The organism is Pseudomonas sp. WS 5411 (assembly GCF_012985595.1).
Lineage (GTDB): Bacteria > Pseudomonadota > Gammaproteobacteria > Pseudomonadales > Pseudomonadaceae > Aquipseudomonas > Aquipseudomonas shahriarae.
Genome location: NZ_JAARMC010000013.1, coordinates 55,920 through 113,590, shown reverse-complemented (window position 1 = coordinate 113,590; position 57,671 = coordinate 55,920). Strand labels below are relative to the sequence as shown.

Annotated in this window: 46 protein-coding genes (2 of these 46 cut by a window edge); 18 read left to right on the top strand and 28 right to left on the bottom strand. The window is 62.2% G+C overall.

Annotated features, from left to right (window positions below; translation table 11 throughout):
• Nucleotides 1-536, bottom strand: the 5' portion of a protein-coding gene (gene recJ, locus HBR93_RS18355) for a single-stranded-DNA-specific exonuclease RecJ (RefSeq protein WP_115127502.1). It extends 1,174 nt beyond the left edge of the window; the window shows 536 of its 1,710 coding nt (coding positions 1-536); the start codon lies at nucleotides 534-536; the stop codon falls past the left edge of the window.
• 249 nt (nucleotides 537-785) lie between these two features.
• Nucleotides 786-1,328 (bottom strand): YaeQ family protein, encoded by a 543-nt coding sequence (locus tag HBR93_RS18350; RefSeq protein WP_057438005.1) that lies wholly within the window; start codon nucleotides 1,326-1,328, stop codon nucleotides 786-788.
• Between the two features lie 147 nt (nucleotides 1,329-1,475).
• On the opposite strand from HBR93_RS18350, the gene HBR93_RS18345 reads away from it, so the two are divergent.
• Nucleotides 1,476-2,675, top strand: a complete 1,200-nt coding sequence (locus tag HBR93_RS18345; protein WP_057444507.1) for a CaiB/BaiF CoA-transferase family protein — start codon at nucleotides 1,476-1,478, stop codon at nucleotides 2,673-2,675.
• A 25-nt stretch (nucleotides 2,676-2,700) separates the two neighbouring features.
• Nucleotides 2,701-3,585 carry a TIGR02285 family protein gene (locus tag HBR93_RS18340; RefSeq protein WP_169960793.1) on the top strand — a complete coding sequence of 295 codons (885 nt, stop codon included), beginning with the start codon at nucleotides 2,701-2,703 and terminating at the stop codon, nucleotides 3,583-3,585.
• 170 nt (nucleotides 3,586-3,755) lie between these two features.
• Here HBR93_RS18340 and HBR93_RS18335 read toward each other — a convergent pair whose 3' ends face one another.
• Nucleotides 3,756-4,040, bottom strand: coding sequence for a DUF3509 domain-containing protein (locus HBR93_RS18335; protein ID WP_057438042.1), 285 nt, complete (start codon nucleotides 4,038-4,040; stop codon nucleotides 3,756-3,758).
• Between the two features lie 270 nt (nucleotides 4,041-4,310).
• On the opposite strand from HBR93_RS18335, the gene HBR93_RS18330 reads away from it, so the two are divergent.
• The gene (locus HBR93_RS18330) at nucleotides 4,311-4,973 is read left to right on the top strand and encodes a response regulator transcription factor (RefSeq protein WP_057959551.1); all 663 of its coding nucleotides are present in this window, start codon (nucleotides 4,311-4,313) and stop codon (nucleotides 4,971-4,973) included.
• Between the two features lie 28 nt (nucleotides 4,974-5,001).
• Here HBR93_RS18330 and HBR93_RS18325 read toward each other — a convergent pair whose 3' ends face one another.
• The 12 genes from HBR93_RS18325 to ffh form a co-directional block, all read right to left on the bottom strand.
• Nucleotides 5,002-6,231, bottom strand: coding sequence for an EAL domain-containing response regulator (locus HBR93_RS18325; RefSeq protein ID WP_115129361.1), 1,230 nt, complete (start codon nucleotides 6,229-6,231; stop codon nucleotides 5,002-5,004).
• A 72-nt stretch (nucleotides 6,232-6,303) separates the two neighbouring features.
• The gene (locus HBR93_RS18320) at nucleotides 6,304-9,885 is read right to left on the bottom strand and encodes a transporter substrate-binding domain-containing protein (RefSeq protein ID WP_346266851.1); all 3,582 of its coding nucleotides are present in this window, start codon (nucleotides 9,883-9,885) and stop codon (nucleotides 6,304-6,306) included.
• A gap of 165 nt (nucleotides 9,886-10,050) precedes the next feature.
• A complete protein-coding gene (gene thrC / locus HBR93_RS18315; RefSeq protein ID WP_029296283.1) occupies nucleotides 10,051-11,460 on the bottom strand; it encodes a threonine synthase in 1,410 nt (469 codons plus the stop codon).
• 66 nt (nucleotides 11,461-11,526) lie between these two features.
• Complete coding sequence (locus tag HBR93_RS18310) at nucleotides 11,527-12,831, bottom strand: homoserine dehydrogenase (RefSeq protein WP_029296281.1); 1,305 nt, start codon at nucleotides 12,829-12,831, stop codon at nucleotides 11,527-11,529.
• Nucleotides 12,832-12,958: 127 nt separating this feature from the next.
• The gene (locus HBR93_RS18305; RefSeq protein WP_057437999.1) at nucleotides 12,959-13,690 is read right to left on the bottom strand and encodes a thioredoxin fold domain-containing protein; all 732 of its coding nucleotides are present in this window, start codon (nucleotides 13,688-13,690) and stop codon (nucleotides 12,959-12,961) included.
• A gap of 141 nt (nucleotides 13,691-13,831) precedes the next feature.
• A complete protein-coding gene (xerD, locus tag HBR93_RS18300; RefSeq protein ID WP_057437997.1) occupies nucleotides 13,832-14,728 on the bottom strand; it encodes a site-specific tyrosine recombinase XerD in 897 nt (298 codons plus the stop codon).
• A 124-nt stretch (nucleotides 14,729-14,852) separates the two neighbouring features.
• On the bottom strand, nucleotides 14,853-15,266 hold the full coding sequence (locus HBR93_RS18295; RefSeq protein ID WP_057437995.1) for an acyl-CoA thioesterase: 414 nt from the start codon (nucleotides 15,264-15,266) through the stop codon (nucleotides 14,853-14,855).
• 82 nt (nucleotides 15,267-15,348) lie between these two features.
• Complete coding sequence (gene rplS / locus HBR93_RS18290) at nucleotides 15,349-15,699, bottom strand: 50S ribosomal protein L19 (RefSeq protein ID WP_003175895.1); 351 nt, start codon at nucleotides 15,697-15,699, stop codon at nucleotides 15,349-15,351.
• A gap of 45 nt (nucleotides 15,700-15,744) precedes the next feature.
• A complete protein-coding gene (gene trmD / locus HBR93_RS18285; protein ID WP_024077235.1) occupies nucleotides 15,745-16,518 on the bottom strand; it encodes a tRNA (guanosine(37)-N1)-methyltransferase TrmD in 774 nt (257 codons plus the stop codon).
• Complete coding sequence (rimM, locus tag HBR93_RS18280) at nucleotides 16,500-17,036, bottom strand: ribosome maturation factor RimM (RefSeq protein WP_010565276.1); 537 nt, start codon at nucleotides 17,034-17,036, stop codon at nucleotides 16,500-16,502. The genes trmD and rimM overlap by 19 nt, the downstream gene beginning before the upstream one ends.
• A 5-nt stretch (nucleotides 17,037-17,041) precedes the next feature.
• Nucleotides 17,042-17,293, bottom strand: a complete 252-nt coding sequence (rpsP, locus tag HBR93_RS18275; RefSeq protein WP_003175899.1) for a 30S ribosomal protein S16 — start codon at nucleotides 17,291-17,293, stop codon at nucleotides 17,042-17,044.
• 250 nt (nucleotides 17,294-17,543) lie between these two features.
• Entirely contained in the window at nucleotides 17,544-18,920 is a 1,377-nt protein-coding gene (ffh, locus tag HBR93_RS18270) for a signal recognition particle protein (RefSeq protein ID WP_029296179.1), read from the bottom strand.
• 242 nt (nucleotides 18,921-19,162) lie between these two features.
• On the opposite strand from ffh, the gene ccsA reads away from it, so the two are divergent.
• The 3 genes from ccsA to HBR93_RS18255 all read left to right on the top strand — a co-directional run bounded on the left by ccsA (nucleotide 19,163) and on the right by HBR93_RS18255 (nucleotide 22,874).
• Nucleotides 19,163-19,966: a cytochrome c biogenesis protein CcsA gene (ccsA, locus tag HBR93_RS18265; protein WP_169960791.1), complete on the top strand. Its 804-nt coding sequence runs from the start codon at nucleotides 19,163-19,165 to the stop codon at nucleotides 19,964-19,966.
• Between the two features lie 12 nt (nucleotides 19,967-19,978).
• The gene (locus HBR93_RS18260) at nucleotides 19,979-21,217 is read left to right on the top strand and encodes a transporter associated domain-containing protein (protein ID WP_057437991.1); all 1,239 of its coding nucleotides are present in this window, start codon (nucleotides 19,979-19,981) and stop codon (nucleotides 21,215-21,217) included.
• Nucleotides 21,218-21,563: 346 nt separating this feature from the next.
• Nucleotides 21,564-22,874, top strand: a complete 1,311-nt coding sequence (locus tag HBR93_RS18255) for an MFS transporter (protein ID WP_029296174.1) — start codon at nucleotides 21,564-21,566, stop codon at nucleotides 22,872-22,874.
• 78 nt (nucleotides 22,875-22,952) lie between these two features.
• On the opposite strand, the gene purT is transcribed toward HBR93_RS18255, so the two are convergent.
• The 5 genes from purT to HBR93_RS18230 form a co-directional block, all read right to left on the bottom strand.
• Nucleotides 22,953-24,134: a formate-dependent phosphoribosylglycinamide formyltransferase gene (purT, locus tag HBR93_RS18250; protein WP_057437989.1), complete on the bottom strand. Its 1,182-nt coding sequence runs from the start codon at nucleotides 24,132-24,134 to the stop codon at nucleotides 22,953-22,955.
• Nucleotides 24,135-24,203: 69 nt separating this feature from the next.
• On the bottom strand, nucleotides 24,204-24,671 hold the full coding sequence (locus HBR93_RS18245) for a VUT family protein (protein WP_029296170.1): 468 nt from the start codon (nucleotides 24,669-24,671) through the stop codon (nucleotides 24,204-24,206).
• Nucleotides 24,672-24,815: 144 nt separating this feature from the next.
• Entirely contained in the window at nucleotides 24,816-25,031 is a 216-nt protein-coding gene (locus HBR93_RS18240; RefSeq protein WP_169960790.1) for a DUF1289 domain-containing protein, read from the bottom strand.
• Nucleotides 25,028-25,552, bottom strand: coding sequence for a gamma carbonic anhydrase family protein (locus HBR93_RS18235; RefSeq protein WP_057437985.1), 525 nt, complete (start codon nucleotides 25,550-25,552; stop codon nucleotides 25,028-25,030). The genes HBR93_RS18240 and HBR93_RS18235 overlap by 4 nt, the downstream gene beginning before the upstream one ends.
• 35 nt (nucleotides 25,553-25,587) lie before the next feature.
• Nucleotides 25,588-26,190 carry a CoA pyrophosphatase gene (locus HBR93_RS18230; RefSeq protein ID WP_057959545.1) on the bottom strand — a complete coding sequence of 201 codons (603 nt, stop codon included), beginning with the start codon at nucleotides 26,188-26,190 and terminating at the stop codon, nucleotides 25,588-25,590.
• A 146-nt stretch (nucleotides 26,191-26,336) separates the two neighbouring features.
• Here HBR93_RS18230 and HBR93_RS18225 point away from each other — a divergent pair, with 146 nt between their 5' ends.
• From HBR93_RS18225 to HBR93_RS18190, 8 genes are all read left to right on the top strand, one after another.
• Nucleotides 26,337-26,885 (top strand): NUDIX hydrolase, encoded by a 549-nt coding sequence (locus HBR93_RS18225; protein ID WP_057437981.1) that lies wholly within the window; start codon nucleotides 26,337-26,339, stop codon nucleotides 26,883-26,885.
• 35 nt (nucleotides 26,886-26,920) lie between these two features.
• Entirely contained in the window at nucleotides 26,921-27,424 is a 504-nt protein-coding gene (locus HBR93_RS18220) for a L,D-transpeptidase family protein (protein WP_057437979.1), read from the top strand.
• Between the two features lie 261 nt (nucleotides 27,425-27,685).
• Nucleotides 27,686-28,444 carry a GntR family transcriptional regulator gene (locus tag HBR93_RS18215; protein ID WP_057959542.1) on the top strand — a complete coding sequence of 253 codons (759 nt, stop codon included), beginning with the start codon at nucleotides 27,686-27,688 and terminating at the stop codon, nucleotides 28,442-28,444.
• 9 nt (nucleotides 28,445-28,453) lie between these two features.
• Nucleotides 28,454-29,560, top strand: coding sequence for an N-acetylglucosamine-6-phosphate deacetylase (gene nagA, locus HBR93_RS18210; RefSeq protein WP_169960789.1), 1,107 nt, complete (start codon nucleotides 28,454-28,456; stop codon nucleotides 29,558-29,560).
• On the top strand, nucleotides 29,541-30,563 hold the full coding sequence (locus HBR93_RS18205; protein WP_115127493.1) for an SIS domain-containing protein: 1,023 nt from the start codon (nucleotides 29,541-29,543) through the stop codon (nucleotides 30,561-30,563). Before nagA ends, HBR93_RS18205 begins: the two co-directional genes overlap by 20 nt.
• A gap of 36 nt (nucleotides 30,564-30,599) precedes the next feature.
• On the top strand, nucleotides 30,600-33,113 hold the full coding sequence (gene ptsP / locus HBR93_RS18200) for a phosphoenolpyruvate--protein phosphotransferase (RefSeq protein WP_169960788.1): 2,514 nt from the start codon (nucleotides 30,600-30,602) through the stop codon (nucleotides 33,111-33,113).
• Between the two features lie 26 nt (nucleotides 33,114-33,139).
• Nucleotides 33,140-34,846 carry an N-acetylglucosamine-specific PTS transporter subunit IIBC gene (gene nagE / locus HBR93_RS18195; protein ID WP_115127491.1) on the top strand — a complete coding sequence of 569 codons (1,707 nt, stop codon included), beginning with the start codon at nucleotides 33,140-33,142 and terminating at the stop codon, nucleotides 34,844-34,846.
• 81 nt (nucleotides 34,847-34,927) lie between these two features.
• Entirely contained in the window at nucleotides 34,928-40,639 is a 5,712-nt protein-coding gene (locus HBR93_RS18190) for a membrane-targeted effector domain-containing toxin (protein ID WP_169960787.1), read from the top strand.
• A 92-nt stretch (nucleotides 40,640-40,731) separates the two neighbouring features.
• Here the strand turns inward: HBR93_RS18190 and HBR93_RS18185 are convergent, their stop codons facing one another.
• Both HBR93_RS18185 and purL read right to left on the bottom strand, forming a co-directional pair.
• Nucleotides 40,732-41,043 carry an NGG1p interacting factor NIF3 gene (locus HBR93_RS18185; protein WP_169960786.1) on the bottom strand — a complete coding sequence of 104 codons (312 nt, stop codon included), beginning with the start codon at nucleotides 41,041-41,043 and terminating at the stop codon, nucleotides 40,732-40,734.
• 4 nt (nucleotides 41,044-41,047) lie between these two features.
• Nucleotides 41,048-44,944 carry a phosphoribosylformylglycinamidine synthase gene (gene purL, locus HBR93_RS18180; RefSeq protein WP_169960785.1) on the bottom strand — a complete coding sequence of 1,299 codons (3,897 nt, stop codon included), beginning with the start codon at nucleotides 44,942-44,944 and terminating at the stop codon, nucleotides 41,048-41,050.
• 287 nt (nucleotides 44,945-45,231) lie between these two features.
• On the opposite strand from purL, the gene mltF reads away from it, so the two are divergent.
• Complete coding sequence (gene mltF, locus HBR93_RS18175) at nucleotides 45,232-46,692, top strand: membrane-bound lytic murein transglycosylase MltF (RefSeq protein WP_169960784.1); 1,461 nt, start codon at nucleotides 45,232-45,234, stop codon at nucleotides 46,690-46,692.
• Nucleotides 46,693-46,769: 77 nt separating this feature from the next.
• Here the strand turns inward: mltF and HBR93_RS18170 are convergent, their stop codons facing one another.
• From HBR93_RS18170 to treP, 5 genes are all read right to left on the bottom strand, one after another.
• The gene (locus HBR93_RS18170; protein ID WP_057960555.1) at nucleotides 46,770-47,054 is read right to left on the bottom strand and encodes a PTS transporter subunit EIIB; all 285 of its coding nucleotides are present in this window, start codon (nucleotides 47,052-47,054) and stop codon (nucleotides 46,770-46,772) included.
• A gap of 2 nt (nucleotides 47,055-47,056) precedes the next feature.
• Complete coding sequence (gene ptsP / locus HBR93_RS18165) at nucleotides 47,057-49,588, bottom strand: phosphoenolpyruvate--protein phosphotransferase (protein WP_169960783.1); 2,532 nt, start codon at nucleotides 49,586-49,588, stop codon at nucleotides 47,057-47,059.
• 169 nt (nucleotides 49,589-49,757) lie between these two features.
• On the bottom strand, nucleotides 49,758-50,978 hold the full coding sequence (locus HBR93_RS18160) for a carbohydrate porin (protein ID WP_057444517.1): 1,221 nt from the start codon (nucleotides 50,976-50,978) through the stop codon (nucleotides 49,758-49,760).
• Between the two features lie 72 nt (nucleotides 50,979-51,050).
• The gene (gene treC / locus HBR93_RS18155; protein ID WP_057437973.1) at nucleotides 51,051-52,700 is read right to left on the bottom strand and encodes an alpha,alpha-phosphotrehalase; all 1,650 of its coding nucleotides are present in this window, start codon (nucleotides 52,698-52,700) and stop codon (nucleotides 51,051-51,053) included.
• A 119-nt stretch (nucleotides 52,701-52,819) separates the two neighbouring features.
• Complete coding sequence (gene treP, locus HBR93_RS18150; protein ID WP_057437971.1) at nucleotides 52,820-54,262, bottom strand: PTS system trehalose-specific EIIBC component; 1,443 nt, start codon at nucleotides 54,260-54,262, stop codon at nucleotides 52,820-52,822.
• 200 nt (nucleotides 54,263-54,462) lie between these two features.
• Here treP and treR point away from each other — a divergent pair, with 200 nt between their 5' ends.
• The 3 genes from treR (at nucleotide 54,463) to HBR93_RS18135 (ending at nucleotide 56,360) form a co-directional block, all read left to right on the top strand.
• Nucleotides 54,463-55,167: a trehalose operon repressor gene (gene treR / locus HBR93_RS18145; protein ID WP_057960558.1), complete on the top strand. Its 705-nt coding sequence runs from the start codon at nucleotides 54,463-54,465 to the stop codon at nucleotides 55,165-55,167.
• Nucleotides 55,168-55,189: 22 nt separating this feature from the next.
• On the top strand, nucleotides 55,190-55,960 hold the full coding sequence (locus tag HBR93_RS18140) for an APH(3')-II family aminoglycoside O-phosphotransferase (protein WP_169960782.1): 771 nt from the start codon (nucleotides 55,190-55,192) through the stop codon (nucleotides 55,958-55,960).
• An 88-nt stretch (nucleotides 55,961-56,048) separates the two neighbouring features.
• Nucleotides 56,049-56,360, top strand: a complete 312-nt coding sequence (locus HBR93_RS18135; RefSeq protein WP_115127485.1) for a hypothetical protein — start codon at nucleotides 56,049-56,051, stop codon at nucleotides 56,358-56,360.
• 79 nt (nucleotides 56,361-56,439) lie between these two features.
• Here the strand turns inward: HBR93_RS18135 and guaA are convergent, their stop codons facing one another.
• On the bottom strand, nucleotides 56,440-57,671 hold the 3' portion of the coding sequence (gene guaA / locus HBR93_RS18130; protein WP_017134673.1) for a glutamine-hydrolyzing GMP synthase. It continues 346 nt past the right edge of the window; only the last 1,232 of its 1,578 coding nucleotides appear in the window; its start codon lies off the right edge, out of view — the gene reads right to left on this strand; its stop codon occupies nucleotides 56,440-56,442.

The window sequence follows — 57,671 nt, the reverse complement described above, 5'->3', positions numbered from 1 at the left end:
CCGCAACCGGGCTGGTTCGGGTTGACGATGGCATCGGCCGCCGGCAGTTCATCGCCGGGCAAGTGGTGGTCGGTGACCAGCACCTTGAGACCCGCCGCCTTCGCCGCCGCCACACCCTCGACACTGGAGATGCCGTTGTCCACGGTAATCAGCAAGTGCGGCTCGCGCTGCAAGGCCACGGCGACGATTTCCGGGGTCAGGCCATAGCCGTATTCGAAGCGGTTGGGCACCAGGTAATCCACATGGGCCGCCCCGAGCAGGCGCAGGCCGAGGGTGCCCACGGTGCTGGCGGTGGCGCCATCGGCGTCGAAGTCGCCAACGATCAGGATGCGCTGGCGCTGCTCCAGGGCCGTCACCAGCAAATCCACGGCAGCCTCAATCCCTTTGAGCTGCTGATAGGGAATCAGCCGCGCCAGGCTTTTATCCAGCTCATCCTGCGAGGTCACGCCACGGGCGGCGTAGAGACGGGTCAGCAACGGTGGCAATTCACCGAGGAACGGCAGGACAGCGGGCAATGGGCGGGGATCGATGCGCATGGGGTGATGGGGGCTTCTGTGCAATACAACGGTTAAAAAACACTATGAGTAACGACAAACATCAAATGTGGGAGCGGGCTTGTGTGGGAGCGGGCTTGCTCGCGAAAGCAGTGGGTCAGTCAACATCAATGTTTGCTGGGCCGACGTATTCGCGAGCAAGCCCGCTCCCACATGTGATCTTCGCTGCTTTGAAGATTGCCTTCGCTTAACTGGCCAGGCCAGCTCCTACACAAACCCGTCCTGACAGGATCAGCCGCGTTCGCCGACCAGCCACTGCAGTTGCACTTCGTGCTGGCCGCGGTCATCGGTGACGAAAATCGTGCCTTCGCTGATCATCACATCCCACTTGATCACCCGGGGCATGTCCTTGGCCAGGGTTTCCAGGATTTCCTGGGGCACGGCGGCGATATGCACGTTTTTCAGGTTATTGGCCACCGGCACCACCTTGCCTTCCCACACCCGCAGGCTGCCGTAGGCCAGCAGGCTGGTACGTTCGGTACGGCGTGAACACCAGGTCAGGCGGTCGGCATCGGGCTGGCCGACTTCGATCCAGTGCAAAACCCGATCATCCAGGCTTTTTTCCCACAGGGCTGGTTCGTCTACATCTGACAGTCCGCGACCAAACGACAACTGCTCGTTGTACCAAAGGGCGTAGGCCAGCAAACGCACGGTCATGCGTTCTTCGGTTTCCGAGGGGTGACGGGCGATGGTTTGCTTGACGCTCTCGTACACCGAACGATCGAGGTCGGTCAGGTTGAGTTCAAACTTGTAGGTCGTGGACGGCTGGGCCATGAACGGACTTCTAGAGACAGGGAAAGGCGGCCAGTCTAACCGATGGCGGGGTCATTCAACGAATCCTGCGCTGCATCATCCTTATCCCTGCAGCACTCGCCTATGTTAAAAGGCAATACATACCTTCCTGCGTTAGTAAGGATCCTCATGTCGTTTACCGCCAAACCGCTCGCCGGCCTGAAAGTCATCGAACTGGGCACCCTGATCGCCGGCCCGTTCGCCTCGCGCATCTGCGCCGAGTTCGGAGCCCAAGTGATCAAGGTCGAATCCCCCGACGGCGGCGACCCGCTGCGCAAATGGCGCAAGCTGTATGAAGGCACGTCGCTGTGGTGGTTTGTCCAGGCGCGCAATAAACAGTCCCTGACCCTCAACCTCAAGCATCCCGAGGGGCTGGCGATCCTCAAGCAGTTGCTGGCAGACGCCGACATCCTGATCGAGAATTTCCGCCCCGGCGTCCTGGAAAAACTCGGCCTGAGCTGGGACACCCTGCACGCCCTCAACCCCAAGCTGGTAATGGTACGGCTCTCGGGCTTTGGCCAGACCGGGCCGATGAAGGATCAACCGGGCTTCGGCGCGGTCGGTGAATCCATGGGTGGCCTGCGCTACATCACCGGCTTCGAAGACCGCCCGCCGGTGCGCACCGGGATTTCCATCGGCGACTCCATCGCCGCGCTGTGGGCGGTGATTGGCGCGCTCATGGCCCTGCGCCATCGCGAGGTCAACGGCGGCCTCGGCCAAGTGGTGGATGTGGCGCTGTATGAAGCGATCTTCGCGATGATGGAAAGCATGATCCCCGAGTTCGATGTGTTCGGGTTTATCCGCGAGCGCACCGGCAACATCATGCCGGGCATTACCCCGTCATCAATCCATACCACCGCCGATGGCAAGCATGTGCAGATTGGCGCCAATGGCGATGCAATCTTCAAGCGCTTCATGCTGACCATTGGCCGTGAAGACCTGGCCAATGACCCACAACTGGCCAGCAATGATGGCCGCGATAGCCGGCGCGACGAGCTGTACGGCGTAATCGACCGCTGGGTCAACAGCTTGCCACTGGCCCAGGTGGTGGAGCAGCTGAACCAGGCCGAAGTGCCTGCCAGCCGGATCTACAGCGCCGAAGATATGCTGGGCGACCCGCAATACCTCGCCCGGGAAATGTTCCTCAAGGCCCAGTTGCCCGACGGCAAGGATTTCAAGATGCCCGGCATCGTGCCCAAGCTCTCGGACACCCCAGGCAGTTGCGAGTGGGTCGGGCCAGAGCTGGGCGAACACAATGCCGTGGTTCTGCAATCCCTGGGCTACGACAGCGACGCCGTGGCCCGTTTGCGTAAGGATGGCGCGATCTGATGCCCCGTGGAGCACTCTCAAGATAATGGCCGGCCGTTTTATCAGGGCGTTGCGGCGCCTATGGCTCATCGCCCCGCTGCTGGGGATGCTGCCGCTCTCGAGCCAGGCACAGGACACCCTGACCTGGCTGGTGCGTGACCTGCCGCCGATGACCATTTTCGAGGGCCCGCAAAAGGGCCAGGGCAGCGTCGATAAACTGCTGCCGCTGTTAATCGAGCGCCTGCCGCAGTATCGTCACCAGATCCTGCACGTCAATCGCGCCCGAGGCCTGCAAATGCTCAACACGCCCTCCTTCACCTGCGACCCATCGTTGGTATGGACCCCCGTGAGGGCCAGGAACATTGTGTTTTCCGCGCCGGCGTTCGCCGTGCTGAGCAATGGCATCGCGATTCGCCGCAACCAGCAGGGCGCCCTGGCAAGCTATGTGGTGGATGGCCAGTTCGATCTGGCGAGGTTTCTCGACCTGCAGCAGATGCGTCTTGGGATCGTCGCCGAGCGTAGCTACGGACCTGGGGTGGACGAACAGTTGAATCACGCCGATCCACTCAAGCTGGCCCCACATTACGGTAACGACGCACTGGGCAGTTTGCTGCAGATGCAGCGCCTGGGGCGGCTGGAAGCCGTGTTGGGCTACTGGACGGAAATCCGATACCAGGCAGCGCAACAGGGTATTGATCCGCAAGACCTGGTGTTCTATCCGATCAAGGGCACGGCGCGCTATCAGCGGATTCATATCGGTTGCTCGGACACCCCGATGGGGCGCGAGGCCATTACCCATATCAATCGCGAGTTGCAGAATATTCCCCAGGAGAAATTGCGCCAGTCCTACGCCAACGGGCTGGACCCGCTGATGCGCGAGCAATACCTCAAGGACAACCCGAGGTTTTTCAGCGAAACGCCGCTGCCCTGATAAATCCAGGGCAAAAAGAAACCCCGAGCAGTGGGGAGACAACTCGGGGTTAAACGTGGCCTACAAAGACCAGTACAACAAGCTACAAGCACCGGAGCACAATGCTTGATCCTGCTGTTACATGGTCTGACTGGCCTTCCTGTAGGAAGGTTCCGAAGATAAAAATTTCTTCACGCCTGGACGCTGATGCGCGTCTGGGCGGCGTTGCGCAAGGCCGCGATTACCGAAGGCTCCAGGCGCCCTTCGGCGATTTTCAGGTCGCGGAGCAGGCAGTCCACCACGTCCACCAAGGCGCGCTTGTCGGTCAATTGCGCACGATCCACTTCGCGTTCGACCACGATTGCGCCCGTGGGGCTTTTCACTGTCACCAGGCTCTCGCCGTGTACACCCGAGGTAGTCAGCGTGACCTGATAAGGGCTCAGCGCTTCACCGAGCAATAGGCTGATACTTTCCATCTCGATCACCACTCAATCATGAGAAAAATAAATAACCAGTGTAGGCGCGAGCTTGCTTGCGAAAAACCTGAGAGCGCCACGTTCGTTCAGGATGCCCTACATTATCGTTGACGTTTTTCGCGAGCAAGCTCGCGCCTACAGATAAGTGACCTACGCCAAAAGCACAAAGTTCGCCTTTGAGCTGAGCTTATCGAGCATGCATGGCAAATATGACAGAGAGAAAACAACCGCCGACAGGCTAGAATCTCCTGATTATTGCCGGAGTCCACCGTGAGAGACGCGTCTGAACAGCCCTTGCGTATTGTCATCGCCGACGATCATCCGATTTTCCTGATCGGTTTGCGGGCAGTGCTGGAGCGCGACGAGCAGGTGCGCATCGTCGGTGAGGCCACCTCGCCCCAGGCCCTGGCAGCCCTGCTGCAACGCTGCCCCTGCGATGTACTGGTCACCGATTTCATGATGCCCGCCGAGCCCCAGGCCGACGGCCTGCGCCTGATCGAACACCTGCGCCGGCATTACCCGGACCTGCCGATTGTGGTGGTGACCATGCTCAACAACGCCGGCCTGTTCCACTCGATCCTGGAACTGGGGGTCATGGGTCTGTTGAGCAAGGCCAGCCTGGCCGACGAGTTGCCCGAAGCCATCGACAAGGTGCGCCAGCAGCGGCCCTATGTGGCCCGCACCATTGAACAGGCGCTCGCCCTGGCCGGTGCAGTGGGGGCTGATCGCCTGCACTCACAGCACCAGTTGTCACCCCGGGAACTGGAGGTGATCCGCCTGCTGGCAGGTGGCAAGACGGTGGGCGAGATTGCCGCGCACCTCAATCGCAGCAAGCAGACCGTCAGCGCGCAGAAAGTCAGTGCCATGCGCAAGCTGGGGCTGATCAGCGATGCCGCGTTGTTCATCTATGTGCAGGAACACGGGTTGGCCTAGGTTTGTGCAGCGCCCGGCTTGCCGGCTCCTACAAGGCAATCGCCGTAGATTTCGCCAGCCAGTGTTGCAGCGCCTGGGCACTCATCGGATGAGCGATCAGGCAACCCTGCAGCCAGGCCGGCCCTAGCGCGCGCACCGCGTCACGGTCGGCGGGGGTTTCAATTCCGGTCACGACCACGCCAACCCCCAGGTGCTGGGCCATGCTCATGGCCCCGGCGACCACCGCACACTTGCGTTCGTCACCCGCCATCCCGCTGGCAAACGCCGGGGGAATCTTCAGCTCGGTGAACGGCAGCTCCAGCAACCGTTGCAGGCTGGTACCGCCGATGCCGAAATCGCCAATGGACAGCTTGCAACCGATCATCCGCAAGCGCAGCAAACCGGTGACATGGGCGCTGTCGGTCTTCAGGCGCGAGGTTTCCACCAGTTCCAGGGTGAGGTTGCGCGCCGGGACGGCAAAGCGCTGCAGCAGGCCTTGCAGCGTGAGCGCGAAGTGTTCCTGATCCAGCAACCGCCCGGGAATGTTGACTGACACCGGCAGTTCCAGGCCCGTGTCCCGGGTCACCTGGGCGCATAGGCGCAACACCTGGTCCAGCACGTACCAGGTAAAGGCCTGCTCCAGGCCCGCCAACTCCAGCAGCGGCAGAAACTCGCTGGGCATCAACTGGCCATGCTCCGGGTCTTGCCAGCGCGCCAACGCCTCCACGCCTTGCAGATCACCGGCCTGGCTGACGATGGGCTGGTAGCAGACACGGGCGTAACGCTCAATGGCGGCCTCGCCGACCTCAGCGCAAAGTTTCTCGGTCGCGAATTCACTCACTCCCAGCATCTGGTGCACACGGTCCCAGGACAGCGCTTGCGGGCTCGGCCGCAAGCGTTGCCGGCAGGCATCGAGCATCTGCCCGATGGAAGTGGCGGAAGCCGGCTTGGGCATGCACCCCAATACGTTCAACCCCGCCTGACGTGCCATGCTCGCCACGCCTTCCAGTACATCCGGTTCGGCGTCGCTCAACAGGACCAGGACCTGGGCCTGGCTGTGCTCAGCCATTTCGCGGATCAGCCCCAGTGAGTCGCCATGCTCCAGGTACAGATCGCAGATGGCGATATCCACCGGCCCCTTGCTCGCCAGCGACTGGCGGGCGACCTCGACGCTGTCGGCCGTAAGCACGTTGAACACGCCGTTGGCGTTGAGCATCTGGTGCAGGGCCATCAGCTGGAACGGGTGATCTTCGAGAATCAGGACTTTGAGTGAGCGCATGGAAAACTCTGGGGCTGCGTGCAGGATGGCCCACATTAGCCAAAACCCGGACGCGACCACATAGGACGCGTCCTATTCTTGCTCCAGATAAGGCTGAATCTCCTCTCGCAGTACCAGCAATGCCTGCGACAAGGCTTGCCAGCGCACCGGCAGCTCAGCGTCGCGGTGTTCCCGCGCACTGCTTTCAAGGGCGATGCAGGCCTTGGCCAACGGCAGCGCATCCACCAGGCAACAAATGCCCTTGAGGCGATGCAGACTGGCCCGCACCTGCACCAGGTCGTGCTCGGCCATGGCGTTGCCCAACAGGTGGTGCTCGTGCTCCAAATTGTTCGCCAACTCCTGCAACATGCTTTGCAGAATCGGCCCGTCGGCCTGGGTCATCTTACGCAGGGCCTGCAGGTCGAAGGCCGGTACCGCCGTGACCCGGGCCAGCACCTGGGCCCACTGCTCCAGGGTCACCGGCTTGACCAGCAGCACATCCATACCCGCCTGCTGGCCGCGCTGGCTCTCGTCCTCCTGGGCCGCAGCGGTGCAGCCAATCAACGCGCAGCGCGGGCGCTGCTCCTGGGTTTCGATCTGGCGAATGGCCTCGGCCAGGGCATAACCGGACATGCCCGGCATATGACAATCAGTCACCAGCACGTCGAACGCCTCGCTGCGCCAACGCTGCAATGCGGCCTCGGCACTATTGAGGGCCACCACCTGGTGCCCGAGGAATTGCAACTGCTGGACCAGCACCAAGCGGTTGGCCGGCAGGTCGTCGACAATCAGCACCGACAGCACCCGGCCCGCAGCCAGCACCGGCGCGGCGGCCACCGGCGCCGGCAGGTCGTCACTGCCGACCCGGTCCAGGCGCAGGTCGATACACACGGTGGTGCCTTCGCCCAGGGCGCTGTGCAGGGTGATTTGCCCGCCCATCAGGTCCACCAGTTGCTGGCAGATACTCAAACCCAAGCCGGTGCCGCCATGTTCGGCAGCCGTCAGCGGGCTGCCCTGGATAAACGGCCGGAACACTCGTGCCTGCTGTTCGACGCTGATGCCGGGGCCAGTATCTTCGACGCACAGGTGCAAGTATTCATGCCCCTCTCCATCCACCTGGCAGGCGACACGCATACGCACATCTCCACGTTGCGTGAACTTCAGCGCATTGCCCAAAAGGTTATGCATGACCTGGCGCAGCCGTAGCGGGTCGAACCAGTAAAAGCCTTGGGCCTGGGGATCGAACGCCAGGGTCAGGTGCAGGCCCTTTTTCTGCGCAGTGGCTTCAAACAGGCGCTGGATGCCTTCGAAGAAACCCTTCAGGTCAGTGGTCTGTGGCGCCAATTGCAGATGGCCGGCTTCGATCTTCGCCAGATCAAGGCTATCGCCCATCAGGGCAATCAATTCCCGTGCCGAGCGATGGGCCACCTGCAACGCCTCGGAAACAGGGGCGCCCGAGGCCAGGGCGCGCTCCTGCTCCAGCTCCAGCAGGCCGATAATCGCCGTCATCGGCGTACGAATCTCATGACTGAGGTTCGACACAAAGGCACTCTTGGCGTAGTTCGCTTCATCGGCAGCGCGACGCGCGTCCATCAGTTGGGTTTCCAGGACCTTGCGCTCGTTGATATCGACCCAGCCCCCGAGCAAACCCCGCAACTGGCCCTGGGCATCGTAAAACGGCACGGTCCATTGATAGACATGGGCGATACCGCCGTTGAACTCCAGTTGGCGGTCGATAAACAACGACTGCTGCGTCTCCAGTTGCTCCATGTGCCCCGCATGCAGGCGCAAGGCGGTGGCGGCCGGCAAAATTCCACTCTCCGGCAGGGTCAGGCCCTGGATCAGTTCAAGCCGGGTGGCCAACTGCTGTTCATAGCTTTTGTTGCAGGTGACCAAACGGCCAGCGAGGTCACGCACAAACACCGGGTTGGGCATGCCGTCGAGCAGGGCGCGCTTGAACGCCAGTTGGTCATTGAGCCGTCGCTCGGCCTCCACACGCTGGCGGATCTGACGCTTGAGCCGACTGTTCCAGACCAGGGATACCAGCACAAACAGCAGCGCCGTGGCGACCGTCCAATAGGCCCATGGCGGCACACGCTGCCAGGCGGGTACCGGGACCGCCACCGCGCCCATCCAGCGCAGGCGCAACGCGCTCAGTTCGGCTACCGGCAAAGCTTCCAGGGCCTTGTTCAAAATACTCAGCAGCTCGGGATGGTCCTTGCGCACTGACAGGTTGTCACTGGACCACTTGCCATCGACACTGCGACCGACCCGCAACTCATCGGTCGGATAACTCTGCACCTCGACTTCACTCTGGATGGTCGCTGCCGCGTCTCCCCGGGCTACCAGGGCGCGAGCCTCGGTGTAGTTGGCCACCGAGCGCAGGCGGATCTGCGGGTATTCACGCCGGATGTAGCCTTCGAGCACATGCCGCGCCGGCAGCGCCAACACCTCGCCCGAAAGCTGGCTGAGGCTGTTCAGCGGTGGCGTATCAAGACGCTCGACAAACACCCAGCCGGCACCGCCAAACCCGTGGCTGAAATCCAGAAACCTTCGGCGTTCGGTGTTTTCCACCAGGGTAGTGCTCATATCCGCACTGCCGTTTTCCAGGATTGCCAGGGTCTGCGCGGTGGAAAACACTTCCTCCATGACGAACTGCAAACCGGTCATGCGCGACAGGCGATTGAGCAGGTCGACATTCAGCCCGACCCAGCGCCCGTCCTTGTCTTTGAACACATAGGGCGAGTATTGCTGGGACGCCACCACCACATGGGGATGCTGCAGCACCCAGGCCTGCTCGGCGGCCGACAGGGGAATACGCTCACCGACGACGTCCACCCCCAGCCCGGTGGTCCAACGGGCCAGGATCTCACGGCGCACCGAGTCATCAATGCTCTGCAACGCCCGGTCCATCATCTTGCCCAGCAAGGGATCGGCCTGGCGCGTGGCGAAGGCAAAACCAATCGGCGCCAGGCGGCTTTGCTCCTTGATCTGCATGCTCAGGTAAGGACGCAGGGACTTGTAGGCGCGCACGATCACTTCATTGCCGATAAACGCATCCACATCACCCTGCTCCAGGGCTTCGAGGCCGCTATAGAGATTGGGCGCCAGCATGATGTGGCTTTGCGGGTAGGCGGCATGCACGTTCTTGACGTTGGCGTAGCCATCGAGCAACACCACCTTCTTGTCCTGGAGTGCGTCGTTTGGCGTGGCATCGGCACCGCGGGTCACCACCACCGAACGGTCGGGCATATAGTCCGCCGTAAAGGCCAGGCCGGGCACGTCACGTTCATAGCCGTTGGCGCTGGTGAGGATATCAATCGTCCCGGCGCGCAGGGCCTCCACGGCCTGGGCCCGCTCGGCGAAGCCCATCACCTGCATCGACACGCCGAGTCGCGCCCCCACCAGGCTCAAGTAGTCGGCACTGATGCCCTGGTAGCGATTGCGATCGCGGGTGATATCGATGGGTTGGTAGTCATCAATGGAAATCCCCACCCTCAGGGTTCGGTGTTGCGCCAGCCACTGGCGCTCGGCGGGTGCCAGGGGGATGGGCGCCAGGGTGATAAACGCCGGCACCAGATTGAACGGCAGGCTGACGGCGGCCAGGCTTGCAGGCAGGTGGCCGAGCAGCAGCGCGCTCAGTAGGCACAGGTGCCATCGGGTCGTGAACCGCACCGTGGGGGTTTCCTTTTTGGTTATTTTTTGTTCGGTGGACATATCCGTTGCAGGGGTAACGGGGCGCCCTGGATCAAAAACAGGGCGCGATACCCGCCAAGAAAAACGGCGCTTCCCCATCTCTGGACAAGCGCCGTTTGCCTTATTCGTGCAGCCTTTCAGAACTCAGAGCGGCTTACCACGATTGCCATGCTGGCTGACGAACGCCTGAATAGCCTTCAGGTCATTAGGCAATACCGTGCAACGCTCTTCCCGCTCAAACAGGTCAGCCAGGTGCGGCGGCAGTTCCAGAGCCTTGCCGACACCGGCCTTCTGCACCGCCTCAGGGAATTTCACCGGGTGGGCCGTGCCGAGGATCACCATCGGGATGTCCAGGCTGCGCCGGCATTCGCGCGCGGCCTTGACGCCAATGGCGGTGTGCGGGTCCAGCAGCTCGCCGGTCTGGGCATAGACTTCAGCGATGGTCTCGCAGGTCTGGGCATCGTCCACGGCCAGGGAGTCGAACAGCTTGCGGGTCTCGGTCCAGCGCTCCTGATCGACGCTGAAACCACCACCCTGCTTGAAGCTGTCCATCAGGCCGGCCAGGGCCGCGCCGTTACGACCGTGCATGTCGAACAGCAGGCGTTCGAAGTTCGACGAGACCATGATGTCCATCGACGGCGACAGGGTCGCGTGCAGGGTTTCCTTGACGTACTGGTTGCCGCTCATGAAGCGGTGCAGGATGTCGTTGCGGTTGGTGGCGACGATCAACTGGTTGATCGGCAGGCCCATGTTGCGTGCCAGGTAACCGGCGAAGATATCGCCAAAGTTGCCGGTCGGCACCGAGAACGACACCGAACGTGCCGGCCCGCCCAGCTGCAGCGAGGCGTGGAAGTAGTAGACGATCTGGGCCATGATCCGCGCCCAGTTGATCGAGTTCACCGCAACCAGACGCGTGCCTTTGAGGAAGCTCTGGTCAGCAAAGCTGGCCTTGACCATTTCCTGGCAGTCGTCGAAGTTGCCTTCGACCGCGATATTGTGGATGTTCTCGCCGAAGATGGTGGTCATCTGCCGGCGCTGCACATCCGATACGCGGTTGTGCGGGTGCAGGATGAAGATGTCGACGTTTTCGCAGTGCTTGCAGCCTTCGATGGCCGCCGAGCCGGTGTCACCGGAGGTGGCACCGATGATCACCACGCGCTCGCCGCGTTTCTCCAGCACGTAATCCAGCAGGCGACCGAGCAGTTGCAGGGCGAAATCCTTGAACGCCAGGGTCGGGCCGTGGAACAGCTCCAGCACCCATTCGTTGCCGTTCAACTGACGCAGCGGGGCGATGGCGTTGTGCGAGAACACGCCGTAGGTTTCTTCGAGGATCTTCTTGAAATCGGCATCGGGGATGCTGCCGGTAACGAACGGGCGCATGACCCGGAACGCCAGCTCGTGGTACGGCAGGCCAGCCCAGGAGGCGATTTCTTCCTGGGTGAAGCGTGGCAGGTTTTCCGGCACGTACAGGCCGCCGTCAGTGGCGAGGCCTGCGAGCAGGACGTCTTCGAAATTCAGGGCCGGTGCCTGGCCGCGGGTGCTGATGTAACGCATGACTGGCTCCTCTACAACATTCTTGAACAGAGGCCGCCGAACCTGCGGGGCCTCTGCAACCTATCGTTAGTTCAGGTGTTCGACGCGGATCCGCACCACCGGCCCGACCACGCCCTGCAGGGCTTCCAGCGCGGCAATGGCATCGTTCATATGCTGTTCCAGCACACGGTGGGTCAGCAGGATCATGGGCACCAGGCCGTCGTGTTCTTCGACTTCCTTCTGCATGATCGACTCAATGTTGATGCCGCGCTCCGAGAGGATGCTGGCCACCTGGGCCAACACGCCCGGGTGATCCTTGGCCTGGATCCGCAGGTAGTAGGAGCTTTCGCAGGCTTCGATCGGCAGGATCGGGTGGGCCGACAGCGAATCCGGCTGGAAGGCCAGGTGCGGCACGCGGTTTTCCGGGTCGCTGGTCATGGCACGGACCACGTCCACCAGGTCGGCGATCACCGACGAAGCCGTCGGCTCCATGCCGGCACCGGCGCCGTAGAACAGAGTCGAACCGGCCGCATCACCATTGACCATCACCGCGTTCATCACGCCATTGACGTTGGCGATCAGGCGGTCGGCCGGAATCAGGGTCGGGTGTACGCGCAGTTCGATACCGGCAGCGGTGCTGCGCGCCACGCCCAGGTGCTTGATGCGGTAGCCCAGGGCTTCGGCGTAGTTCACGTCGGCGGTGGTCAGCTTGGTGATGCCTTCGGTGTAGGCCTTGTCGAACTGCAGCGGGATACCAAAAGCGATAGACGCCAGGATGGTCAGCTTGTGCGCCGCGTCGATACCTTCTACGTCAAACGTCGGGTCGGCTTCGGCATAACCCAGGGCCTGGGCTTCGGCCAGTACGTCTTCGAAGGTACGGCCCTTCTCGCGCATTTCGGTAAGGATGAAGTTACCGGTGCCGTTGATGATGCCCGCAACCCAGTTGATACGGTTGGCCGACAGGCCTTCGCGGATCGCCTTGATCACCGGGATACCGCCAGCGACTGCGGCTTCGAACGCCACGATCACGCCCTTCTCGCGGGCCTTGGCGAAAATTTCGTTGCCGTGCACGGCAATCAGCGCCTTGTTGGCGGTAACCACGTGCTTGCCGTTTTCGATGGCCTTGAGCACCAACTCACGGGCGACGGTGTAGCCGCCGACCAACTCGATGACGATGTCGATTTCAGGGTTCGTGGCCACATCGAAGACATCGTTGGTAATCGCAATACCGGTCGTTTGGTACTGAGGCTTTGGCGTACGCATGGCAATTTGTGCCACTTCAATCCCGCGCCCTGCACGGCGGGAAATCTCCTCAGCGTTACGCTGAAGTACGTTCAAGGTGCCGCCACCGACGGTCCCTAACCCACAGATGCCTACTTTGACCGGTTTCACTGAAGAACTCCCCATGAAACGGCCGACTCAAGGTCGGCCGTGAAAAACAGCCGCACAACTGCGGCTCTCTGTTAATGACCCGTCGACGTGTCGGCGGGCCTGATCGTCAAAGGCTCGACAATACTGTTTATTTGGCACCCAGTGCCAGTTTGGCGACTTGTGGCGCAGGCTGGTAGCCCGGAATGACCTGGCCGTCGGCCAAGACGATGGCCGGCGTACCGTTCACCCCGATGGACTGACCCAGAGCGTACTGCTTGGAAACCGGATTGGCACACTTGGCGGACTTGATTTCTTTGCCATCGACCATCTTGTCCATGGCTGCTTTCTTGTCGGTTGCGCACCATACCGCTTGCAGTTGCTCGTCGCCCGGCGAACCGAGGCCCTGGCGCGGGAACGCTACGTAACGCACTTCGACACCCATCTTGTTCAGCGCAGGTATCTCGGCGTGCAGCTTGTGGCAGTACGGGCAAGTGGTGTCGGTGAACACAGTGATGTGGGTCTTGGTTTCGCCAATCGCGGGGTAGACCACGGTCTCGGCCACCGGGATACCGTTGATCAGCTTGGAGATCCCAACGCGCTCAGCCTTCTCGGTGAGGTTGACCGGCTTGCCGTCTTTCAACTGGAACAGGTAGCCCTGGACGATGTACTGACCGTCGGCGCTGGCATACAGCACGCGGCTGCCCTTGAGCTTGACTTCATACAGGCCGGCCATCGGGCTGGCGCTGATGCTTTCGACCGGGGTTTCGAGCTGGAGGCTTTCCAGACTCTTACGGATTGTCTTCTCGGCGGCGTCATCGGCGACGGCAAAGGTTGAAACCAACGCAATGGCTGCGGCGGCAAAAATCTGGGTCAAGCGCATGGGAACTCCTGAAGGCAGATGCAGGGACGAAGGCCAGGACGCCGATCTGGAAACACGGCTCGGGACCGTCCCCTTTGCAAACCGGCAAAGCCTACCACAATTGGGCGCCAGGGCAGACGCTGGCGGCCAAATTGGGGCCTGTCAGCCCCTTGGGTGATGTTTGGCATGCAGGTCCTGCAACCTTGCCCGCGCCACATGGGTATAAATCTGCGTGGTCGACAGGTCGCTATGGCCCAGCAACATCTGCACCACGCGCAAATCCGCGCCATGGTTGAGCAGATGGGTGGCAAATGCATGGCGCAGGGTGTGGGGGGACAGCGACTTGCCGATCCCGGCGACCTTGGCCTGGTGCTTGATGCGATGCCAGAAGGTCTGGCGGGTCATCTGCTCGCCGCGCAGGCTGGGGAACAGCACGTCACTGGGGCGCCCGCCGAGCAGCTCGCTGCGGGCATCGCGCATATAGCGCTCGACCCACACGATTGCCTCTTCGCCCATGGGCACCAGGCGCTCCTTGCTGCCCTTGCCCATCACCCGCAACACACCCTGGCGCAGGTTGACCTGCTCCAGGGTCAGGCTGATCAGCTCGGTGACGCGCAGGCCGCAGGCATACAAGACTTCCAGCATCGCGCGGTCGCGCTGGCCGATGGCTTCGCTCAGGTCGGGCGCGGCCAGCAGGGCTTCGACGTCGGCTTCTGACAGGGACTTGGGCAACGGCCTGCCGAGTTGCGGCATATCGACTTGCAGGGTCGGGTCGACAGCAATCAGCTTTTCCCGCAGCAAATAGCGATAAAACCCACGCACTCCCGAGAGGAATCGCGCAGTGGAGCGCGGCTTGTAGTTCTGCTCAAGGCGCCAGGCCAGGTGATCGAGGATCAACTCACGCCCGGCGTGGCTCAGCTCGAGGTTTCTCTCCAGCAACCAGCCATTGAACAGGGCCAGGTCGCTGCGGTAGGACTGGCGCGTGTTGTCCGACAGGCCTTTTTCCAGCCAGAGGGCGTCGAGGAAGCGGTCGATCAGGGGGTGGTCAATGGCGGGCATGGGGGCTCAGGCTGAGTACTTTAGTGTCTGGTAGATCCTATCGCAGGCAAGCCCGCGCCCCCAGGAAAATGCATGGCTAATGTGGGAGATGGTTGACCTGCGATAGCGGCGACGCGGTCTCGGATCAGTCTACAAACCCAGGCAGCACTGGCACCGGGCGCTTATCGTCATCAATTGCGACAAAGCTGAACACACCCTGGATCGCCTTCTCGCGGCCATCGGCACTCATGCTCTCGACAAACACCTCCACTTCCACCTTGAGGCTGGTGTTACCGACTTTGATCACGCGGCCAATCAGCTCGACGATGGAACCGGCCGGGATCGCGTGATTGAAGTCGATACGGTCGGTAGACACCGTCACCAGCGGCAAACGGCAAAAGCGCGTGGCGGTGATGAACGACACTTCATCCATCCAGGCCAATGCAGTACCGCCAAACAGCGTGTTGTGGTGGTTGGTGGTCGGCGGGAATACGGCTTTGGTTACATGGGTCACGGACAGGTCGGTGCGGCGCTGGATTTCTTCGAGGCGGGTGGTCATGAACGGGTTCCGGGCAAGGGGCAAATTTCAGGCACAAAAAAGCAGCCCGTAGGCTGCTTTTTTCTGCATCGGGAAGCTGGACTTAAGCCAGTTTTTCCTTGATGCGAGCTGCTTTACCGGACAGGTCACGCAGGTAGTACAGCTTGGCTTTACGTACGTCACCGCGACGCTTAACGGCCATGCTGTCGATTTGCGGGCTGTAGGTCTGGAAAGTACGCTCTACGCCAACACCGTTGGAGATTTTACGAACAGTGAAAGCACTGTTCACACCACGGTTACGCTTGGCGATTACGACGCCTTCGAACGCTTGCAGACGCGAACGGTCGCCTTCCTTCACTTTCACCTGAACGACAATAGTGTCGCCCGGGGCAAAGGTAGGGATCTCTTTGGTCATCTGCTCTGCTTCGAGTGCAAGGATGATTTTGTTAGTCATGCTGTGCTCCTAAGGTAGATCGTCGGATCTACCATCGATACGTTGTTAACTATCGTCCCGCGCGAGGATGTATTCCTCGAGCAGCTTCTTCTCTTCTCCAGAAAGCGAGCGGCTTTCCAGAAGATCGGCGCGTCGTTCATAGGTCCGACCAAGGGACTGCTGTAAACGCCAACGCCGGATGTGTGCGTGATTGCCACTTAGCAACACGTCGGGAACACGCTGATCCGCATACACCTCCGGTCGGGTGTAGTGCGGGCAATCCAGCAAACCATCCGTGAAGGAATCTTCCTCCGCGGAGTCCGCATGCCCTAAAGCTCCAGGCAGCAGTCGTGTAACCGCATCTATCAGGACCATCGCCGGCAGCTCACCGCCAGACAGGACATAGTCCCCAATCGACCACTCTTCATCGACATGAGCTTCAATAAAACGCTCGTCAATGCCTTCATAGCGACCGGCAATCAGGATCAGTGCTTCCTCATTCGCCAGTTCGCGTACCGCCGCCTGTTTCAGCTGACGGCCTTGAGGGGACAGGTAAATTACCTTCGCCTTCTCCCCTGCTGCTGCCTTGGCCTGAACCAGGGCGTCTTCCAGGGGCTTGATCTTCATCACCATGCCCGGGCCACCGCCAAATGGGCGATCGTCCACAGTGTGATGTCGATCCGTCGTGTAGTCTCGCGGGTTCCAACAAGTGAGCTGCAAGAGCCCTTGTTTCACCGCCCGACTGGTGATGCCGTACTCGCTGATGGCAGAAAACATCTCGGGAAACAAACTGATCACTTCAATGCGCAAATTAGCCACGCTTAGAAGTCCGCGTCCCATTCCACCTTCATCTCGCCCGCTGCCAGGTCGACGGCCAACACGCATTGCTCGGTATAGGGCAACAGGCGTTCGCGATCATCCAGGCTGCCAGCGCAAGGCTTGACCACCATTACATCATTGGCGCCGGTTTCCAGAAGATGGTCGATTTTCCCGAGCAATTGCCCGAGTTGATCAATAACCTTCAGACCTTCCAGCTGGTACCAGTAGTACTCGCCGTCGGTCAATTCAGGGAACAGGTTGCGCGGCACGCAGATCTCATAACCGGCCAGAAGACGCGCTTCTTCACGATCATCGAGACCCTTGAGCTTTGCGACCAGGAACTTATCGTTCCCACGTCCACTGACCAGCTCGACCTGTTTCACACTACCTTCGCGCTTGAGCGTCCAGGTCTTGTACTGCAACAGGTTTTCAGTCGGATCAGTAAAGGAATACACCTTCACTTCGCCGCGAACGCCATGAACAGAGTAAATCTTGCCGATAACGATCAAATCATCAGCAACAGCTGGCGTCGCGTTCATATTGCTCAGGCTGCGGCCTTAGCCGAGTCCTTCAACAACTTGGCAACACGCTCGGAAGGCTGTGCACCAACGCTCAGCCAGTAGGCTACGCGCTCTTGGTTCACGGACAGACGAACTTCTTGACCACGAGCAACAGGGTTGAAGAAACCAACCTGTTCCTTGTGCGAACCGTCGCGCGGGTTGCGGCTGTCGGTTACGGTCAAGTGGTAAAACGGGCGCTTTTTGGAGCCGCCAAGGGCAAGACGGATTGTTAGCATGTGAACATCGTTCCTGTAGTCGGTGCTGCAAATCTAAATGCACAGCGGGCATGGGTGCCCGAAAGGCCGCATATTCTAAGGAATATCCGGACTTTTGCAAATGTCTTTTTCCGGCGCCTGACCGCGGGCCATTCAGATCTGCTATAGAGCCGTCGGTTAAAACGGCGAGTCAGCTCCCGCCAACGGCGGGTTTGCTGGAGATCCCACATCCTTGTGGGTCTGCGCAAGAGCAAGCCCTTGCGCGAATTCTTTACATCTTCGGCATGCCACGGCCGGGCATCATACCGCCCATGCCGCGCATCATTTTGGCCATGCCGCCTTTGGCGGAGAACTTCTTCATCATCTTTTGCATCTGCTTGTGCTGCTTGATCAAGCGACCGATGTCCTGCACCTGGGTGCCGGAACCCATGGCGATCCGACGTTTGCGCGAACCGCTGATCAGCTCAGGGTCGCGGCGCTCGGCCGGGGTCATGGAGTTGATGATGGCTTCCATCTGCTTGAACTGCTTCTCTGCCGCACCCTGGGCATTGCCCATTTGCGCCAGGTTCACACCGCCGATGTTCGGCAGCTTGTCCATCAGGCCGCCGAGGCCGCCCATGTTCTTCATCTGTTGCAGCTGATCGCGGAAGTCTTCGAGGTCGAAGCCCTTGCCCTTTTTCAGCTTCTTGGCCAGCTTGTCGGCCTTGTCCTTGTCGAGGGTCTGCTCGGCCTGCTCGATCAGGCTGAGCACGTCGCCCATGCCGAGGATCCGCGAGGCGATCCGCTCAGGGTGGAACGGCTCGAGCGCTTCGGTCTTCTCGCCCATACCGATGAACTTGATCGGCTTGCCGGTGATTGCGCGCACCGACAGTGCGGCACCGCCACGGGCATCACCGTCGACCTTGGTCAGGATCACGCCGGTCAGCGGCAGGGCATCACCAAAGGCCTTGGCGGTATTCGCCGCGTCCTGGCCGGTCATGGCATCGACCACGAACAGGGTTTCTACCGGGTTGATCGCGGCATGCAGCGCCTTGATCTCGCCCATCATCTCTTCGTCGATGTGCAGGCGACCGGCGGTATCGACGATCACCACGTCGATGAACTTGAGCTTGGCTTCTTTAATGGCAGCGTTGGCGATGTCGACCGGCTTCTGGCTCAGATCGGACGGGAAAAAGGTCACGCCGATTTCACCGGCGAGCATTTCCAGCTGCTTGATCGCGGCCGGACGGTACACGTCCGCCGACACCACCATCACGGATTTTTTCTTGCGCTCTTTAAGGAAGCGCGCCAGCTTGGCAGCGGTGGTGGTCTTGCCCGCCCCCTGCAAACCGGCCATCAACACCACGGCCGGCGGCACGGCGCTGAGGTTCAGGTCTTCGTTGGCCGCACCCATCAGGCTTTCGAGCTCGGCCTGGACGACCTTCACAAAGGCCTGGCCCGGCGTCAGGCTGCGGGACACTTCAGTGCCGACCGCACGCTCCTTGACCGAGTTGACGAAATCCTTGACCACAGGCAAGGCAACGTCGGCTTCGAGCAACGCCATGCGCACTTCGCGCAGGGTGTCTTTAATATTGTCCTCGGTCAGCTTGGCCTTGCCGGTGACATGGCGCAGCGTCTGCGAGAGACGGTCAGTCAAGTTTTCAAACATGCGCGATCCTTTCAGGCCCTATTCATCGAAGTGCATCGGTAGACCGAGGTAATGGCGGCCCAGGCTGCGTAAATCGCTATTAAAAACAGCGCTTGGCGAGCCTGCGGCGTGGGCAGGTCGCGGATTATAGCGAAGACTGCCGTCATGCACACCCGCTGTCTGGCCCGCTGGTCTTTCGTGGAACGCAGGTGTGTGCCAAACTCATCGGCTTTCGGGCTTGCCTAACAGGATTTATGCTCCCTTTGTCACCCAGTTTGCTACCCAGTCTCGCCGCCGCACTCTTGTATGCCGCTGCGACCCTCTACCAGGGCACCCGTCTGGCCCAACGCGCCAGGGCGGACAAACGCCTGCTGGCCGGCCTCGGCGTGTTCGCCTTGCTGGCCCACGCTGCCAGCCTGTTCACCCACCTGATGACACCAGTGGGCCTGGGCCTGGATTTTTTCAGCGCCGCCAGCCTGATTGCCGCTGCGGTCATTGCCTTGACGCTGCTGGCCTGCGCGCGGATCCCGGTGGAGAACCTGCTGTTGCTGCTCTTCCCCCTGGGGATGCTGACAGTGCTGCTGGCGCAATTCGCCCCCACCGGCACGGTGCAGGTGATCGACGAGGAGCCGGGCATCCTCGCGCATATCCTGCTGTCGATCCTGGCCTACGGTATGTTCACCATCGCCGTGTTCCAGGCGTTGCTGCTGCTCTTGCAGGACCACCAGCTCAAGCACAAGCACCCTTCCGGGCTGATCAAGAACTTCCCGCCGCTGCAGACCATGGAAAGCCTGCTGTTCGGTTTCCTCTGGGCCGGCTGGACGCTGCTGTCGCTGTCGCTGATTTCCGGCTGGCTGTTCGTCGAGAACCTGTTCGCCCAGCACCTGGTGCACAAAACCCTGCTGGCGTGCCTGGCCTGGGTGGTGTTCAGCGTGCTGCTGTGGGGCCGCAATCGCCTGGGCTGGCGCGGGCACAAGGCGATCCGCTGGACCCTGGCCGGTTTCTGCCTGCTGATGCTGGCGTATTTCGGCAGCAAGCTGGTTCGCGAATTCATCCTGCATATCTGACGGGCGGCAATCATGCACAACTTGCCCCTTGAGCCGATGCTCGCGGTAGTCGCGCTGCTGGTCTTGTGGTCGGCGCTGTTTACCGCCATCGAGGCGGCCCAGCTCCATTTGCTGGCCCTGCGCCCCGGTACGCGCCAGGGCGACAAGGCCGCCGCCCGCCTCAACTTCCCGCGCAACAGCCTGATCCTGTGCAACACCCTGTGCCGCGCGGTGGTGGTGATTCTGTGCACCCTGCTGGCGATCTATGCCTGGGCCGAAAACGGTCCCTGGCTGGGTTGGCTGGTCTCCAGCGGGCTGTTGCTGGTGCTGGCCGACTACCTGCCGCGCACCCTCGCCACCCGCTATCCGCACGCGGTGCTGGGGTTTGGCAATACGCTGCTGGGTGTGCCGCTGAAAATCCTCTATCCCCTGGCCTGGCTGCTCAATGGCCTCAGCCTGCTGTTGCTGCGCCCTTTCGAACGCAAGTCGGGGATCGTCAAGAAAAGCGACGAGCCACAGAGCGACCCGTCCGACGAGCAAGCCTCTGACGCGAACGACGACCCTCGGCCGGGCATGCCGGGCATCCACGCCCTGGACAACATTACCGTCAATGACATCCTGGTGCCGCGCAGCGAAGTCGATGGCATCAACCTCGACGACCCTATCGAGGAGATCATCGAACAACTGCGCAGCTCCAAGCGCACGCGGCTGCCGGTGTTCCACAGCGATATCAACCAGGTCGAGGCGGTGCTCAACACCCGGCAGATCCAGCACCTGCTGCCCGATGCCAGCCTGACCAAGGAAGCCCTGCTCGCAGCCTGCCACGAGCCGTACTTCGTCCCGGAAAGCACGCCGCTGCAGCTGCAATTGCTCAACTTCCACAAGCAGCAACGCCGCCTGGGCATGGTGGTGGACGAATACGGCGAAGTGCTGGGCATCGTCACCCTGGAAGACATTCTGGAAGAGATCGTCGGCGAATTCGAAAGCGAGCAGAGCCTGGATAACCCGCTGATCCAGCCCCAGCCTGACGGCCGCTATGTGATCGACGGTGCCGTGTCGATCCGCGAGCTGAACAAGTGCATGGGCTGGCACCTGCCTAGCGACGGTCCCAAGACCCTCAACGGCCTGGTGACCGAAGCGCTGGAGACCATTCCCGATTGCTCGGTGTGCGTGAAGATCGGCCGTTATCGCCTGGAAATCCTCGAAACTGAAGACAATCGGGTGAGCAAGGTGTTGATCTGGCATATCGGCTCAGCGCCGATTGCCACCTGACTCACGGTGGACAAGCCCGTGTGGGAGCGGGCTTGCCCGCGATAGCCTCACCTCAGTGTCACTGATACACCGAGGCGCCCGCTTCTCCCACATTTGATCTTTTCAGCCGCTAAGACCGCGCTCCAGCCCTTGTTTGCAGCGCAACCCCCTTCCTATAATCAATCGCGCTTACCCAAGCCCCGCCCGACCGCGTGCTATCCGCACTGAGCGTGTCCAGGCACCGCAACCCCGTGTCTGACCGGTACCCGCTCCCATCCCGAGCCAACGCCGCGCACTGCCCTGATCCATGGGTGCAAGACCAATAATAATCCGCGCCAAGCGCGCAATGACCATCAGGGATACCTCAATGAGCACCACCTATAACGAGGCCGCTCCCGCCGCCCCGACCAACTCGACCAGCCGGGTCGCCACCGCGAGCATCATCGGCACCGCCATCGAGTTCTACGACTTCTATATCTACGCCACGGCCGCCGCGCTGGTGATCGGCCCGGTGTTCTTCCCGCAGAGTTCCGGCACCGCGCAGATGCTGGCGGCGTTCCTGACCTTCGGTATCGCCTTTATCGCGCGGCCACTGGGTTCGGCGCTGTTCGGCCACTTCGGTGACCGCATCGGGCGCAAGTCGACGCTGGTGGCCTCCTTGCTGCTGATGGGCGTGTGCACCACCCTGATCGGCCTGTTGCCGGGTTACGACACCATTGGTGCCTGGGCCCCGATCCTGTTGTGCGTGCTGCGTTTCGGCCAGGGCCTGGGGCTGGGCGGGGAATGGGGCGGCGCCGCGCTGCTGGCCACCGAAAACGCGCCCAAGGGCAAGCGTGCCTGGTTCGGCATGTTCCCGCAGCTGGGGCCTTCCATTGGCTTTTTGGCGGCCAATGGGCTGTTCCTGATCCTGGCGATGAACCTGGACGATGAACAATTCCGTAGCTGGGGCTGGCGCATTCCGTTCCTGCTCAGCGCCGCGCTGGTGATGGTGGGCCTGTATGCGCGCCTCAAACTGCATGAAACCCCGGTGTTCGCCAACGCCGTGGCCAAGGAAAAACCAGTAAAAGTGCCGCTGGTGGAGCTGTTCAGCCAGCATTGGTTGCAGGTGCTGCTGGGCGCGGCCGCGATGGTGGTGTGCTATGCGCTGTTCTATATCACTACGGCGTTTTCCCTGAGCTATGGCGTGAGCACCCTGGGCTACAGCCGCGAAACCTTCCTCGCCCTGCTGTGCTTTGCCGTGTTGTTCATGGGCGCGGCCACACCGCTGGCAGCCCTGGCCAGTGACCGCTATGGGCGCAAGCCGGTGTTGATCGTCGGTGCGGTGCTGGCGATTCTGTCGGGTTTCACCATGGAACCATTGCTGACCCACGGCTCGACCTGGGCCGTGGCGCTGTTCCTGTGCCTGGAACTGTTCCTGATGGGCGTGACCTTTGCGCCGATGGGGGCTTTGTTACCGGAACTGTTTCCGACACGCGTGCGTTATACCGGGGCGTCGGCGGCGTATAACCTGGGCGGGATTGTCGGGGCTTCGGCCGCACCGTTTTTCGCGACCAAACTGGTGGCGATGGGTGGGCTGAGTTATGTCGGCGGGTATGTGTCGGCGGCAGCGTTGCTCAGCTTGATTGCGGTGCTGTGCCTGAAAGAGACGCGGGATAACGATTTGAACAAGGTCGCCTGATAGAGCGCTATCGCGGGTAACCCCGCCCCCACACTGGAACGCCTTCCACATGTGGGAGCGGGCTTGCCCGCGATGCTTTTACAGCTCTACAACCACCGCTTGAGAGGCACGGGTCGCCTTGGCCCGGGCAGCCTCGATCGACTCATCCCGCGCCAACGCCACGCCCATGCGACGCTGGCCATTCACTTCCGGTTTGCCGAACAGACGCAGTGCGGTATCCGGCTCGCTCAGGGCCGCGCCGAGGTTGGCGAACGCCGTCTGGGTCGATTGCCCTTCCACCAGAATCACCGCCGAAGCCGAAGGCCCGAACTGGCGGATCAATGGGATCGGCAGGCCAAGAATCGCCCGCGCGTGCAGGGCAAACTGCGACAAGTCCTGGGAAATCAGGGTCACCAGCCCGGTGTCGTGAGGGCGCGGCGAGACTTCGCTGAACCACACCTGGTCGCCCTTGATAAACAGCTCGACCCCAAACAGACCACGACCACCCAGGGCCTCGGTCACGGCTTTGGCGACGCGCTCGGATTCGGCCAGGGCCGCCGGGCTCATGGCCTGGGGCTGCCAGGACTCCTGGTAGTCGCCCTTCTCCTGACGATGACCCACAGGCGCGCAGAAGGTGGTGCCACCGACGTGACGCACGGTCAGCAGGGTGATTTCGTAGTCGAAGTCGATAAACCCTTCGATGATCACCCGACCTTTACCTGCACGCCCGCCTTCCTGGGCGTAGTCCCAGGCTTTCTGCACGTCATCGGCGCTACGCAACAGGCTCTGGCCCTTGCCCGACGAACTCATCACCGGCTTGACCACGCAGGGGAAGCCGAGGTCTTCGACGGCCTTGCGGTAGTCTTCCACGGTGTCGGCAAAATGGTACGGCGAGGTCGGCAGATCCAGCTCTTCAGCGGCCAGGCGGCGGATGCCTTCACGGTTCATGGTCAACAGCGCCGCACGGGCGGTGGGGATCACGGTAAAACCTTCAGCCTCCAGTTCCACCAGGGTGCCGGTGGCAATGGCTTCGATTTCCGGGACGATGAAGTGCGGCTTTTCCGCCTCGATCACCGCACGCAGGGCTGCGCCGTCGAGCATGTTGATCACGTGGCTGCGATGCGCCACCTGCATGGCCGGCGCGTTGGCGTAGCGATCCACGGCAATCACTTCAACGCCCAGGCGCTGCAGCTCAATTACCACTTCCTTGCCCAGCTCACCGCAGCCACACATCAATACGCGGGTCGCGGTTGGCGACAATGGAGTTCCGATTCGGGTCATCTCAGGTCCTCAGGGGAGCGGATCAGGGGGAGAAAGGCCGGCATTTTACATGAACGGCGGGCATTGGCCTCAGTTGGCGACACGCTGGCGCCGCAAACGCCAGGCCATGGCCAGCCACACCACGGTGACCCCGGCAAATTTCGAGGCCAGGGCGGTACCGACCACCGCCGGCGTCAACGCGCCGATCAGGCCAAAAAAGATAAAGGTATCGAGGGGAATGCTCAGCGCCGAGCTGATCCACAGCCGGTCATGCAACGGGCGCTTGGTGATGCTGAAGACCAGCCAGTCGATGCACTCGGAGACCGCGAACGCCGTGGCGCTGGCCAGGGCGATGGACGGATCGGAGGTAATGTAGGAGAGCACCAGCGCCGCGAGCATGGCGATAATCGCCCCGTGGCCGAAGCGCGTTTGCACCATGTCCCGCAGGATAAACACCAGGCCACCCCAGGCGGACCAGATGACATCCAGGTGCGGGGCGGTGGAAAAGGCGAAGTTGATCAGCACGACGCTGCTGATATAGGCGATCAGGAAGAGCATGGGGCGAGGGACCTGTGGGTAATGCGCACAGGGTACACAATTAAAGGGATGTCGTCTGGAGGGGCCTCATCGCAGACAAGCCAGCCCCCACATTGGAATGCATTTCAACAATGAGGGAGCTGGCTTGCCTGCGATAGCGCCCTGTCAGGCGCCAGATTTCCCAGGAATCATCCACAACACCCCACTGGCCTTAGCCCGCTCATGACATAACCCCAGCACCACCCGGCGCTCGGCGTTGTCCATGCGGCTCCAACGGGTGATTTCGTCGACATTGCGCTGGCAACCGGTGCAGATATCGTCGTCATCCAGCGCACAAATGCTCACGCAGGGCGAGGCGACGGAGCGTTCAACCGGGTTCATTCCGGCTGCTCGACCAGGTCACGGGCGTAGCGCTGAGAGTTATGCACATAGTGCGCAGCACTGGCCTCCAGCATGTTCTTCTGTTGCTCGGTCAACTCCCGCACCACCTTGCCGGGCGAGCCCATTACCAGCGAGCCATCAGGGATTTCCTTGCCTTCGCCGATCAACGAATTGGCGCCGATGATGCAGTGCCGGCCAATCTTGGCGCCGTTGAGGATCACCGCATTGATGCCAATCAGGCTGTAGTCGCCGACGGTACAGCCATGCAGCATGGCGTTATGCCCCACCGTCACACCGGTGCCCAGGGTCAGCGGGTAGCCCATGTCGGTGTGCATCACGCTGCCGTCCTGCACGTTGCTGTTCTTGCCGATCAGGATCAGTTCGTTGTCGCCACGCAACACCGCGTTGAACCAGACGTTAGCGCCCTCCTCCAGCTTGACCTTGCCCACCAGCGTGGCATTGGGGGCTACCCAGCTATCTGGATGTGTCTCGACGCGGGCATCGCCCAGGCGGTATTTCATGGTCTTCCCTCACGGCTTGCCATTCAAACGATGGCTTAAGTATTGATAAAGCTTTTCGGCGGACGGTGCAGGCTGATGTCGGCATCGTCATAGAGCAGGTTGATCAACTCGACGATCATGATCGCCGTCAGGCCCCAGATCTTGTATTCACCAAAGCGATAGCTGGGCACGTACCAACTGCGGCCCTGGTAGTCGATACGGTGGGTGTGCTCACGCGGGTCCTGGCGGAAAAACTCCAGGGGCACGCTGAATACGGCGGCAATCTCGGCATCGTTGGCCAGGTATTCGACATAGTCGGGGATCACGCCCACATACGGGGTCACGCGGATGCCGTGCAGGGAGATCAGCGGGCTCAAGGGCCCGATCACTTCCACCAGGCCCGGTGGCAGGCCGATTTCCTCTTCGGCCTCGCGCAGCGCGGTGAACACCAGGTCCGGGTCTTCGGGGTCACGGCGCCCACCCGGAAACGCCACTTCGCCGCCATGGGTCGACAAGCCGCTGGCACGCAGGGTCAGGATCAGCTCGGGTTCGTCGCTGCGGGTAATCGGCACCAGCACGGCGGCCTCGGGGAAACGGCTGTCAGTTTCCAGCGTGCGTGGCGTGTGATTGGTTACCCGGCGAAGTAGCTCGTCCAGCATGAGTCATCTCGATCTGTTGGCTACCTTGCATCATGCACCAAAGCGTACGGGTGCCCAACCCCAAAACCCCGGCGGTGTCGCTAAACGACAACTTGCAGGCCACTGCCCTGCACGCCAAGATAGGCGCAGTCCCCAGGAACCCAAGCATGAACTTCTGCAGCCAGTGCGGTAAACCGGTCATCCAGCGCATTCCCGAAGGCGACGCGCGCCTGCGTTATGTGTGTGACCACTGTCAGACCATTCACTATCAGAATCCCAATATCGTCGCCGGCACCCTGCCCGTCTGGGGCAACCAGGTGCTGCTGTGCCGGCGCGCCATCGAGCCGCGCCTGGGTTTCTGGACCCTGCCGGCAGGTTTTATGGAAAACGGCGAGACCGTGGAACAGGGAGCAATGCGCGAAACCCTCGAAGAAGCCTGCGCCAGGGTGCGCAACCTGACGATCTACACGCTGATCGACGTACCGCACATCAGCCAGGTGCATATCTTCTACCGCGCCGAACTGATCGACCTGGACTTTGCCGCCGGCCCCGAGAGCCTGGAAGTCAAACTGTTCGATGAAGCGGACATCCCTTGGTCCGACCTGGCTTTCCGCACGGTACGGCGTACCCTAGAATGCTTTTTCGCCGACCGTCGGCAACAGGTGTTTCCCGTGCGCAGCGAATCGGTGCCACCCTTGACTCACCCTGCACAATAACAATCGAAGGTCACCGTCAAAGGGATACCGCTGCAATGCGTTGGTTGCTTGCTCTGCTCTGCCTGTCGTTCGTCACCCTGTCGTCAGCCACCACCCTGCAAACCCTGGGCGGTAAAACCGTCGATAAGATCCTGGTGCTCAAGTCCGCCCATCAGTTGCAACTGATCCACGACGGCAAACCGCTGAAGACCTACCGCATCTCCCTGGGCAAGAACCCCAAGGGCCACAAGCTGATCGAAGGCGACCGCCGCACCCCGGAAGGCTTCTACTGGATCGACTGGCGCAAGACCAGCGACCGTTTCAACCTGTCCATGCATATCTCCTACCCCAATATCAGCGATGCCGCCCGCGCCCGCCGCGAAGGGGTCAAGCCCGGCAGCATGATCATGATCCACGGCACGCCAGACAGTGAGGAGTATCCGGAACAGTGGTTCCACACCCTGGACTGGACCGACGGCTGCATCGGCATGCGCAATGTCGACATGCGCGAAGTGTGGAACCTGGTCAAGGACGGCACGATGATCGAGATCCGTCCGTAACTTCGACCGTTGGTAAAATAATTCAAAAAAAACCTGCCTCTGCCACAGCCCCTGCCGGTGAATACCATTTCATCGGCGGGGGCTGTGCGTTTCTGCGCGCGACAAAGACCTCTCTAATACCACTTGATACCACCCCCTGAAAAAGTGCCCTGCAAGCCGGTTCCGCACGCTTTTGGCGGCATTGACATGGTATTTAAGTGGTATTAATTTCCGGCCATTACCGGGCGACAACACTCCAATAACGCATCGGAAACCCTACAGATGAATCCCATCCAGACCCTGCGTCCTGACGACCGACAATCCACGCCGTTGTACCTGCAACTGGCCCGCAACCTCGAAGCGGCGATCCATGCTGGCCAGTGGAAATCCGAGCAGGCCTTGCCCTCGGAGCGTGTGCTCAGCGAGCAGTTGGGTATTTCCCGGGTCACCGCCCGTAAAGCGCTGGAAGTGTTGTTTGCCCAAGGCCTGATCCGCCGCAGCCAGGGCTCTGGCACGTTTATTACGCCACGCCTGGAACAGCCGCTGTCACGCCTCTCGGGGTTCAGCGAAATGCTGCGGCTCAAGGGGTTTGCCCCCAGCTCCCAGTGGCTGGTGCGCGAGATCACCCCGCCGACCCACGAAGAGCTGATCCGCCTGTGCCTGTCGCCCACCGACAAAGTGGCGCGGCTCAAGCGCCTGCGCAAGGCAGATGACACCGTGATGGCCATTGAAATGAGCGCCCTGCCCGCCTCGATCGTGCCCACCCCCCAGGCCATCGGCAGCTCGCTCTACGAATACCTGGAAGGCATCGGCAAACCGGTGGTGCGGGCCCTGCAACATATCCAGGCCATCAACGCCTCGGATGAGTTCGCCGCCCTGGTGGGCATCGCCCCCGGCACCGCCATGCTGCTGATGACCCGGGTCGGCTACACCGCCGACAACACGCCGATCGAAATCACCGACACCTACTGCCGCAACGACTACTACGACTTTGTCGCTGAGCTGCGTAGGTACGACTTTTCCGCCGAACTGCGGCCTTAGAGAACTGCCATGTCCGAAGACAATATCCTCACGCCCCACGGCTGGATGCGCGGCCGCCTGGTGCACCACGAAGGCCGGGTCAGCGCCGTCGAAGGTGTGCCTTGCGACCCGGCCGACAACGACCTGCCCTACCTGCTGCCGGGTTTTATCGACCTGCATGTACACGGCGGCGGCGGCAAGGACATCATGGAAGGCCGCAGTGCCTTCGAGACCATCACCCGCACCCATGTGCGCTTCGGCACCACTTCGCTGCTGGCCACCACCATGACTGCGCCGATCGAGGAAATCTCCCGCGTGCTCGGCGAACTCGGCCAGTTCTGCGAAAACCGTCCAAGCGGCAGCGCCCGGGTGCTGGGGGTGCATCTCGAAGGCCCCTACATCAACCCAGGAAAGCTCGGCGCACAGCCCAACTTTGCCCACACGGCATTGATGGCCGAGGTCGAGGAGTACCTGCGCCTGGCACCGATCCGGGTCATCACCATTGCCCCGGAAATCGCCGGGCATGACGGCCTGATCCGCACCCTCAGCCAACGCGGCGTGCGCATGCAGATCGGCCATACCCTGGGCAGCTATGAAGAAGGCGTCGCAGCGCTGGCCGCCGGCGCCACCAGCTTCACCCACCTGTACAACGCCATGAGCCCGCTGCATCACCGCGAGCCGGGCATCGTCGGTGCCGCACTGGCCCACGCGCAATACGCCGAACTGATCCCGGACCTGTTGCACGTACACCCCGGGGCCATGCGCGTGGCCCTGCGTTCGATCCCCTGCCTGTACTGCGTCACCGACTCCACCGCCGCCGCCGGCATGCCCGACGGCGAATACAAGCTGGGCAGCCACACCGTGACCAAATGCCTGGGCGGCGTACGCCTGGCCGACGGCACCCTGGCCGGCAGCACCCTGACCATGGATCAGGCGCTGCGCAACCTGGTGAAGATCGGCCTGCCCATCAGCGAAGCCTCACAGCGCCTGTCGCAATTTCCTGCGGATTACCTGGGCCTGGAACAACGCGGCCGCCTGCAACCCGGCAGCTTTGCCGACTGCGTGCGCCTGGACCGCTCCCTGCACCTCACCGACGTAATGGTCGAAGGAGAAACCATTGACTTCAAAAATGCTTGAAGAGGCCCTGTCCTCCTGTGAGGCCGTCGCGGCCCAACTGCAATGCCTCGACCCGCTGCTGGCCGAGGTCGCCGGCCGCCTGCGCCGCCAGCCGCCGCAAGTGGCGATGACCGTCGCCCGTGGCAGTTCGGACCACGCCGCCAGCTACTTCGCCTACCTGACCATGCAGCATGTGGGCGTTCCCGTGGCGTCGCTACCAATGTCGGTGGTGACCCTGGCGCAGGCGCCGCTGAAAGTCAGCGGACAGGCGGCCTTCGGCTTCTCTCAGTCGGGGCAGAGCCCGGACCTGGTCAACAGCCTGCGCCTGCTGCGCAAGCGCGGGGCCTTGAGTGTGTCGATGGTCAACGCCGAAGACTCGCCCCTGGAAGCCGCCTGCGAATTCCATGTGCCGCTGTGCGCCGGCCCCGAGCGTAGCGTGGCCGCGACCAAGAGTTTTATCGCCACCTTGAGCGCCAGCGCCCAGTTGGTCGGGCACTGGAACCAGGAAGACGGCCTGCTCGAAGCCTGCCACGCCCTGCCTGCCGGCCTGCGCGAAGCGGCGACCCAGGATTGGAGCCTGGCCATCGACGCCCTGCGCGACTGCCAGCGCCTGATGGTCATCGGCCGTGGCGCCGGGTTTGCCATCGCTCAGGAAGCCGCGCTCAAGCTCAAGGAAACCTCGGCGATCCAGGCCGAAGCCTTCAGCAGCGCCGAAGTGCGCCACGGGCCGATGGCCTTGATCGACGATAACTACCCGTTGCTGGTGTTCGCCCCGCGCGGCGCCGAACAGCCGGGCCTGCTGAGCCTGGCCACGGAAATGCGCCAGCGCGGGGCTCGGGTGCTGCTGGCCGCGCCCGACGATATCGCCGAACGCGACCTGACCCTCAGCCGCGCCGAACACCCGGCCCTGGACCCGATCCTGGCAATCCAGAGCTTCTACGTGATGGCCGCCGGCCTGGCGCAGGCCCGGGGCATGGACCCGGACCAGCCCCGCCACCTGAGCAAAGTCACTCGCACCCACTGAGTTGATTTCTGTCGTTTCCTGATGAGTACCGTGCCCATGCCCGACAATAATAATGACCTCACCCTCAGCGCCCCCCTCAGCGGGCCAGTGCTGACCCTGGGCAACGTGCCTGACGACGTGTTCGCCAGTGGCGCCATGGGCGACGGGATTGCCATCGACCCCCTCAACGATTGCCTGCATGCGCCGTGCGCCGGGGTCGTGATCCACGTTGCCCGTACCGGCCATGCCCTGACTATCCGCGCCGACAATGGCGCCGAGGTGCTGCTGCATGTGGGCATCGACACCGTCGAACTGCAAGGCGAAGGCTTTGCCTTGCTGGTCCAGCAAGGCGCACGGGTCAGCAATGGGCAGCCCCTGGTGCGCTTTGACCTGGATCGCATTGCGCGCCAGTGCAAAAGCCTGGTCAGCCTGATCATCCTCACTAACGGCGAGCAGTTCGAACTGCGCCCCGTGGCCGTGAACGCCGTCAAGGTCGGCGAAGCCCTGCTGCGCATCGTTGCGCGTCAGGCTGGCGTCGTGCAGCCCGTGATGGCCGACACTGCCGAGGCGCACGCCAGTGCCAGCGTACGCATCACCCATCGCGGCGGCCTGCATGCGCGGCCCGCCGCGCTGATCCGCAAGACCGCCCAGGGTTTCAGCAGCCTGTCGCAGCTGCATTTCGCCGGTAAATCGGCGTCGTGCGCCAGCCTGATCGGCTTGATGGGGCTGGGCATTGGTGAACAGGATGAAGTGCAGGTCACGTGCCGTGGCCAGGATTGCGACGCGGCGTTGCAGGCACTGGTCGCCGCCCTTTCGCTCACCACTGCCGAAGCCGTACAGGCCCCGGTGATAGCCGCTGCGCGTCCAGTCAATCGTGAAGCAGGCGTATTGCAAGGGGTGTGCGCCGCGCCGGGCCTGGTCTGCGGGCCGTTGTTCCGGCTCAACAGCATCGAGTTGGCAGAAGACCCACGTAACCATGCGCGCCATGAGCAGTTGCAGCACCTGGACAGCGCCCTGGAACAGGTGCGCGGCGAAATCCGCAATACCCTGGAGCACGCCCGCCAGCGCCAGGCCGTCGAGGAAGAAGAGATCTTCGCCGCCCACCTGGCGCTGCTGGAAGACCCGACCCTGCTGGAGGCCGCCACCGCTGCCATCGAGCACGGCAGCGCCGCCACCCATGCCTGGCGCGATGCGATCCAGGCCCAATGCGCGGTGTTGCTGGGCTTGGGCAAGCCGTTGTTTGCCGAACGTGCCAACGACCTGCGGGACTTGCAGCAACGGGTACTGCGCGCGCTTTTGGGTGAGGCCTGGCAGTTCGAATTGCCCGCCGGCGCGATTGTTGTCGCCCACGAGCTGACGCCTTCGGACCTGCTGCAACTGAGCGCGCAAAACGCGGCCGGTATCTGCATGGCCGAAGGCGGCGCCACGTCCCATGTGGCGATCCTGGCCAGGGGCAAAGACTTGCCCTGCGTGGTGGCGCTGGGCAGTGAAGTATTGGCGATAACCCAAGGCCAACGGGTGGTGCTGGACGCCGCCAATGGGCGCCTGGAACTCAACCCGGACGATGCCCGCCACGCCCAGGTCCACCAGATCCGCGATGCGCAGAAACAGCGGCGCCAGCTGCAACAGGCCCAGGCCCATGCTGCCGCCAGCACCCTGGATGGCGTGGGCATTGAAGTGGCCGCCAATGTCGCCTCCAGCAGCGAGGCGCAGATCGCCTATGACAACGGCGCCGATGGCGTGGGTCTGTTGCGCACCGAGTTTCTGTTTGTCGACCGCCGCACCGCGCCCGATGAACAGGAACAGCGCCAGGCCTATCAAGCGGTAATGGACGCCATGGGCGACAAATCGGTGATCATCCGCACCATTGATGTCGGCGGCGACAAGCAACTCGACTACCTGCCCTTGCCCGCCGAAGCCAATCCGGTACTGGGCCTGCGCGGTATTCGCATGGCCCAGGTACGCCCGGAACTGCTCGACCAGCAACTGCGTGCCCTGCTGCAGGTCAGCCCATTGCAACGTTGCCGGATCCTGTTGCCGATGGTCAGTGAAGTCGACGAGTTGCTGCACATTCGCCAGCGCCTCGATGAACTGTGCGCCGAACTGCAACTGACCCAGCGCCCGGAACTGGGGGTGATGATCGAAGTCCCGGCCGCCGCGCTGATGGCTGAGCAACTGGCCGAGCACGCGGACTTTTTGTCGATCGGCACCAATGACCTGTCCCAGTACACCCTGGCCATGGACCGCGACCATGCCGGCCTGGCCGCACGGGTCGACGCCCTGCACCCGGCGCTGCTGCGCCTGATCGCCCAGACCTGCAGCGGCGCCGCCAAACACGGGCGCTGGGTCGGCGTGTGCGGAGCCCTCGCTTCCGACCCGCTGGCTACGCCGGTGCTGGTCGGTCTGGGCGTCAGCGAGCTGTCCGTCAGCCCGCCGCAGATTGCCGCCATCAAAGACCGCGTGCGTCACCTCGACGCCGCGCAATGCCGGCAACTGAGCCAGGCCCTGCTCAACCTGAGCAGCGCCGGCGCCGTGCGCCAAGCCTGCCAACACCACTGGCCGTTGAGCTGACAACAACAAGAAAAAGGAGACTCGCCATGTACCAATTGTTTATCGAAGGCCTGCAACGCCTGGGCCGTGCGCTGATGCTACCCATCGCCATCCTGCCGATTGCCGGCCTGCTGCTGCGCCTGGGTGACACCGACCTGTTGAACATCGCGGTGATGCACGACGCCGGGCAAGCGATCTTTGCCAACCTGGCGCTGATCTTCGCCATCGGCATCGCCGTGGGCTTTGCCCGCGACAACAACGGCACCGCCGGACTGGCCGGGGCCATTGGCTACCTGGTGATGGTCTCCACCCTCAAGGTCATGGACAGCACCATCAACATGGGCATGCTCGCCGGGATCGTCAGCGGGCTGATGGCCGGGGCCCTGTACAACCGCTTCAAGGACATCAAGCTGCCGGAGTACCTGGCGTTCTTTGGCGGGCGACGCTTTGTGCCGATTGTCACCGGGTTTTCGGCGGTGGGCCTGGGGGTGATCTTCGGCCTGATCTGGCCGCCGGTGCAGCACGGCATCAACAGTTTTGGCGTGCTGCTGATGGAAAGCGGCAGCCTCGGCGCCTTTGTGTTCGGCGTGTTCAACCGCTTGCTGATCGTCACCGGGCTGCACCATATCCTCAACAACATGGCCTGGTTTGTGTTTGGCAGCTTCACTGATCCGGCCACCGGCGCAGTGGTCACCGGCGACCTGACCCGCTACTTTGCCGGCGACCCCAAAGGCGGCCAGTTCATGACCGGCATGTTCCCGGTGATGCTCTTCGGCCTGCCCGCCGCGTGCCTGGCGATGTACCGCAACGCCCTGCCGGAGCGGCGCAAGATCATGGGCGGGATCTTCCTGTCGATGGCCCTGACCTCATTCCTCACCGGGGTCACCGAGCCGATCGAATTCGCCTTTATGTTCCTCGCGCCGTTCCTGTACCTGCTGCATGCGCTGCTCACCGGCCTGTCGATGGCGGTCACCAACCTGCTGGATATTCACCTGGGCTTTACCTTCTCCGGTGGGTTCATCGACATGGTTTTGGGCTGGGGCAAGTCCACCAATGGCTGGCTGGTGATCCCGGTGGGCCTGGCCTACGCGGTGATCTACTACAGCGTGTTCAACTACTGCATCCGTCGCTTCAACCTGAAGACCCCTGGCCGTGAAGATATCCAGGTGGCACAGGCCGAAGCGATGAGTGATAACCAGCGGGCCAGTGCCTATATCCGCGCCCTGGGCGGTGCCGACAACCTGCTCAGCGTCGGCGCCTGCACCACCCGTCTGCGTCTGGACATGGTCGACCGCAACAAGGCCGTGGACGCCGAGCTCAAGGCCCTGGGGGCGATGGCCGTGGTGCGCCCTGGCAATGGCGGCAGCTTGCAGGTGGTGGTGGGGCCGATGGCCGACAGCATTGCCGATGAGATTCGCTTGGCCATGCCGACAGCCGGCCAGCTCTCACCCTCATCCCCCAGCCCTCAGCCCGCGGTGGCCGTCGTTGCCCCGCCCCAGGCCGAACAATGGCTGAACGCACTGGGCGGCGGCGACAATGTGCTGCAGCTCGATTGCGTCGCCATGACCCGCCTGCGCCTGCGCCTGGCCGATGATCGGGCGCTGTCGGAATCCCAGCTCAAGACCCTTGGTTGCCAGGGCATCAGCCGGCTCGACGGCGGTATCTGGCACCTGCTGGTGGGCGAGTCGGCCCAAGGCTTGAGCACTGCCCTCAAGGCCCTTGCCAGCCGCGACCCGGTGCGTACCGGGGCCTGAGCCCGCTACTTATCTACCGCCCTGCCCAGGGCACGGCTGCCCATGCTGAGGGTTCTTATCCTCAGCATGGAGAGCGTGCCTGTGAGCACCACATCCCCAACCTTTGAAGGCATCAAAGGCCACCTCAATCAGATCGGTCATCACCTGCTTCAAGTCGATGTGCCGCTAGTGCCCGAACACAAACCCTCTGCTGCACTGGCCTATCTGGAAAAACTCAACGGCATGCTGATGTCCTATCGGCAGCTGTATCTGAACAAGAGCCGGCCGCTCTACCGAGGGCTTACCCAGAGCAACCTGGCCAGCCGCGTGGCAACGCTCAAGACCACGCTCAACGCCCATCTGCAGCACCTCGACCGCTATGAGCAGATAGATGGCAAGCCACGCAAATCCTTTATGACCTTTGAAGCCGGGTACGTCGCCCTGGCCCATGCAACAACCCTCAGTGCCGAGGACCGCCTGTTGCACCCGCAACAGCAGGCCTTGCTTGGGCGTATAGCGCAGGGCATAACGCTGCGCCCGGGACTGTATGCGCTGACCTTGCGTTATCAGGAACAGAGCGTCGAGCTGGCGGGGGCCTTCGTGGTGACCGAGAAATCCAGCCCGGTGCCCAGCGATCTGAGCTCTGCCCTGCCCCTGGGTGAAGTGATGCTGTTTACCCCCACCCGCGGGATCGAGTGCCTGGGCTCCCTGGCGCACTTGAATACGCACTTGCGCCAAGGCATGGACGATGCCGAGCAACGGCGCGACTTCATGCAACTGCTGCCCGTGCGTTATCGCGATATAACACCGGCCGCGATCTGGCCACTGGAATTGACGCTGATCGACAAGACCCCGCTGTTTGAACACACCGACGCCGCCCTGATCGCCAAGCGCACCCAGGACATCGAGCGGGCGCTGAGCCTGGTCGACAATCCGCAGCCGTCAGCCGCTCAACTGATCAGTGACCTGGACCAAGCCATTAGCGCCTCTGTGCCGGACATCAGCCCACGCCTGGCATGGCGCGCCCGCCGCTTGCTGGAGCGCTACCTGCGCCAGAGCGCACCGGACTGGTACCGCAGCGCCAGTGCAGACCGTCGGGCCACACTCGCCACCCACTTGGCGAGCTACAACGAGGCACGCCAGCACCTGCTCGACCTGCTGAGCCCGGTCACCAGCCCCGAGGCACTGGCCCGCTACCAACTGCTCGAACGCCTGAGCGATGAGCTGGACATCCACGACCTGCTGCCCGAGCACCTGGTGATCAACACCCGGCGCTACGTGGACCCCATCGGCGAGTACGAACATGACCGCAACCTGATCGACCTGGCCCTGCGCGGCCTGCAAACCGGCGATGCACTGGCGGGCTCGGACTTCCTCAACAAAACCACACTCACCTACCGGGATGGCGCGCTACCCAAGGCCTATCGGGACCTGACACCCGCCTGGCTGGCGCAGACGCTGAGCACCCTGCAGCCACGTATCGACTTTGCCGACGCCCAGCAGCAGATGCACGGCAAACCCGCCGTCAGCCGGGCAATCGAACAGATGCTCGACCAGCGGATCAACGCGCTGGCCTACACCGCCTCGCTTCAGGGGCACCTCACTGAAGAGGACTTCCAGTTGGTGCAGAGCCTGCGCCAAGGCACCGACCCGCGCCTGAGCGCCGCCACCCTGTCGCTGCACGAAGCCCAGTTGCAGGATATGTGGGTGCTGCGCCAGACCGATGCCAACGGCAGCGTGATCCGTGTGCTGTTATGCACCCCCGAGGCACCGCGCGAGCAGCAGTTTCAGGCATTCGACAGTGAGATCGCGTGCCAGAACCATATCCTCGGCTGGAGCCAGGACAGCGGCGGCCTCACCGACTACCTGATCAAGCGGGTTGCCCTGCGTTTTCGCGATGCAATGAAACAGGTATTGACGGGCCTGAGCTTCAAGTTTCACGCCCGGGAATACACACAGATCCGCTTTGGCAATATCGGCAAGCATGCCGACTGCCTCCAGGCCATGTCGGCCCATGTCCTGGCAACCCGGGTCGATGACTATGAATTCGGCACCCCGAACTGGTATCGCTCCACCAGCGTCGACAACCGCCAGAAACTGCTGAAACTGGCGCAAGACAGCGAAGGTGCACTGCAGGCCTACAACGACTTCCCGTTGTCCGATGCACACGTTCCCAGCTTCTCCACCTACGTGCACGAACGGGCCAGAAAACGCCTGAACGAACTGCTCGGACGCCGTCAGAACGACATCGACCCCGATACGGTCTGGGCCTTCTCGCCCCCGGCGCTGCTCGCCTCATGGACCCCTGCCCCCCTGACCTACACCCAGCTGTACCGCGATGGCTACGCCGACGGCGTAGGCTTTCTTGACGCGAAATTTTCGCGCGCCGCTCGCTTCAAAGGCCCGCCCGGTGTTGACCTGAGCCCGCTGACCGCTGAAAAGGTCGCCCGCTCGATCACCGGCACCTGGGTTGGCCAACACTACATCAACGAAGTCAAACGCCGGCTGCTCAACGCCGGCAGTGCCGACTATGCCTTACGGCGCAATGCCACCCTGAGCATTACCCAACGGCAGATGCAGAACGCCGCCCTGGAATGCCGCCTGCAAGGGCATATCGCCGGGGTCGATGGCGACTGGCTGGAACGCGGCATTGCCAGCATGGGCGATACCCGCACCGAGGTCCGTGGCACCTACGCCCTCCACCGCTTGCTGGTAGACGGCGAATGGGTGATCGATAACTTCCTCTTCAGCCACGCCGGTTTCCCGACGTTGCTTTACACCCCAAACGCACCCGACGGCATCAGCTTTCGTGAGGCGCGACAGTTCAACTATCTGCTGAAAAAGACTCCCGGCATGGTCGGCTATTTCACCCTGCGGGTCGGTGCTCAATCCCAGGCGCGCGTACGCAGCTTCCTGGAAGAGGCCAAGGCGCAATTACCCGAGGACTTGAACAAAACCTCCGTGAGTCCGTCGCGCTACGACTCGACCCACGGGCAAACCCCATTACTGGATCTGCGCCAGGCGCTGTACGACATGAAGCAGCAGCGCAAGATTGACGACGTTGAAGGCACCACGGCGAATCGCAGCCAGATGATCAGCAGTATTCTGTGGACCTGCGTGGAGTGGGTCAGCGGTATCGCTACCGCGCCGTTCCCCACCCTCAGCCTGAGCCTGGGCATGCTGTTGGCATTCAAGGACGGCATGCTGGCCCTGCACGCCTATCAGCAGGGCGATACGGGGGCGGCCGTGGAACACTTGATCGGTTACGTGCTCAACAGCGCCGGGGCGGCTTTTACCGATCTGCGCCCGGCCCTGGTGTCGCTCAAACAACTGGTAAAACCGGCCGTGCGCCCGGCCACCGACGCTGCGGCGGCGCTGAACGAGGTCTTGAAGCTGATCCAGCCACTAGAGCCCAAGCCACTGGCGCTTGAGGACATGCAAGCCGTGCTGTTCGGTGGCGAAGGCCTGTGGGCAAAAAAGACCCCCGACCCGATCGGCCGTTATTTGCTGTACCGCCTGGACCCGGCGACCGGCAGACTGGTTTCCACTACCCGCCTCGCCGCCCCCGATGCGCAAGGCGTCTGGCGGCGTACCGGGGTGACTGGCGGCGCGCCGAAATATGAAAAGCTGCCCGACCCACCCGAGCCATTGAAGAACTATGAAATCCCGGCGAAGTACGCGGGCAAACTGGAGCTGGCCCTGAACCCGGATGTACGGGCCGGGATAGTGCAGCGAACCGAATGGGAGTTCGGCTCCCGGGACGTCGCACTGGAGAATGCTGCCCGAGACTTGAAAGCGGTGCGCGCCGCCTACTTGCAACAGGCCGAGCAACTGACAGCCGACGCCCGCCACTTTTTCAAACATCTCGCCCCACTACCAGCCCGCACCGATGTGCCGGCCATCGGCGCCGACACGTCCTTCTCGCAATGGATCGCCAGCAATGCCTTTGCCGGGAACAAGCCCCTGGTCATCGGCGCGATACCCGGCTCCATTGCCGCTAAACAACTGCTGATCACGCAGATGAACAGCTTGCTCAACCAAGGCTTCAAACACCTGTACATCGAGCACCTGCCGGCCGATATATTCCGGGCGAAACTGGAGAAGCTGAACAGCGGGAAATCCTGGCAACATATCCAACGGCACCTGAAAACCATCGATACCGCCTTGGGTTTTGCCGAGAATGCCGAATACTCCTACGTGGCCCTGGTGCGCAAGGCCCAGGAAAAGGGCATGAAGATCAGGGCCCTGGACGCATCCACCTCCTATCTACTGGATGACGTCCTGCAAATGGCCGACACCCCGACCACCACGCCCCGGGACAACGGGATCAGGAACTTCTACTCCCACAAAGCCCTCGAGACCGACGCCATCGACACACCCGGTGAGCGCTGGGTGGCCCTGGTGGATTCATCGCGCCTGCGCACTTTCGATGACACCCCCGGCCTGGCCGACTTGCAAGGTGCCGTTGCCCTGCGGGTGGACGACGTGGCCCCGGGCCAACCCGTGGGGATCTGGCTCGACACCGCCGGTGCCATTGCGGGCGATCCCTTGGCCAAGGGCGATTACCGCCTGGCCCTGCAGACCGCGTACAAGGCACCCGAACCCGCAGCGTTGTCCAGTGCGGCGACTGCCGCGGTCGTGGCGCATTACAGCGACTACGACATTCCCCTACCGCTCAGGGACAACCTTGCGCAACAGATCGTCGCCCACCGCGGGTTGGACAGCCGCTACTTTGCGCTGAATCCGCACGAGCGCGAAGCATTCCAGGCCTTCCAGAGCGCCAGGGATCGCCTGAGTAGCGATGCCCAGGCCTACCTGGCCAGCCAGGTACCGCCGGCAAGACCAGACCCGGCCGAACTGGCCGCCCACACGACCCCAGAGGCATTTCTGGAAAAACTGCGTCAAAGCGAGTTCCCGGGGCTGATCCTTGGTGAAGGGCACCAGGAGCAATCCAGCAAGCGCTGGCTGCGCGACCACATGAAAAAACTCAAGGAACTGGAGTTCAAGACGCTGTACGTCGAACACCTGCTGACCGATATGCATCAGGCGGACCTGGACATGTTCCTCAGCACGCAGCGGCTGCCGGACACACTCAAGCGCTACCTCACACGGCTGGATCGCGGCCATATGCCAGGCTACAACGGCAACGATACCTACACCGAAGTCATCCAGGTGGCGGCCAGGCATGGCCTGCGCATCCGGGCCCTGGACTGCACGGCCAGTTACCACGTCAAGGGGCTGCGGGACACGGTGCAGTCGCGCAACCAGATGTTCAGCTACTTCGCATCGCAGGTGATCAAGGCCGACCAGGCGGCCCACGGGCCGCATAAATGGCTGGCCTTCATCGGCAGCGCCCACACCAACATCAACCTGGGGGTGCCCGGCCTGGCGGAGCTGCAAGGCGCCGTCAGCCTGCAAATCCGGGACACGGCCCCGGCACTGGCGCAGAACATTCGCCCCGGCACCTGGGAGACGTTTGCCGAAGGCATGACGCCTTACACCCGAGCCCTGCGCAGCGATTTCATCCTGGACGCCGGCGTAGAAGGCATCAAGGCCCCCTCCCCCTTTGTCCCCGCGGACAGGACACGCCTGAACCGTCCCGGCCTGTTCCTGATCGAACGCCCGTCGCCGGCGCAGAGCAATCTGCTGCATCGTTCCCGCAGCGGGGAAATCGTTTCGACACCGATCAAGGTCGACCACAACGGCCTGTTTTATGTCGAGCGCTGGGAGCCGATGCAGGGCAAGCGGTTCGGCTACGAAAACCTGTTGATCAGCGCCTTGAAGGCTGAAGTGGGGCTGGTGCCCGCACCGTGAGTGATTGAGGCTTGCCCATGGCGGCATGATCGCCCACAAAAAAACCCGCTGGCCAAGTCGGCCCAGCGGGTTTTCTGTCTACAGCCGGCCGATCAGAAATCCGCCAGCTGCCACACCTCATAAGCCGGTGTTTCATAGGGGTGGCTGAGCTTCAACGCAGCGACAACTGCCTTGATCAACTCATCGGCCACCACCAGCTCAACCTTCCATTCTTCAACCACTTCAACCTGGCCCACCTGCCCGATAAACGGCTGGCTGCCGTCCATCGGGCGGAATTGGCCCTCGCCCAGCACTTGCCAGGCACAGCTGTCGTAGTTGCCGATGCGCCCGCCACCGGCCGCGAAGACGGCGCTTTTCACCGCCTCCACATGGCTGTCGGGCACAAAGAAGCTGAGCTTGTACACGGCCTTAGTTCACCCACACACGAGCGTTACGGAACATGCGCATCCACGCACCGTCTTCGTTCCACTCTTCCGGGCGCCACGAGTTCTGCACCGCGCGGAACACACGCTCCGGGTGCGGCATCATGATGGTCACACGACCGTCGCGGCTGGTCAGCCCGGTGATTCCGCGCGGCGAGCCGTTCGGGTTGGCCGGGTAGTTTTCGGTGACCTTGCCGTGGTTGTCGACAAAGCGCAGGGCCACGGTGCCGGACAGGTCGGCTTCGAGCAGCGCTTCTTCGCTGGCGAACTCGGCATGGCCTTCACCGTGGGCGATGGCGATTGGCATGCGCGAACCGGCCATGCCTTGCAGGAAGATCGAGTTCGATTCCTGCACCTGCACCATGGCCACACGGGCCTCGAACTGCTCGGAACGGTTACGCACAAAGTGCGGCCAGAACTCGCTGCCCGGGATCAGTTCGTGGAGGTTGGACATCATCTGGCAACCGTTGCACACACCCAGGGTGAAGCTGTCGTTACGCTCGAAGAAACCCTGGAACGCATCGCGGGCACGGCTGTTGAACAGGGCCGACTTGGCCCAGCCTTCGCCGGCACCCAGCACGTCGCCGTAGGAGAAACCGCCGCAGGCCACCAGGCCCTTGAACTCGTTAAGATCAACGCGACCGGCGAGGATATCGCTCATGTGCACGTCAATCGCATTGAAGCCGGCACGGTCGAACGCGGCCGCCATTTCCACCTGGCCGTTGACGCCCTGCTCACGCAGCACGGCAACCTGTGGGCGGATGCCTTTCTTGATGTACGGCGCGGCAATGTCCTGGTTGACGTCGAAGCTGAGCTTGGTGCTCAGGCCCGGGTTGTCTTCTTCCAGGATCACGTCGAATTCCTGCTCGGCACAGGCGACGTTATCGCGCAGGCGCTGGATCTGATAGCTGGTCTCGGCCCACTGGCGTTGCAGCAGGCGGCGCTGACCTTCAAACACGGTGTCGCCGTTGAACACGATGTTGATCACACCGTTGTTGATCGGCTGGCCGACCACGGCCACGCAGTCGCCCAGGCCAGCGGCGCTGAACTGTGCAAGCACGTCCGGGGTGGCGTCCTGGCGCACCTGGATGACCGCGCCCAACTCTTCGTTGAACAGGATGGCAGCGATGTCAGCGGACGTTTCCGCCAGGCCGTCGAGGTTCAGGCTCAGGCCGCAGTGACCGGCGAAAGCCATTTCCACGACGCTGGTCAGCAAACCACCGTCGGAACGGTCGTGGTAAGCCAGCAGGTGGCCATCGGCATTCAGGCCCTGGATCACGGCGAAGAAGGCTTTGAGGTCTTCGGCGTCATCGACGTCCGGCGCCTGCTTGCCGAGCTTGCCGTGGGTCTGGGCGAGGATCGAGGCGCCCATGCGGTTCTGGCCACGACCGAGGTCGATCAGGATCAGGTCGGTGGTGCCCTTGTCCATGCGCAGTTGCGGGGTCAGGGTCTGGCGGACATCGGTGACTGGCGCAAAGCCGGTGACGATCAGCGACAGCGGCGAGGTAACGCTCTTGTCGGTGTCTTCATCGTTCCAACGGGTGGCCATGGACATGGAGTCCTTGCCCACCGGAATGGTGATCCCCAGTTCCGGGCACAGCTCCATGCCGACTGCCTTGACGGTGTCGTACAGGCGCGCATCTTCACCGGGGTGGCCGGCAGCGGACATCCAGTTGGCCGACAGCTTGATATCGGACAGCTTGCCAATACGCGATGCGGCGATGTTGGTGATGGTTTCACCAATGGCCATGCGGCCCGACGCCGGGGCGTCCAGCAGGGCCAGCGGGGTACGCTCGCCCATGGCCATGGCTTCACCGGTGTACACATCAAAGCTGGTGGCGGTCACGGCAACGTCAGCCACCGGCACCTGCCAAGGGCCGACCATCTGGTCACGGGCAACCAGACCGGTGATGGTGCGGTCGCCGATGGTGATCAGGAAGCTTTTGCTCGCCACGGCCGGGTGGTGCAGCACGCGCTCGATGCTGTCGGTCAGGTCCAGGCTGCTTGGGTCGAAATCATCGCCCAGTTCGGCTTCACGTACCGCCGAACGGTGCATGCGCGGGGCCTTGCCCAGCAGCACTTCGAGGGGCATGTCCACCGGGCTGTTGCCGAAGTGGCTGTCGGTCACGGTCAGTTGCGGCTCGGCCGTCGCTTCGCCGACCACGGCAAACGGGCAACGCTCGCGTTCGCAGATGGCCTGGAAGCGCGCGAAGTCTTCAGGGCCGACCGCCAGTACGTAACGTTCCTGGGATTCGTTGCTCCAGATTTCGTGCGGGGCCATGCCCGGCTCGTCGTTTGGAATATTGCGCAGTTCGAAACGGCCACCACGGTCGCCGTCATTGACCAGTTCCGGGAAGGCGTTGGACAAACCGCCGGCGCCGACGTCGTGGATAAAGCTGATGGGGTTCTTGTCACCCAACTGCCAGCAACGGTCGATGACTTCCTGGCAACGGCGTTCCATCTCAGGGTTTTCGCGCTGAACAGAAGCGAAGTCCAGGTCCGCCGAGCTGGTGCCGGTGGCCATGGAGGAAGCCGCGCCGCCGCCCAGGCCGATCAACATGGCCGGGCCACCGAGCACGATCAGCTTCGAGCCGACGAGGATCTCGCCCTTCTGCACGTGGTCTTCACGGATGTTGCCCATACCGCCGGCCAACATGATCGGCTTGTGGTAACCGCGCACTTCATCGCCACGGGGGGTGGTGATGGACTGCTCGAAGGTACGGAAATAACCGGTCAGGGCCGGACGTCCGAATTCGTTGTTGAACGCGGCGCCGCCCAGCGGGCCTTCGATCATGATGTCGAGTGCGGTAACAATGCGCTCAGGCTTGCCGTATGGCACTTCCCACGGCTGTTCGAAGCCTGGGATCTGCAGGTTGGACACGGTGAAACCGGTCAGGCCCGCCTTGGGCTTGGCGCCACGGCCGGTGGCGCCCTCGTCGCGGATCTCGCCGCCCGAGCCGGTGGCTGCGCCCGGGAACGGGGCAATCGCGGTCGGGTGGTTGTGGGTTTCAACCTTCATCAGGATGTGCACCGGCTCCTGCACCGCGCCGTACTGGCGGGTTTCCGGGTCCGGGAAGAAACGGCCGGCGACAGAGCCGACGATCACCGAGGCGTTGTCTTTATAAGCCGACAGAACGCCTTCGCTGTGCATCACGTAGGTGTTCTTGATCATGCCGAACAGGCTTTTTTCCTGGTTCTGGCCGTCGATATCCCAACTGGCGTTGAAAATCTTGTGGCGGCAGTGCTCGGAGTTGGCCTGGGCGAACATCATCAGTTCGATGTCGTGGGGGTTGCGCTGCAAACCGTTGAAGGCGTTGACCAGGTAGTCAATCTCGTCTTCGGCCAGGGCCAGGCCCAGCTCGGTGTTGGCCTTCTCGAGGGCGGCGCGGCCACCGCCGAGCACGTCAATCGCGGTCAGCGGCTTGGGCTCGGCATGGCTGAACAGGCCGGCAGCCTGTTCCAGCTGGCTGACGATGATCTGGGTCATGCGGTCGTGCAGGCTGCTGGCAATCAGCTCGGCTTCGGCATCGCTGAACTGGCCAGCCACGTAGAAGGCGATCCCGCGTTCCAGGCGCTGGATTTTTTCCAGGCCACAGTTGCGGGCGATATCGCTGGCCTTGCTCGACCAGGGCGAGATGGTGCCGAACCGTGGCAGAACCAGGAACAAGCGGCCAGTCGGCTCTTGAACGGGAACGCTGGGGCCGTACTTCAGAAGGCGTGCCAGCACTTGCTGTTCGTCGGCGGTCAAAACGCCGTTAACGTCGGCGAAGTGAGCAAATTCAGCATACAAGCCAGTGACAGCTGGAACCTTCTGGCTCAGTTGCTCAAGGAGTTTGCTGTGGCGAAAGGCAGAAAGGGCAGGAGCGCCGCGCAGGATCAACATCTTCGGGACAGCCTCGGGAAGGGGGTGTGCTTTGAGGCCGTGCATTCTAGCGTAAACCTGCGCCAACGGCACCCGAAACGGTGCCGCTGGCCGCTGCCGAACGTCAGTTGGCACAGATTGCACGGTATCGGGGCGTTTTCCAGGGTGGCCGACGCAGTTATTTTCACCCTTACCATTGCGCCCCAGGCCACGTTTCTGCGGGCTGCAGCACAGTTTCCCAGGCGCTAGCAGACAACTCCCATGCTGTCGAGATATGGCGCCGTGGGCCGTTTGCGTATACTGCCCAGATGTTCTCCCCAACTGCTTTGCGCCCGCGATGTGCCAAATGGCTCCTCGCCACCGGACTCTTCCTGATGCTCAGCGCCTGTGTTGATAAGCCCAGCACGCTCGAGCGAATCAAGGAGGATGGCGTATTGCGGGTGGTCACCCGAAACAGCCCGGCCACCTATTTCCAGGACCGCAACGGCGAAACCGGTTTCGAATACGAACTGGTCAAGCGCTTTGCCGACGACCTGGGGGTCAAGCTTGAAATCGAGACCGCCGACAACCTCGACGACCTGTTCGACCAGTTGGGCAAACCCAACGGTCCGGTATTGGCCGCCGCTGGCCTGGTCAGCAGCGAGCAGCGTAAACAACAGGTGCGCTTTTCCCATGCGTACCTGGAGGTCACCCCGCAGATCATCTATCGCAACGGCCAGTCCCGCCCCACCAACGCGGCCGACCTGGTGGGCAAAAAGATCATGGTGCTCAAGGGCAGCACCCATGCCGAGCAACTGGCCGAGCTGAAAAAGCAGAATCCTGCGATTGAGTACGAAGAGTCCGATGCCGTTGAAGTGGTCGACCTGCTGCGCATGGTCGATGAAGGGCAGATCGACCTGACCCTGGTCGACTCCAATGAAGTGGCGATGAACCAGGTGTACTTCCCCAACGTGCGGGTGGCCTTCGATCTGGGCAACGCCAGCAACCAGAGCTGGGCCGTGGCTGCCGGTGAAGACAACAGCCTGCTCAACGAGGTCAACAGCTACCTCGACAAGGTCGAGAAGAACGGCACCCTGCAACGCCTCAAGGATCGTTATTACGGGCATGTCGATGTACTGGGGTACGTCGGCGCCTACACCTTTGCCCAGCACTTGCAGCAGCGCCTGCCCAAGTACGAGAAGTTCTTCAAGACCTCGGCCAAGGAAGAAAAGGTCGATTGGCGACTGCTGGCAGCCATTGGTTACCAGGAATCGCTGTGGCAACCGACCGTCACTTCCAAGACCGGCGTGCGCGGCCTGATGATGCTGACCCAGAACACCGCCCAGGCCATGGGCGTGTCCAACCGCCTGGATGCGCGGCAGAGCATCAAGGGTGGCGCCAAGTACCTGGCGATGATCAAGAGCGAACTGGACGACAAGATTCTCGAACCTGACCGCACCTGGTTTGCCCTGGCGGCCTATAACGTCGGCGGCGGTCACCTGGATGACGCGCGCAAGCTGGCGCAAAAGGAAGGCCTGAACCCGAACAAGTGGCTGGACGTGAAGAAAATGCTGCCGCGCCTGTCGCAGAAGCAGTGGTACAGCAAGACCCGCTACGGCTACGCCCGGGGCGGCGAGCCGGTGCACTTCGTGGCCAACATCCGCCGTTACTACGACATCCTGACCTGGGTGACCCAGCCGCAGCTGGAGGGCAACCAGATGGTGGAAGGCAACCTGCATGTGCCGGGCGTGGACAAGACCAAGCCGCCGCAAGATCCCCCCCAACTCTGACCCCCGGGTCCGATCAGACAGCACAAAACCCAATGTGGGAGCGGGCTTGCCCGCTCCCACATTTATTTTGTGGTGTTCTACAGGCCAGTGATCAGATGCACCACCCCGCCCGCCAGCACCATCACCGCCGTGATACCCGCCGCCTTCAGCGCCGCCTCGTCCACTAGCGCCGGGTCCTGTAGCTGCACGCGGGTCCGCGTCAACGCCACCCGCTGCTGTGTCTTGAGATTCGCCGCCCCACCCAATGCACTCAGCACCGCCGGCGCCAACATGCCGTCAGCCTTCGGCTCGGCAACCAGCGTTTCCGCCACCAGGTCCGGGGTCAGGGCTTTCCAGAACGCCTGCTGCAATTTCTCGAACATATTCAGTTCTCCACAACCAATGAGGTTTCGACGGTCGCTGCGTGGTACAGGCTCAGGGCCTCGCGCACCTGGGCGGCCTCTTCCAGGTTCAACACCTGGTGGGCGATCAGTTGGCAGTCCGCCAGGTCCAGGTCACGCACGGTGGCCTTGATACTCGGGATCAACGGTACGCTGACGGACAACTCATCCACCCCCAGCCCGATCAACATCGGCACCGCCAGTGTTTCGGACGCCAGCGCGCCACACACACCCACCCACTTGCCATGGGCATGGGCGGCCTTGACCGTGGTGGCGATCAGGCGCAGCACCGCCGGGTGAAAGCTGTCGGCCTGGCTGGCCAGGCGCGGGTGGTCGCGGTCCATGGCCAGGGTGTATTGGGTCAGGTCATTGGTGCCGATCGAGAAAAAGTCCACATGGGGCGCAAACACATCCGCCATCAATGCCGCCGACGGCACCTCAATCATGATCCCCAGCTTCGGCAGCTCGGCAAGCCCCAGGGCCAGCGCTTCCTCTTCGAGGATCTGCCGGGCCTGATGCAGCTCCGACAACAGGCTGACCATCGGCAACATGATATGCAGCCGCGCCAGGCCCGCGCTGGCAAGGATTGCGCGGAACTGCTCGCGCAGCAGTTGCGGGCGCTCCAGGCACAGGCGAATGCCGCGCAGGCCAAGAAAGGGGTTGGTCTCGCTGTCCATCGGCACATAGGCCAAGGGTTTGTCACCGCCCACATCCAGCGTGCGTACCACCAGATTGCGCTCGGTGCCCAGGACACCGGCAATGGCGCTGTAGGTCTGGGCCTGTTCCTGCGGGCTCGGCGCGCGGTTGCGGTCCAGGTAGAGAAACTCCGAGCGCAACAGCCCGACCCCCTCGGCCCCCAGGACCAGGGCTTGCTGAACCTCCTGCAGCGAAGCGACGTTGGCGGTCACCTCAATATGATGACCATCGCGAGTGATGGCGGCCAAGGCGGCCTGCTGCAGATCGCGCTGGTGGCGCACAACCTGCTGCTCGCGCGCAGCCCGCAGCGTCTCGATCACCGCCAGGTCCGGGTCGAGGTGCAGTTCGCCTTTGTCGGCGTCCAGCAACACGGGCTTGCCATCGGGCAACGCCAGGACCTGGGCCGGCACACCGCACATCGCCGGCAAGCCCAGGGCGCGAGCAAGAATGGCGACGTGGCTGGTGGCCCCTCCGGCCACGGTGATAAACCCCAACACCTTGCCCGGATCGAGGCTGGCGGTTTGCGAGGGGGTCAATTGCTCGGCAATCAGGATGGCCTGCTCCGGCAACTCCCAGGCGCCGTCTTGAACCCCGAGAATCAGCTTGAGCACGCGCTGGCCAACATCCGCCATGTCGGCGGCGCGTTCGGCCAGCAGGGGGCTGCCTGATTGCTCGAACAGCCCGGCGGTAGCGAGTGTGGCGCTGTTCCAGGCAAACGCGGCGCTCTTGCCTTCGGCGAGCAGGGCGTGGGCTTGTTCAAGCAGGGTCGGGTCTTCGAGCAATTCCTGATGGGCACGGAAAATCTCTACCTGGGCCCTGCCGCCGGGCTTGTCCTGCAACGCCTGCAGCGCTTGGGTTGCAGCGCGCAAGCCACGCTCCAGAGCGGCCCGTTCCAGCGCCTCGCCAGCCCCCTCTTCAGGCACATTCAGCTGCGGCTCGGCCACCTGCACCACTTGGCCAAATGCCGAACCGGGCGACGCACAGACGCCGCGCAACACGCTCGCCGACGACAGCGGCGCGACCGGTTTAACCTCCTCGGCCAGCACCGCTACGGTTTCGCCACAGCCCTCCAGCAACAGCGCGACCAGCGCCTGAATCGCAGCCTCGGCGTCCTGCCCCGCCGCGCTGACTTGCAAGGTATCGCCCTGCACCGTCTGCAACGCCATGATCGCCACCAGGGACTTGGCGTTGGCGCTCTGGGTTTGCTTGTGCAGGCAGATGCTCGCATTGAAGCCCTTCGCCGCCTGGGCCAGCACCGCCGCCGGGCGGGCATGCAAGCCGTTGGCATTGGGCAGCGTGAGGGGTTTGGAAAATAGCGCGTCGCCCTCCTCTTCCTCGTCGTTGGCCGCACGGATTACCGGGGTCACCCGCAGCAACGGTTGCCCGGCGGCGACTAGCCCGGTGTCCGTTGCCAGCAGCACAAATGGCTCGCCGCTGACCACCAGCATCAGGGTCAGCAGGCTGCGAGCATTGAGCGCGATAAAGTCGGCATCAAACTCGATCAACGGCTGACCCGCCTCGACCCGCTGGCCTTCCTCGACCAGCCGGGTGAAGCCCTTGCCCGCCAGGTTCACGGTATCCAGGCCGATATGCATCAGCACCTGCACGCCGTAGTCGTCGGTGACGCTGACCGCATGCCCACTGTCCTGGACATTGCTGATCACCCCGGCCAGCGGCGCGCAGAGGGTCTGCGAGGTGGGGTCGATACACACGCCATCGCCGATCAGGCGACTGGAGAACACCGGATCCGGCACCTGGTCCAGGGGCAACAGCACACCCGCCAGGGGCGCCAGCAGTTCCAGGGGTTGAGTTGTGGTCATGACATCACCTGCTGTTTGGTTCTGTAAAAATCATCGGCCGAGTACAAATCCCGGGGTGAAATGGGCCCCAGTGGGAGCTGGCTTGCCTGCGATTGCATCAATACGGTTGCACTGGAACACCGAGCCGCCGGTATCGCGGGCAAGCCCGGCTCCCACATAAAGCCGGTGTTTATTTCCACCAGTATTCGACCTGCACACCGAAGTTGGAGCCATGCCGCGCGGTGCCGTAGGAGCCGGTGTCGGACAACGCCGAACCCGCCGCCAGTTCATTGGCCGCGCGCTTGGCCGCTTCGTTCCAGGTGGCATAGGTGTAGTACAAACGCACCTCCGGCCGCGCCCAGAAATCCGGGCCTTTGGGCGACCAGGTCGGGGCGAAGGTGAATTTGCTGAGTTTGCGCGTGCCGCCGCTGGCGTCGACCTGATCATGCCCCAGTTCGGTGACCAGCTTGAACTGCTCGCTGATGGCATACGCCGGGCGCACACCGATGGACATCCAGGTCTGGTCCTGGCTGCCGGGGCGCACGTCTTTCTGGTACACCGCCTCGACCTGGCCGCCAAAACGCGGGGTCACTTGCCAGTCGAAAAACTCCACCGCGCGGTAGCTTTTGCTGCTGCGCTCCAGTGCCGTGTTGCCGGTGTAGCCAAGGCCAGTGCCCGGCCCTTCGCCGTACTGCAGGGCGAACTTGTTCTTGCCACCGAGGAACGCGGCCTGCACATGCTGCGCAGTGAGGGCCCAGCCACTGTGGGTGTCGCGCCCGCCCGCCTGTTCGATATAGCTCAGGCCCAGCTCCAGCTCGCCGCCGGGGTTGGTCTTGAAGCCTGCGACGTTGAAGTCGTGACGGGTGGCGTATTCCTTCTGGTACAGGTTGTCCTTGCGCGACAGGGCGTAGCTGTATTTCAGATCGCCGATTAGCACGTCCTCGATGCCACCGCCGGTGGCGCTCTGGTTCCAGTAGTAGAAGTCGGAAATATGGATGTCATTACGTTTGTAGTAGCGCCGGCCGGCCCACAATGAGCCGCCATTGAGGCTGGGCATATTCGACCACTGCGCATACATCTGCGGCATGCGCGCCGAGCCGTTGTTTTCGCCCTGGAACTTCAGCTCGCGGTCGTACTTGTTGTACAGCGAGGCCATGGCATCCACGCTCAGCACCGAGCCGTCATCCAGGGTGAACAGGTCCTGGCGCAACTCCAGCTCGGCATATTGTTCGCATTCGTTGCCCAGGCGGTATTTGGATTGGGCGCCCGGCAGTTGGAAACATTGCTGCGGGCCGCTGCCGGTCGAGGTGCCGGCGCCGCTGCGCAGGTAGCCGGCAAACTCCAGGGCATGCGCCGCCAGGGGCAGGGTCAGACAGGATGCAACGAGGCCCAGCTTTATTGTTGTTTTCATGAAGCGCTCCATTATTTTTTCTTATTTTTTCCCTGTCGGAGCCGGCAAGCCGGCGCCTGAAAAGGGGATGTTTCAGTCGGTCAGGTGCAGCACAAAAGACTCGTAAGGACGCAAGATGACCGTGTCCGTGGGTACCGGGCAGTCGGGGTAGTTGCTGATCAGCAGGCGTTGCTCACTCGCCGCGCTGATCAGGTTGTTGGGCAACTGGATTTCGCAGGGCTGGCCATAGAAGTTGTTCAGCACCAACAGGCGCTCGCCATGGCCTTCACGCAGGTACGCCCAGACCTTGTCGTGGTCCTGCAGCAGTTGGCGGTAGACGCCTTCTTGAATCAGCGGCTCAAGGCGCCGCAAGGCGATCAGCGCGCGGTAGTGATGCAGCACCGAATCCGGGTCATCCAGCTGGCTCTGGACATTGATCTGCGCCGCATTGGCCGGGATGCCGATCCACGGTTCAGCGCGGCTGAAACCGGCATTGGCCTGGCTGCTATCCCACTGCATCGGGGTGCGGCCGTTATCGCGGGATTTCTGCTTGATCGCGGCCATGCTCGAGGCCTCGGACTCACCGGCATCGCGCTTGAGGCGGTAGATGTTCAGGGTCTCGACATCACGGTACTGCTCGATGCTGTCGAAGCCCGGATTGGTCATGCCCAGCTCTTCGCCCTGGTACACAAACGGCGTGCCCTGGAGGAAGTGCAAGGCCGTGGCAAGCATCTTGGCTGAGACCACGCGGTACTCGCCGTCATCGCCAAAGCGCGAAACCACCCGCGGCTGATCATGGTTACACCAGAACAACGCGTTCCAGCCGCCCCCGGCCTGCATGCCCAGTTGCCAGTCGGAGAAAATCCGTTTGAGTTGCTGGAAGTCGAAGTCGGCGCGCACCCACTTTTGCAGGTTGGGGTAGTCGACTTTCAGGTGATGAAAGTTGAAGGTCATCGACAGCTCTTTCGACTCTGGTCGCGAGTAGCGAATGCAGTGTTCGAGGCTGGTGGAGGACATCTCGCCGACGTTGATCAGCGCGTGGCCCTCGAACACTTCGCGGTGCATTTCCTGCAGGTAGGCATGCACATTCGGCCCATCGGTGTAGAAGCGCCGGCCATCGCTGTTGTCTTCGGGAAAATCCGCCGGCTTGGAGATCAGGTTGATCACGTCCAGACGGAAGCCGCCCACGCCCTTGTCACGCCAGAAGCGCATGAGTTTGTAGACTTCGGCGCGCACCTTGGGGTTGTCCCAATTGAGGTCGGCCTGGGTGTGGTCGAACAGGTGCAGGAAGTACTGGCCAGTCTGCGCCTCGTATTCCCAGGCCGAGCCGCCGAACTTGGATTCCCAGTTATTGGGCTGGTCGCGCCAGATGTAGAAGTCGCGGTACGGGTTGTCGAGGCTGCTGCGCGCCTGCTGGAACCACTCGTGCTCGATGGAGGTGTGGTTGACCACGATATCGAGCATCAGCTTGATGCCGCGCTTGGCCGCTTCGCTGATCAGCAGGTCGCAGTCGGCCATGGTCCCGTAGCTGGGGTCGATGGCGTAGTAGTCGCTGATGTCATAGCCATTGTCGCGCTGGGGCGAGCGCAGGAACGGGGTGATCCACAGGCAATCGACGCCCAGCCACTGGAGGTAGTCGAGTTTGTCCACGATGCCCAGCAGGTCACCGGTGGCGTTACCCGCATGGCTGTGGAAGCTTTTGGGGTAGATCTGGTAGATCACCGAGTGTTGCCAGTCTTGCATGGTGGGCTCCTTCAGTAGAGTGGTGTGCTGGTCTTGCGGGCCTCATCGCGGGCAAGCCCGGCTCCCACAGAGGAACGCATTCCAGATGTGGGAGCTGGCTTGCCTGCGATGGCGATCTATCAGGCGACGCGATAACCCGGCCGAACAATTTTCATGCTCAACCCACAGGTCAGAACAAACGGCACGACAATCGCGATGACCATGCCGATCACAAACATCGCGATGGATTGCGGCACGATCGAAATAAATCCGGGCAGGCCGCCCACGCCGATGGCCGAGGCCTGCACCTTGTTCAGCGAGAGGAAAATGCTGCCCAGGGCCGAGCCCAGCAGGGCGGCATAGAACGGGAACTTGAAGCGCAGGTTCACCCCAAACATCGCCGGTTCAGTGATGCCGAAGTAAGCGGAAATCGCCGAGGTCGAGGCCATGCTTTTGTCCCGCGCATTGCGGCTCATGTAGAACACCCCGAGGGCCGCGCTGCCCTGGGCCAGGTTGGACATGACAATCATCGGCCAGATAAACGTGCCGCCCTGGGTCGAGATCAGCTGCAGGTCCACGGCAAGGAACATGTGGTGCATGCCGGTAATCACCAGCGGCGCATACAGCAGGCCGAAAATCGCCCCGCCCACCATTGGCGCCAGGTCAAACAGAGTGACCACGCCTTCGGTGATCAGGATGCCGAGGTGCCGGGTCACCGGGCCGATGATTGCCAGGGCCAACACGCCGGTGACGACGATGGTGGTGATCGGCACGACGAGCAATTGAATGGCATTCGGCACCCGCGCCCGCAGCCATTTTTCAATCACGCTCATAACGTAGGCGGCCATCAGAATCGGCAGGATCTGGCCTTGATAGCCGACCTTCTCGATCTGGAACCAGCCCAGAATATCGAAGTACGGCAAGCTCTGGCCGTCGAGCCCGGCCACCGCCTTGCCGTAGTTCCAGGCGTTGAGCAAGTCCGGATGAACCAGCATCAGGCCAAGCACGATGCCGAGGATTTCACTGCCGCCAAAGCGCTTGGCCGCCGACCAGCCCACCAGCGCCGGGAGGAACACAAACGAGGTGTTGGCCATCAGGTTGATCAGGCTCCACAGGCCATCCAGGTTCGGATAAGCCTCGAGCAAGGTCTGGCCCTCGATGAACATGCCCTTGGCGCCCATCAGGTTGTTGATGCCCATCAGCAGGCCGGCAATGATCAGCGCCGGCAGGATCGGCATGAACACATCGGAGAACACCCGCACCAGGCGCTGCATAGCGTTGGTCTTGTCGGCGCCCTTCTTCTTCACATCGGCAATGGTGGCGGCGGCCAGGCCAGTCTGCTCGCGCAGGGCGGCGTAGACCTTTTCGACTTCGCCGGGGCCGATGACGATCTGGAACAGACCGCCGGTGAAGAACGAGCCCTTGACCAGGTCGACCTGGTTCAACGCACTGCCGTTGACCAGGCTCGGGTCCTTGAGGGCCAGGCGCAGGCGCGTCACGCAGTGGGCCGCCTGCTCAAGGTTATCGCTGCCCCCGAGGTTCTGGAGAATCTCGCGGGCGATGTTGGAATAGTCGTGGCTCATGCTTGTTCTTCCACTTTAGATTCTTGTTATTGGCAGCATGCCGAGGGCAAAAGTACTCGTACAGACGAGTTAAAGCAACAACTCGTCTGTACGAGTTACAAAAATAGTCGCCCACCGCTTTCCAAGGGGCCAATGGACAAAGCCCGCCTCTGCCACTAAGGTTCCTGCCTTGAACGCAAACGCGGCACAGAGCCCTCTCCATGAGTAAATACAACCAGATCTACACCGATCTGCTTGCCAGCATCACCACCGAACGCCTGCAACGCGGCACGCGCCTGCCCTCCGAAACCGAATTGATGGACACCTACCAGGCCAGCCGTGGCACCGTGCGTCGGGCCATCGAGCAATTGCAGGAGCGTGGGTTCGCGCAAAAAATCCATGGCAAGGGCACCTTCGTGCTGTCGCCCAACCCGATTGAGTTTCAACTGGGCGGCATCGTCAGCTTCCACGAAACCCACGCCGACCTGGGCGATGACGTACGCACCGAAGTGGTCGAGTTCACCCAACTCCCGCTGGAAGGCTCGCTGCTGCAACATATCGAGGCCGAGCCCGGCACCCTGATTACCCGCATCAAACGGGTGCGGCGCATCGGCGGCAAACGGGTGATCCTCGACATCAACCACTTCGTCGCCGAACTGATCCCCGGATTGGACCAGGCGATTGCCGAGCAGTCGATCTACGCCTTCATCGAACAGACCCTGCATCTGCAGATCAGCTACGCCCAGCGCACCATCGAAGCCCTGCCCCGCAGCAAGGACGACCAGGCGCACCTGGACCTCGACGGCCAGAGCCATGTGATTGTGGTGAGCAACCAGACATTTTTGCAGGACGGGCGGCAGTTCGAATACACCGAGTCGCGGCATACGCTGGATAAGTTTTACTTCTCGGATATCGCACGGCGCTGAAGCAGGAAAGAGGAAAAGCCCTGTGAATATTCCAAACAAATGGCGTGAACAGTTCCCCCATGCGCTGATCGAGCAGCAGGCCATCGGCGAGTCGCGGGCTGACGTCTTCCGGCTACGCAGGGACAACGGCACGGACCTGTTCCTGGAGGCCGAGCCCCTCGTAGAACACGCCGAGCTTGCCGATGAAATCGAGCGCCTTCACTGGCTGCAACAGCAGGGCCTGCCGGCGCCGGTGGTGCTGGACGAGGTGCAGGAAAACCATCACCACTGGCTGCTGATGAGCGCCATCCCGGGACAGGACCTGGCCAGTAGCAGTGACCTTTCTGCCGCGCAGATCATCGACATCCTGGCCAACGCCCTGCGTACATTGCACCAGATCCCCGTGGCGCAATGCCCCTTCGATCACACCCTGGAACAGCGCGTCACCGTCGCCCAGGCACATATCAACGCCGGGCTGATTGATGTAACGGACTTCGACGATGAGCGATTGGGACGCAGCGCCACCGATGTGTTCGCCGAACTCCTGTCGACACGGCCCACCACCCATGACTTGGTGGTAACCCACGGCGACGCCTGCCTGCCGAACTTCATGGCAGCGGACGGTCACCTCAGTGGTTTTATCGACTGCGGCCGCCTGGGGGTCAGTGACCGTTATCAAGATCTGGCCCTGGCGGCCCGCAGTGTCGAGCGCAACTTGGGGCAGGAATGGGTCAGGCCGTTCTTTGAGAGGTATGGTGTGGAACCCGATGAGCAGCGAATGGCTTTTTACTGCCTGTTGGATGAGTTTTTCTAGTTACTCCTGAGCAGCCCTCGACACTACCTCGACAAGCTCGCTGATACGACGCATACGATATCCGAGCCAAACCATGAGGAAGAACGCCATGCTCACGAAGAGCCTGTTGCTGAGTTTTTGCGCTGTGTTATTGATTGGCTGCACAGGCAGGGGCTTTCAACCTCCGCCGCCGGAATTTACCAATTGGAAGAAGATCGGAGTGTCTGAAGAAGGCGTCAAGAGTGCTATGACCGCCTGCGGCTATACCAACCTGACAGGGACAGGGGACAGGACGCCGATTGACCAGGTACTCACGCAGTTTTATTGCATGAAAGACGCCGGCTTCAAGCGCACAGATAACATCGACCTGTGCAAGGAAGGCCGCATCGGCGAATCAACGGTGTGCGAAGGCCGCCGGTAACCCATTACCAAAAGCCCGCAATTAAGCGGGCTTCAGGGTACTTTTTGCTAGAGGGTGCCGGACAATGCCGGACATCCAATCATTCCCACTCAATCGTCGCCGGCGGCTTGCTCGACACGTCATACGTCACGCGCGAGATACCTTCGATTTCATTGATGATACGGCCGCTGACAGTCTCCAGCAGTTCGTACGGCAGGTGTGCCCAGCGGGCGGTCATGAAGTCGATGGTTTCTACGGCACGCAGGGCCACGACCCAGGCGTAGCGACGGCCATCGCCTACAACCCCAACCGATTTCACCGGTTGGAACACGACGAAGGCCTGGCTGACTTTGTGGTACCAGTCGGCCTTGCGCAGTTCTTCGATGAAGATGTGGTCGGCACGACGCAGCAGGTCGGCGTATTCCTTTTTCACTTCACCGAGGATGCGCACGCCCAGGCCCGGGCCTGGGAATGGGTGGCGGTAGACCATGTCGTACGGCAGGCCCAGTTCCAGGCCCAGACGGCGGACTTCGTCCTTGAACAGTTCGCGCAGCGGTTCTACCAGCTTGAGGTTCATTTCCTCAGGCAGGCCACCCACGTTGTGGTGGGACTTGATCACGTGGGCCTTGCCGCTCTTGGCGCCGGCCGACTCGATCACGTCGGGGTAGATGGTGCCCTGGGCGAGGTACTTGATGTTGTCCAGTTTGTTGGACTGGGCATCGAAGACGTCGATGAAGGTGCGACCGATGATCTTGCGCTTCTTCTCTGGGTCGGACTCGCCGGCCAGGTTGTTGAGGAACTGATCTTCGGCGTTGGCGCGGATCACCTTGACGCCCATGTTCTCGGCGAACATGGCCATCACTTGCTCGCCTTCGTGCAGGCGCAGCAGGCCGTTGTCGACGAATACGCAAGTCAGTTGGTCGCCGATGGCCTTGTGCAGCAGCGCAGCAACTACGGAGGAGTCAACGCCGCCGGACAGGCCGAGCAGGACGTTGTCAGTACCGACCTGGGCACGCACGTTGGCGATGGCGTCTTCAGCTATCTTCGACGGGGTCCACAGGGCTTCGCACTGGCAGATGTCGAGGATGAAGCGCGACAGGATGCGGCCGCCCTGCTTGGTGTGGGTCACTTCCGGGTGGAACTGCACGCCGTAGTAGCCGCGCTCGTCGTTGAACATGCCGGCAATCGGGCAGCTCGGCGTGCTGGCCAGGATGTGGAAGTCTTCCGGCATCTTGGTGACCTTGTCACCGTGGCTCATCCAGACGTCGAGGCCGAACAGGCCGTCGGCGTCGATGTGGTCTTCGATGCCGTCCAGCAGGCGGCTCTTGCCGA

Excerpts from the sequence above, each read along its gene's own strand:
- HBR93_RS18240 (WP_169960790.1), bottom strand. The coding sequence starts at position 25,031 with ATGAACCCGGTTGAACGCTCCGTCGCCTCGCCCTGCGTGAGCATTTGT.
- rpsP (WP_003175899.1), bottom strand. The coding sequence starts at position 17,293 with ATGCTAACAATCCGTCTTGCCCTTGGCGGCTCCAAAAAGCGCCCGTTT.
- HBR93_RS18260 (WP_057437991.1), top strand. The coding sequence starts at position 19,979 with ATGCACAACTTGCCCCTTGAGCCGATGCTCGCGGTAGTCGCGCTGCTG.
- HBR93_RS18325 (WP_115129361.1), bottom strand. The coding sequence starts at position 6,231 with ATGCGCTCACTCAAAGTCCTGATTCTCGAAGATCACCCGTTCCAGCTG.
- HBR93_RS18350 (WP_057438005.1), bottom strand. The coding sequence starts at position 1,328 with ATGGCCCAGCCGTCCACGACCTACAAGTTTGAACTCAACCTGACCGAC.
- HBR93_RS18340 (WP_169960793.1), top strand. The coding sequence starts at position 2,701 with ATGGCCGGCCGTTTTATCAGGGCGTTGCGGCGCCTATGGCTCATCGCC.
- purT (WP_057437989.1), bottom strand. The coding sequence starts at position 24,134 with ATGACCCGAATCGGAACTCCATTGTCGCCAACCGCGACCCGCGTATTG.
- ptsP (WP_169960783.1), bottom strand. The coding sequence starts at position 49,588 with ATGACCACAACTCAACCCCTGGAACTGCTGGCGCCCCTGGCGGGTGTG.
- HBR93_RS18160 (WP_057444517.1), bottom strand. The coding sequence starts at position 50,978 with ATGAAAACAACAATAAAGCTGGGCCTCGTTGCATCCTGTCTGACCCTG.
- treR (WP_057960558.1), top strand. The coding sequence starts at position 54,463 with ATGAGTAAATACAACCAGATCTACACCGATCTGCTTGCCAGCATCACC.
- trmD (WP_024077235.1), bottom strand. The coding sequence starts at position 16,518 with ATGGGACGCGGACTTCTAAGCGTGGCTAATTTGCGCATTGAAGTGATC.
- HBR93_RS18220 (WP_057437979.1), top strand. The coding sequence starts at position 26,921 with ATGCGTTGGTTGCTTGCTCTGCTCTGCCTGTCGTTCGTCACCCTGTCG.
- HBR93_RS18235 (WP_057437985.1), bottom strand. The coding sequence starts at position 25,552 with ATGAAATACCGCCTGGGCGATGCCCGCGTCGAGACACATCCAGATAGC.
- HBR93_RS18345 (WP_057444507.1), top strand. The coding sequence starts at position 1,476 with ATGTCGTTTACCGCCAAACCGCTCGCCGGCCTGAAAGTCATCGAACTG.
- ffh (WP_029296179.1), bottom strand. The coding sequence starts at position 18,920 with ATGTTTGAAAACTTGACTGACCGTCTCTCGCAGACGCTGCGCCATGTC.
- HBR93_RS18335 (WP_057438042.1), bottom strand. The coding sequence starts at position 4,040 with ATGGAAAGTATCAGCCTATTGCTCGGTGAAGCGCTGAGCCCTTATCAG.
- treP (WP_057437971.1), bottom strand. The coding sequence starts at position 54,262 with ATGAGCCACGACTATTCCAACATCGCCCGCGAGATTCTCCAGAACCTC.
- HBR93_RS18215 (WP_057959542.1), top strand. The coding sequence starts at position 27,686 with ATGAATCCCATCCAGACCCTGCGTCCTGACGACCGACAATCCACGCCG.
- HBR93_RS18170 (WP_057960555.1), bottom strand. The coding sequence starts at position 47,054 with ATGTTCGAGAAATTGCAGCAGGCGTTCTGGAAAGCCCTGACCCCGGAC.
- rimM (WP_010565276.1), bottom strand. The coding sequence starts at position 17,036 with ATGAACGCGACGCCAGCTGTTGCTGATGATTTGATCGTTATCGGCAAG.
- HBR93_RS18305 (WP_057437999.1), bottom strand. The coding sequence starts at position 13,690 with ATGCGCTTGACCCAGATTTTTGCCGCCGCAGCCATTGCGTTGGTTTCA.
- HBR93_RS18295 (WP_057437995.1), bottom strand. The coding sequence starts at position 15,266 with ATGACCACCCGCCTCGAAGAAATCCAGCGCCGCACCGACCTGTCCGTG.
- ptsP (WP_169960788.1), top strand. The coding sequence starts at position 30,600 with ATGCCCGACAATAATAATGACCTCACCCTCAGCGCCCCCCTCAGCGGG.
- mltF (WP_169960784.1), top strand. The coding sequence starts at position 45,232 with ATGTTCTCCCCAACTGCTTTGCGCCCGCGATGTGCCAAATGGCTCCTC.
- treC (WP_057437973.1), bottom strand. The coding sequence starts at position 52,700 with ATGCAAGACTGGCAACACTCGGTGATCTACCAGATCTACCCCAAAAGC.
- xerD (WP_057437997.1), bottom strand. The coding sequence starts at position 14,728 with ATGCCCGCCATTGACCACCCCCTGATCGACCGCTTCCTCGACGCCCTC.
- nagA (WP_169960789.1), top strand. The coding sequence starts at position 28,454 with ATGTCCGAAGACAATATCCTCACGCCCCACGGCTGGATGCGCGGCCGC.
- purL (WP_169960785.1), bottom strand. The coding sequence starts at position 44,944 with ATGTTGATCCTGCGCGGCGCTCCTGCCCTTTCTGCCTTTCGCCACAGC.
- HBR93_RS18255 (WP_029296174.1), top strand. The coding sequence starts at position 21,564 with ATGAGCACCACCTATAACGAGGCCGCTCCCGCCGCCCCGACCAACTCG.
- HBR93_RS18230 (WP_057959545.1), bottom strand. The coding sequence starts at position 26,190 with ATGCTGGACGAGCTACTTCGCCGGGTAACCAATCACACGCCACGCACG.
- HBR93_RS18245 (WP_029296170.1), bottom strand. The coding sequence starts at position 24,671 with ATGCTCTTCCTGATCGCCTATATCAGCAGCGTCGTGCTGATCAACTTC.
- HBR93_RS18225 (WP_057437981.1), top strand. The coding sequence starts at position 26,337 with ATGAACTTCTGCAGCCAGTGCGGTAAACCGGTCATCCAGCGCATTCCC.
- thrC (WP_029296283.1), bottom strand. The coding sequence starts at position 11,460 with ATGCGTTACATCAGCACCCGCGGCCAGGCACCGGCCCTGAATTTCGAA.
- HBR93_RS18135 (WP_115127485.1), top strand. The coding sequence starts at position 56,049 with ATGCTCACGAAGAGCCTGTTGCTGAGTTTTTGCGCTGTGTTATTGATT.
- rplS (WP_003175895.1), bottom strand. The coding sequence starts at position 15,699 with ATGACTAACAAAATCATCCTTGCACTCGAAGCAGAGCAGATGACCAAA.
- nagE (WP_115127491.1), top strand. The coding sequence starts at position 33,140 with ATGTACCAATTGTTTATCGAAGGCCTGCAACGCCTGGGCCGTGCGCTG.